Consider the following 56,792-nt stretch of genomic DNA (forward strand, 5'->3'; position numbering starts at 1 on the left):
ACCCGTACATCCTTACGGACACAGGATTTTAAGTCCTGCGTGTCTACCAATTCCACCACCAAGGCAAAGTGGAGAGCGAAAAACGGGATTCGAACCCGCGACCCCGACCTTGGCAAGGTCGTGCTCTACCAGCTGAGCTATTTTCGCGTATGTTTTTTTTTAATAAAAAACACTTCTAAAAAAGTGCGGATGAAGGGACTCGAACCCCCACGCCTCACAGCACCAGATCCTAAGTCTGGCATGGCTACCAATTACATCACATCCGCGAATGAACACTGTTCTTTTTTTGATGAGTGCAAATATAAATACTTTTTTCCTTCTAAACCAACTATTTTTTTTAAAATTTTAAATTTATCGAAAATAGACCCAGAACTTTCTTTTTATCTTCATTTTTATTACTTTTACCCCATTAACGAATTTACAACATGGAATTACAAGGAACAGTAAAGAAAATATCTGAAGTTCAGACATTTGCAAGCGGATTTCAAAAGAGAGAAATGGTCCTAATGACCGAAGAGCAGTATCCACAACCTATTAATATTGAATTTTTACAGGAAAAAGGAGATTTACTAAATCCACTTAAAGAAGGAGATAAAGTGAAAGTTTCTATCAATTTAAGAGGTAGAGAGTGGACTTCACCCCAAGGAGAAGTGAAATATTTCAACTCAATTACGGGGTGGAGAGTAGATAATTTAGGTTCAGGAGGATTCGAGCCTACTGAAGCAGCGCCAGCAAGTTCGGCAGCAGCGCCAGCACAAGGTGCTAATGTTTTTGAAGAGGACGAAGATGATTTGCCTTTCTAAATATTAAATTTTAAATATTATAAATCCTGCTCATTCAGCAGGATTTAATTTTCTGATGATCCTTTTAAATCCTAACGAAATTTCTTTTCCTGATCCTTTTTTACTGAAATCGGAATCAGGTGTGATGGCTGTTGGTGGAGACTTATCTCCCGAAAGATTGCATTTTGCTTACCAACTTGGTTTATTCCCTTGGTACAATCCGGGTGAGGAAATTCTTTGGTGGTGCCCCGATCCTCGTTTTGTGCTCTTTCCAAAAGATTTAAAAGTTTCCAAATCAATGAGAAAGATTCTTCGTGATGAGGTTTTTACTTTTACTGAAAATCACTGTTTTCGGGATGTAATGGAGGAGTGCCAAAATATTTTTCGAAAAGATCAGGATGGAACATGGATTTCAGAAGAGTTGATCGATTCATTTGTAAATCTAAATCAGAAAGGAATCGCCAAAAGCATTGAAGTCTGGCAAAATGAAGAATTAGTAGGTGGTTTTTATGGGATCCAGATTGGTAAAGTATTCTGTGGTGAAAGTATGTTTGCAAAAGTGAGCAATGCTTCCAAAGCGGGATTTATATATTTCATTCAAAAGTACCAGGACAGTCTGGAGTTAATTGATTGTCAAATTCATTCAGAACATTTGGAAAGTCTTGGCGCAACCATGATTTCTAAACTGGACTACTTAAAAATATTAAAAAATAACAACCATGAATCCTGAAAAAGAAAAGTGGATTTTACTGATAGTTCTTTCCATTATTTGGGGTTCGTCATTTATCCTTATTAAGAAATCACTCGAACATTTCAATCCTTATGAAGTTGGTGCTTTGCGGGTGCTAATTGCAGGAATTCTTCTTCTCCCAATGGCGATCACGAATTTTAAAAAATTTCCAAAGAAGCATTTAAAGTGGTTGATCCTGGCAGCCGTAACAGGAAATTTTATCCCCATGTTTCTTTTTCCTATCGCTGAAACTTCTGTTAGCAGTAGTATTGCAGGAATCGTTAATTCGATGATGCCTATTTTTATCATCATTGTAGGATTTCTTTTCTGGAAATTTTCTACCACGAAGAGACAATTGCTTGGTGTGGGAATTAGTTTTTTTGGAGCTTGCCTTTTGGCACTTTCCGGAGGCGAGAGTGGGGAGTTAAAACTGGTGCCAGTTCTCTTATTATTACTAGCGACTTTATGTTATGCCATTTCAATGACTACGGTTAAATCGAAACTTCACGAAATTCCAGCTAAAATTTTGTCAGCGTTCGTATTTTCATTTGTGCTGATTGGGCCTTCTTTGATCGCTTTGGTTTTTGCAGGATTTTTTCAGGACCTTCATCCAAACAAAGGATTGTTTATAGGATTGGGGTTTGTGAGTTTGTTATCCATTTTTGGAACGGGATTGGCGATGATGCTTAATTATCGTCTCTTGAACATCTCTACACCACTTTTTGCTTCTACGGTGACATTGTTAATGCCAGTAGTTGCGGTGATCTGGGGAATCTTGGATGGTGAAAAGCTTACGCCAATGCAGCTTGTAGGTGGTTTAATAATTATTGCCGGACTTATTTTCCTAAGAGCGAAATCCCCTAAAAAACAAAAACCACAAGACCCAAAAGTCGTGCGGTTTTAAATAAATCTAATAAAAAGTAAAAATGAAAGGCTACAAAGATATATAAAATTAAAAATACGATACAAGCTTTCTCTGTAAAAATTTAATAATATCGAAAATTATTTCCTTTTTAATATTTTGCTAAATTTGACTAATGTTTATTAAAGATTATATTTCCAAAGATTACCCGGCATTCAATACCAGCGATTCTATTGAAGTGGCGAATGAAATGGCAAAAGAATTTGGCTATTCGCATGTTTTTATCAAAAAGAAAGGAATTTACCAGGGCGCTTTAAGTCAGCCTTTTTTAGAGGAAAGTCCTGAAGGAAGTCTTGCGACTTTGGAGCATCATTACGAGAAATTCGCTTTACTGAATGATGGAAATGTGCTGGATTCTATAAGGCTTTTCCATACTTTTAACAGTAATGTTGTGCCGATCATCAACAAGCTTGAAAAATATGAAGGCTATCTTACGTGTGATGATCTGTTTTCTGAATTTGCGAAATATCCTTTGTTTTCAGAAAATGGAGCTTTGCTTGTCGTTCAGATCAATAAGAGAAGTTATTCAATGACCGAGGTTTGCAAAATTGTAGAATCGAATAATGCTAAAATTTACGGATGTTATATAAGTGCTTTTGAAGGTGACGATGTACAGATTAGTCTAAAGATCAGCAGCGAGAACCTGAGCTCGATCGATGAAACCTTTGAAAGATATGGTTACAGTGTGGTTCATAAATATTATGATGATGAAAAAGAAGAACTCTTGAAAGATAGATTCGGTTTTTTTCAAAAATATATGGAATTCTAGATGATAAAGGCAGCCATTTATTCGCAGAAAAATGATTTAGATACGTTTTTGTATCTAAGTAAATTTGTGTCCGAACTTGAGAAACGAGGCATTCAGGCAATCCTTTATGAAGAAATGGCAAAAGCAATGCAGTTCTCAAAAGGTTTTGAAACTTTTGCTTCAAAAGAAGATCTAAAAGAGAAAAAAGTAGATTACTTTTTTACTTTTGGTGGAGATGGAACGATTGTAAATTCTTTGCTTTTCGTACAGGACTTAGAAATACCAGTGGTAGGTGTGAATACCGGAAGATTAGGTTTTTTGGCAAGTTTTACCAAAGAAGAAATTTTCCTTGAATTAGATGGGATCATTAGAGGCGAGGTTAAGATCAGTGCCCGCTCCGTCATTGAAATTGTTTCCCCAAACAATTCAATGTTTTTTCCTTTCGCACTAAATGATTTAACGATTTCCAGGAAGGAAACCACGGCTATGATTACGGTAGAATCTTACATCAACGGTGAGTTTCTTAATACTTTTTGGGGAGATGGACTTATTATCTCTACTCCTACAGGATCTACGGCGTATTCCTTAAGTTGCGGTGGACCTATTATTACGCCCAACAATAATAACTTTGTTATCACGCCAATTGCACCTCATAATTTAAATGTTCGTCCTCTTATTGTAAATGATGATGTGGAAATTCGTTTAAACGTGAAAAGCCGTGTCCCACAATATTCACTATCACTTGATTCCCGTCTTTTTCATATGGAAACAGATGTGGAAGTGATTTTACGGAAGGCACATTTCAAACTTCTACTGGTGCATCCTAATAATTTAAGTTTTTACGAAACCATACGTCAGAAATTGCTGTGGGGCAATGACAAAAGAAATTAAATGTTTCAGTTAAAATTCTTAACTTTACTGTTCCAAAAACAGCAAAAAATAAATCTATAAAAATATCAGTTATGAGCAAAAAGTTTCCGGCAGGAGTTGCCACAGGACAAATGGTTACGGACATTTTTCAGTTCGCAAAAGAAAATAAATTTGCACTTCCCGCGGTTAATGTGATTGGTTCCAGCAATGTAAATGCGACCATGGAAACTGCAGCGAGATTAAATTCACCTGTAATTATCCAATTCTCTAACGGTGGAGCAGCCTTCAACGCCGGGAAAGGATTAAGCAATGATGCACAGAAAGCGGCTATCTTAGGTGGTGTAGCTGGTGCAAAGCATATTCATACTTTAGCAGAAGCTTATGGAGCGACTGTAATTTTGCATACTGATCATTGTGCTAAGAAATTATTGCCTTGGATTGATGGATTGATGGATGCTAATGAAGAGTTTTTTGCACAAACCGGCAAATCGCTTTATTCTTCACATATGCTTGATCTGTCAGAGGAGCCAATCGAAGAAAACTTGGATATTTCTTATAAGTATTTCGAAAGAATGGCTAAGATGGGAATGACGTTGGAAATTGAACTTGGTATTACGGGTGGTGAAGAAGATGGAGTTGATAATTCTGGCGTAGATTCTTCAAAATTATATACGCAACCAGATGAGGTGGCTTATGCTTATGAAAGATTAAATGCAATTTCACCAAACTTTACCATAGCTGCTGCTTTTGGAAATGTTCATGGTGTTTACAAACCTGGAAATGTAAAATTGACTCCAAAGATTCTTGATAATTCTCAGAAGTTTGTAGAAGAGAAATTTGGTCTTGGAGCGAAACCAATTAACTTTGTATTCCATGGTGGTTCCGGTTCTTCACATGAAGAAATTAGAGAAGCCATCGATTATGGAGTGATCAAAATGAATATTGATACCGATTTGCAATTTGCTTATACAGAAGGAATTAGAGACTATATGGTTAATAATATAGAATATCTGAAAAGTCAAATCGGAAATCCAGATGGTTCTGATAAACCAAATAAGAAATATTACGATCCAAGAGGCTGGATGAGAAAAGGAGAGGAAACTTTCGGTAAAAGATTAGAACAAGCCTTCGAAGATCTTAACAATATCAATACGTTGTAATTAAACAGTTTTAGATTCTATTTTTAAAATCAATTTGTTTTTATTTGTAGTCTGAAATTTGTAATCTAAAATTTAAATAAATGGCATTCGACTGGTTTAAAAGAAAAACACAGAATATCACGACCTCTACGGAAGATAAAAAAGATGTTCCGAAAGGACTTTGGCATCAAACGCTCACGGGGAAGATCATCGAACACGAAGAATTAAAAGCGAATAATTATGTGTCTCCGGAAGATGGTTTCCATGTAAGAATTGGCAGTAAAGAATTCTTTTCTATTCTTTTTGATGAGAATACATTCACAGAACTTGATGCGAATGTTGAAAGTGTGGATATGCTCCAGTTTAAGGATACAAAATCGTACACCGACCGCTTGAAAGAAGTAAAAGCCAAAACAAAACTAACCGACTCGATCCGAAATGCAGTAGGAACTGTAAATGGAGAAAAGATGGTGATCTCATGTATGGACTTTAGCTTTATCGGGGGATCATTAGGTTCTGTGATGGGCGAGAAAATCCGTCGTGCTGTTGATTACTGTATTGAGCATAAACTCCCCTACATGATTATCTGCCAGTCAGGTGGAGCAAGAATGCAGGAGGCAACTTATTCTTTGATGCAGCTGGCGAAAGTTCAGTCAAAATTAGCGCAGCTTTCAGAAGCTGGGTTATTATATATCGCTTATTTATGTGATCCTACTTTTGGTGGAATTACGGCTTCTTTTGCAATGACCGCAGATATTATCATGGCAGAACCCGGTGCGTTGATCGGCTTCGCTGGTCCACGGGTAATTCGTGAAACCATTGGTAAAGATTTACCTGAAGGATTCCAGACGTCTGAATTTTTGCAGGAAAAAGGATTTGTTGATTTTATCGTTAAAAGAACAGAAATTAAAGATAAAGTTTCCAAAACAGTAAAATTATTAAGCCACGCGTAAAAATATATAAATAATTAAATGATCTCACCTCAATATAGGTGGGATTTCTTTTGATGAGAAATTTCAAAATTATATTTACTACGCTGCGATCACTAAGTTTCGGTAAGATGATGAAACTTTTGAAGTTAACGTTGCCACATCCTCTTTTTTCGATTTTGGGACTTTATGCTACGTTAAGAAGTTTTTCCTTAGCTCAAAAGCATTTTCCAAAAACGCATTCTAATAATGGAGTAGGCAATGCATTTCGTCATTCACTTTGGACTTGCTTGATCATGATGTATTGCTGTAAAATTTCTTCACCTGAGAAAGCATTGGATTATTGCAAAAAAATGACTGATCTGCACGAAGAACTTTTCCCTAATAAACCGCTCGAAACCAAGATGGATTTGCACAATAACCAAGTTGGTTTAGATTATTTTATGCAAATGCTTTCCGGTGTTCACAGACAGTTTTTTGAGACGAACTTTTTCGTTGATGAACTAAAGAGCAAAACTAAAACTGCAAAAGTGTTGAAAACGCTTAATGATGATTTTAAAGGTGATTTGGTTTATCTAGAGAAATAAATCGGATTATTTCTTTGAAATTCTATAAAATTTACCGCTATCCGTGATGCTGTATAGATTTCCATCCTGTCCACTGAGAATATCTCGGAATCGTTCATTTTGATCTTCCAGTAGCCATTCTTCACCAACCACCTTATTGTTTATGATGACTAATCGGATAATTTTTTCACCACTAAGGCATCCCAGCATCATGTTGTTTTTCCACTCATCGATATTGCCAGTGTAAAAATCAATACCACTCATGGAAATAGAAGGATCCCAATAATAGATTGGTTGTTCAGTACCTTCCTTTTGCGTAATGCCGTTGTTAATTTTCTTACCACTATACTCAAGACCGTAAGTGATATTTCCCCATCCATAGTTTTTTCCTGGCTGGATCAGATTAACTTCATCTCCACCTTTCGGGCCCATTTCAGCTTCCCAAAGTTGCCCTTTTTCATCCATTGCTAAACCTTGTGGATTTCTGTGACCATAAGAGTAGATTTCAGGTTTAAATTTGGAGTTGCCTATAAATGGATTCTCAGTTGCTGGTTTTCCTTCTTTGGTTATTCTTAATACTTTTCCTAAATATGCCAGAGGATCCTGTGCAAAAGGTCTCGTCTGTATATCCGAGCGTTCCCCTGTACTTACAAAAAGATTTCCTTCTCTATCAAAAAGCAGTCTGCTGCCGTAATGTAATTTCCCATCATAGGTTGGTGTGGCTCTGAAAATAACTTGTAGATTTTCAATCATTTTTTCATCTGCAGAAAGCCTTCCTTTCCCGACTGCGGTGTGATTTCCTCCTTCTACTGGTTCTGAAAACGTATAATAAATCATTCTGTTTGATGTAAAATCGGGATCTAAGGCAACGTCTAATAATCCACCTTGTGCTTTGGAATCGACTTTGGGGAAACCAGTGATTGTAGTCAATAGTTGTCCATCTTTCGAAAGAATACGCATAAACCCAGATTTCTCAGTTGTTATGAATCTTCCATCTGGCAGGTTGATAATTCCCCAAGGTTTCCCCAAGTTAGAATTGATGATTTCAACGTTATACGGTGTATTTGTTTTTAGACCTTTTACGCGGGATTGGCCAGTAAAAGCAGATTGGTAAGAAGGTGCGTTTTTATCGGCTGTTTCAGGATTTGGTAGCTGACCTTTCGGCGTTTCGTTATGGTCTTTATTTGATATTGTTTTTGAGTTACCGTTACAAGATGTTAACACCAAAAAAATCAAAAATATAGAAATAGTATCAGTTGGAGATTTCATAGAGAAATTATTTTTATGCACTATAATCAGCAACAAATAGCGTTCCGTGTTATTTATTTTAAGTTTTTTACAAAAATAAATTGTCAATTAAAAAAGTTGTTCTACATTTGTAGAGTTGAATATAGACTTGTAGAAATGAAACAGAGATTAACAGAAGCAGAAAAGGAGATCATGGAAATCCTATGGGATCGAAACACAGCTTTCATGAAAGATATATTAGACCTGTATCCTGAACCAAAGCCAGCATCAACTACTGTTGCGACTCTTTTAAAAAGGATGCAAACTAAAGATCTGGTAGGTTACAAAACGTTTGGGAATTCCCGAGAGTATTTTCCGAAAGTTGAAAAAGAAGTTTATTTCAATCATGAAATGACCTCAATGATTGACCGTTTTTTTAATAGTTCCGTTTCGCAGTTCGCTTCTTTTTTTGCGTCAAATAAAAAACTTTCTCAGTCGCAATTAAAGGATCTTCGGGATATCATCGATCATCAAATAAAAGATTAAAAACATGGAAACACTTATTTTAAAAATCCTTATATCTTCCTGTTTACTGATTGGGTTCTATTATGTGTTTTTAGAAAAGGACCGAACTTTTAAATTTAATAGGGTATTTCTTCTGACAACTTTACTTTTTGCTTATGCCGTTCCGTTTATTCCTTTCGGTTCCCGTCTTAAAACCATAGGTGAGTCTAACTTATTGATAGGTAATCCTTTGCCGATAATACCACAGTTAAATGGGTCCGAATCTACAAGTGTGGATTGGGTTAGGATTTTAATAATTGCCTATCTTTTGGTTTCTGCCTTATTTCTGATCAAGTTCATTTACGCTATTGCTAAGATTAAATTTGTGAAGGGAGAACAACGAAGATTAGGGGACCAGAAAGTGATGATTATAGAGAAAGATTACGCTCCGTTCAGCTTTTTGAGCACGATGTATTTCAATAAAAAATATTTCATTAATGATCAAATCGATGATCGCATATTTTTACACGAAAAGTGTCATATTCAAGAAAAACATAGTGCAGATATCCTCTTTGTTGAATTTCTAAAAATATTATCGTGGTTTAATCCTGCTTTATTTTTTTATAAGAAAGCGATGGTTGCCAATCATGAATTTCTAGCTGACGATTATGTTTTGCGACGCAATCATGATATTCGCAATTACCAACATTTGATTTTAAAAGAGATTAAATTTTCTCAACACTTTAACCTGACTCACCAATTCGATTTTAATAACACAAAAAAAAGATTTATTATGATGACTTCAAAAAATTCCAGATTTACCACATTGAAGAAAATTGCACTTCTTCCAGTACTCGTAATTTTATTTGTTTCTTTCACAAAGAAAAGTACCGGGCAAAACAATAGTGAAAATGATAAAAGAACTTCTTTTATAAAACAAGTGAAAGAAAGTTCAATTATACCGACGATCGCCAAAAAGAACGATGATACAGACCTTCTTTCCATAATTGCAAAAAGAACGGTGGAAAATCTAGCAGTCTCAGCAGATACTGTTCGTACTAAAGTAAAGCAGGCAGAAGTTGCTCCTGCCCCTGTCGCTCCACCGAAACCAGTAGAAGCACAGGGAGAAACTGTAGATATTTTACCAGAATTTCCAGGTGGAATTAATGCGTTTAGAAGTTTATTGGCAAGCAAATTTAATACTGCAATATTTAAAGGTGATGAAGGTTTAATTAAAGCGACAGTGTATACAAATATTGATGAGAATGGGAAGATGACTGATATTTTCGCGGAAGGTACAAACCAAAACTTCAATCGTGAAGCTGAAAGAGCTTTGACGATGATAAGTGCAGATCATGTCTGGATTCCCGCGAAGCTGCATGGCAAACCGGTGAAATATCGTTTTAAATTACCTTTGACAATGAAATTTGAAGGACCCGCTGTTCGGAAATAATAGTATTAGAAAGAGAAATAAACGAGATTTTATACATTAGTTTTAGGCCTCCAAATTGATTTTGGAGGTTTTTTTATGAAAAAATCAGCAAAATATATGGTAAATCTAACAGAGAACTTCTATTGCTATATATGATTTAGGAACACCATTGAATCTTTTCTTTTCCGTATTTTTGCAAGATGCAATTCAAACTTGAATCAGAATATAAACCTACTGGCGATCAGCCAAATGCCATAAAAAAACTCACCGAAGGTTTAGAAATCGGGGAAAAATACCAGACTCTTCTCGGAGTTACGGGTTCCGGTAAAACCTTTACTATAGCTAATGTCATAAATAATGTGCAAAAACCGACTTTGGTTTTAGCTCATAATAAGACTTTGGCAGCACAGCTTTTCATGGAATTCAAAGAATTTTTCCCTGAAAATGCCGTCGAATATTTTGTGTCTTATTACGATTATTATCAGCCGGAGGCATTTATTGCTTCTACCAATACCTATATTGAAAAGGATTTATCCATTAATGAAGAAGTAGAAAAGCTTCGGCTTTCTGCAACGGCCAGTTTACTTTCTGGTAGAAGAGATGTATTGATTGTTGCTTCAGTCTCTTGTATTTATGGGATTGGAAATCCTGCAGAGTTTCATAAATCATTAATTTCCATTGAAAAAAATCAAAAAGTAACGCGTACCAGTTTACTGCACTCTTTGGTTAATGCTTTGTATTCGAGAACGATCAATGAGTTTACCAGAGGTACTTTTAGAGTGAAGGGTGATGTAGTGGATGTTTTTCCAGCTTATGCCGACAACGCGATCAGAATTCAGTTTTTTGGTGATGAGATTGAAACCATTCAAAGTTTTGATCCAACTTCAGGAAACGTCATGCAGGTCTTTGATCAGATTCAGATTTATCCAGCAAATCTTTTTGTAACATCCAAAGAGACTCAGGTCAGCGCGATCAAAGAGATTCAGGATGACATGGTAAAACAGGTGGACTTCTTTAATGATATTGAAAAACCTTATGAAGCAAAACGCTTGCAGGAAAGAACAGAGTTTGATTTAGAAATGATGAAAGAGCTTGGTTATTGTAGTGGAATAGAAAATTATTCCCGCTATTTTGATGGCAGGTTACCGGGTTCTCGTCCATTTTGTTTATTAGATTATTTCCCCAAAGATTATTTGATGGTCATTGATGAAAGTCACGTGACGGTTTCTCAAGTACATGCCATGTATGGAGGTGACCGCAGTAGAAAAGAGGTTTTGGTGGAACACGGTTTCCGACTTCCTGCTGCGATGGATAACCGTCCGCTTAAATTTGAGGAATTTGAAGCGATACAGAATCAAGTGATTTATGTTTCTGCAACACCCGCGGATTATGAACTGGAAAAAACAGGTGGTGAATATATCGAACAGTTAATTCGTCCGACCGGTTTACTGGATCCCGTAATTGAAATTCGTCCTTCGTTGAATCAAATTGATGATTTAATGGAAGAAATTCAGAAGCGTGCAGAAGTTGATGAACGTACACTGGTCACAACCTTAACGAAGAAGATGGCCGAAGAACTGACTAAATATTTTACGAAGTTCGGAATTAGAACACGGTATATTCACTCTGATGTGGAAACTTTAGACCGTATTCAGATCATGCAGGATCTGCGTGTTGGTTTGTTTGATGTTTTAGTTGGTGTCAATTTATTAAGAGAAGGATTAGATCTACCCGAGGTTTCTTTAGTCGCAATTCTCGACGCTGATAAAGAAGGAATGCTACGTTCCAGAAGATCTATGACGCAGACCGTTGGTAGAGCAGCACGGAACTTGAATGGTAAAGCGATTTTATATGCTGATAAAATGACCAAATCCATGCAGGCTACAATCGATGAAACTGCATATCGCCGTCAGAAACAGATCGAGTACAATGAAAAGCATGGCATGGTTCCTACCGCTTTGAATAAGAAAATTTCTGAAGTGTTGGTCGGCCGAAGCAAAGATTTCCCAGATGAGAAATACACTCAGAAAGAAATTCTGCGAAAAGTGGCAGAACAAAAAGCGACTTATGGAAATGAGGATATCGAAAAATTAGTTGCTGAAAAACAAAAAGCAATGGAAAACGCTGCTAAAAACCTGGATTTCATTAAAGCTGCGAAGTTGCGAGATGAAATTAATGCCTTAAAAACAGAATGATTTTTTTAGCGCACGATAGATTTTCTATTAAGCGTAAGATTTGGTTTTATAATTCTTAAAGTCTTTGCTAATTTAATCTGACTAATACCGGTGTAAATTAAACACAATACTAAAAGAAAAAGAACTGATATTTTGTAGTAAAATTCCGCATTTATTTCTGAAGTCCAAGAAGTTATAGGTTTTAGAAAATGGGATCCTAGAATAGAGAATGGTAACGCAAAGTATGAGCGCCAATGATATGTTGAAAATTTCAGGACGGAAAATTCTTTTTTGTAAATAAAATTATTAATAATCAAATTGTAGAGAATAGTTCCATAACAAAATAGGTTGATGCCTAAAAATGCATATTTGATAAACGTAAGTATTACATCTTTGTTCAATTGCGAAGTTATAACACCTAAAATGAAAATAAAGAATGTTAAAGCAAGCGATTGTAAGATCCTAGTTGTGATTTCTCTTTTCCTGATCTTTTGCTCAAATCTTGTAATCAGTACATTTTCTATTTTTCGTAAAATATAGAAAGGATAAAAAGTGGTTAATTCCTCTTTCCAACTGTCTTTTGTCTTACTAAAAGCTTGCTCGAAAGTTAGACCTTCTGCCGTTTTCAGATCTGTAATCTGCGACACGAAATGGTCATGAACTTCCATGAGAATATCGACCGGAAGTTTTTTTGCAAAAAGGTAATTTTGAATTTCAGCCTTCTGTTTTTCTGTAATCATAGCTTAAAATCTATTTTTTGTTCCAGATGACGTACTGATTTTTTATATTCAACAAAATAATGATAACCGTAAATCCAGAAGAAAGCATAGACATTAAATATTAAAATTGAAATAAAAAGCCATTTATTAACTTGATGGTTGTTTACAAGGTTCATTAAAGAGAGATAATATTTGTCAAACCTATTGTCAAAATTTAAAAGAACAAGGGTGGGAATCATCAAATTGGCCATTAAAAAATAGTAGGCTCTCTTTTGCAAATAGCTGATATTGTTTTTACCATAAGGTGCAGAAGCTGTTTTAATTATTTTAAGATTAAAAAGTAGGATAATTAAGAAAATGATGACCGCTAAAGAATTGATGGTAAAAATAAAATTGGATGCCAGAGCCTTGTTATAAAACATTAATCCTAATGAAACAAGCAGGTAAGCAGCAAAATAAGGCAATGATTTTTTAAGAATTTCTACACCTGTTTTCCTAATGGTTTGGCGGTGAATTTTTGTATAGCTTTTTTCCCAGGCAAAGCGCCGACACATCTTCAGATCCCACTTCCATGATTTTTTGATCTCATTAAATGAAGTGTTGAAATCTTTATTTTCACATGTTGTCTTGTAGTCTACTTGTTCCAAAATATGATCTAAAATTTCACTTTTTAGATCTAAAGGTAAATTTTTATTACTCAGAAAGAGGGTGAGTTCATGTTTTTGTTGAGAAGTGATCATCTGCTAAAAATGGTATTGAGATTAAACAAATAACTTTTCATTTCCGTTTCCTGATCTGCTTGTTGACGCTTACCTTTCTCTGTTAAAAAATAGTATTTCCGGTCCCTGCCATTAACATTTTGCAAATGGGAATAAATAATTCCTTCGTTTTCTAATTTGTGTAATAGCGGGTAAAGCGCGCCTTCAGTCATTTCTAATTCGCCTTGCGTGAGTTCTTTTGCACGTTTGGTTAACTGGTATCCGTACATTTTTACTTCAGAAGAAAGTAATTTCAGGATGATATTTTGGAGGGTGCCTTTGTATAAAGCGTTCTTTTTTGCCATGGTAATTAGTATACCTTACAAATGTATGCATAAAATTATTAGGTATGTAGAAATGGTTGAATTATTTAAAAAAATAACCGGTCTTGTCCTAGAACTTATAAATCGTTTTCTTGGTTTTGGTCGGAGCAGCTTTACCTCTCAGTGGATTAAGTAATTCCATTAAACCGTTCATTTTTATTTCGTAGATGGTAGAAAGTTGCATGCCTAATTTTCCAGGCGGCATCCCTTGTCGTTGAAACCATTCCAGATAATTTATAGGGAGATTCACGATGAGAGTTCCTTTGTGCTTACCGAAAGGCATTTCAGTTTTGCAGATTTCTAGTAAAATTTCAGGACGGAGCTCAGGAATCATGTTATTTATATTAAATGGAAAGGTCTATTTTTTCTTCAATTTCTTTTGGTTCAGGCATAATTAGATCTCGCTCCTCGTTTGCAAATTCATCACGATATACCTGAATGAGCAAAACAGTAATGGAAATAAGAATGGGGCCGAAGATCAATCCCATAAATCCAAATAAATTAATTCCCATGATGATTCCAAAAACGGTATTCAGCGGGTGAATATTTTCGAGCTTTTTTAATAAAGTAAACCGCAGTAAGTTATCAGTTAAGCCAACTGCAATTAGACAGTATGCAGCAAGTCCTAACCCAGGTCCCATTTGTCCTTCTGCGATCATAAAGATGCAGACCGGCAAATAGACGACAGCTGCTCCGACAATAGGTAACATAGATCCAACACAGGTTAATGCAAAAAGTAGGATAGGACTTGGTGCCCCAAAAATGAAATATCCTATAACCGCAATAATTCCTTGACCTATCGCTACAACGGGAATACCGATTGCATTCGCAAGAACCATTTTACGAATTTTCTCTCCCAGTAAATTAACATTTGCACGTTTTAGTGGTGCAGAACTTTGTAGAAGTCTTTCGAATAAATGGGGCTTCTCTAGCATGAAGTATAGAATAAAATACATCGAAGCTACCACGGTAAGGGTATTAAAAGTACCACTTAGCGCTGATGTAGAGTATTTCGCAACATTATCTTTCAGTTTCGTGAGATTGTCCTTACTTAAAATATCAATATTTGTTTTTGAATAGATATAGTCATGAATCTTATCAATAAAAATATTGAATTTATCCATATAGGCAGATGCATTTCCTAGCTTTTCTATTAAAAGATCTCCAATGAAGTAAATAGGCAAAATAAGAATGATTAATGATCCTACAATGATGACCAATGATGATACCCAAGGTTTCCACTTTTTTTGATCCTGTAGATATAGATTGTATTTCCTGGTAATGACGTATAAGGTAATGGCTCCCAAAACTGCAGGAATAAATAGGGCAAGATGGAAACAAATTAGCCCTCCTAACACAATAATTACAGCAAGTAAAAAAACTTGTTTAATTTTTGTTTCACTGATCTGATTTACTTTATTTGGCATAATGAATAATTAAAGAAAGCAACGGTAAAAACCGTTGCTTTCAAATGTACATTTATTCTTGAAATTACGGTGAAGAAATTTCTATTTATTAACTACAATAGGTCTTGGTCTACCACAGTAAGCACAATAAAGTGAATACATTACGATCATCAAAAATAGCATAGTGAAAACGAGTCCAATTCCACAAAGGAAAATTCCAGCGATGCTAATTAAGAATCCAAGAAGTGAAGCACCTAAAAAAGTACCGTAATTATTTTTTGCTATAGAAAATGATTTACTGATGGCCTCAGAGAAACTTGCGTTTTCAAATAATAAAATCGGGTAACCTAACATAAAGAAAGGCAAAACAAAAAAGCCCGGAATAACACACAACGTAAACGCAATTCCTAATATAATACTTGAAATTAAAGTATAAATTATAATATTAACAAAATTTTGTCTAAATCCAATAAATAGATCAGAGAAGCTCATAGGCTCTTTCAGATTGTATTTATTCGCCATATAAATAATTCCAACATAAATTGGCGTAAGAAGTAGGCTTACCAGTCCAGAAAGACCATAATAAGTTCTAATCCCAGGGATCGACCACATATTTGTAGAAAATGTTTCGGGTGATGATTTAAGTTCTTCAAGCATATCGTTGGAATTAACTCCCGAAATTGGTTGAATAATTAGCGAAACAACAAATGAAATAACAACTGCGAGGATTACTGCAGCTACCGCATACATAAATACTCCCTTGTACATTTCAAATGCGTGTGAGATTATCGCTCCTGTTGATTTTTCAGGGCCTGTTGGTTGATCAAATTCTTGAAAAGTATCCATAGTTTTATTTTTTAATGTTTCCAAATTTATCATTAATAATTAATATGGTCAACACTTAAAAATTATTTTTGAATGTTTTCTTTAAAAATATGCTGGTAAAGGGTATAAATGATCGCATGCCAGAATGGGAAAGTGAACAGAAAACCAAATCCAAACAACAGCAATCCGGCAAGACTGAAGAGAACGCCTACAATTACAGCGGCAACAATTGTGGTGAAATCCTGCTTTAGTCCTGTGAACGTTAATTTAATTCCCTGGAAGGTATTTACGTTCATAAAAAACATCAGCGGAACACAAAACAGCGTTAGGAAAATCCAAACAAAACCTAATAGGATCAACGAGTTAGCATAGGAGAAAATGATAATCCAGAATAAATAAAAGCCAAAAAATTTAAAGAAATCAAAACCGAGATAACCCGCAAAGAGATCATTCATTTCTACCTTTTCATTGAGGTCAATTTTTCTGTAAATTTTATAAAATCCAACATTTAAAGGGTTTACAATTGCGGAAAGAAAGAATACTCCAAGTACGAAACCTTGTGTTTGCGGTAAGAGCGCAATTTCTTCCATCTTTTTATTGAAAGCAGCAAAATCAGTTTTAAATAATTCACTGTGTTGGCTCACTTGGTCCCAAAGACCGAAATATCTAAAAAGATAAAAATAACCCAAAAAGAATAGGGAAAAATAAAGTAAACTAAATGCGACTTGATAGAATAAAGTTTTGTTCCAATAAAAAAATGCTGTTTTCAGAATTTGTTCCAAGCCAGCCTTTTGAGCATAGTTTTTTTCCATGTTGCAAAAATAGGTAAATCCTTAAGATTAAATTCTAAATTGAGTATTTTTGCGCCATGCTAAAAAGTGATTATTCCAACTTTGATAGAATGGATGAACTTTCTCAACAGAAAGTCCCTTTCTTTTTCATGGTAGATTTTTTAGGAACAAAAGTGGAGGTTTATACTGAATCTGAGTTGATAGACAAAAATATATTTGTTGATTTTCAGAATTACAAAAATGTGAAGCCTCAAGATGCGTTAATAACGGATGTTCAGATGAAATCATATCCAATCAGCAAAACTGATTATAGAGAAGGATTTGATAAAGTACAGCATAACTTAAAGCTAGGGAATTCCTACTTAACAAATTACACCTGCAAAACAGAGATTGAAATTAATTTGAGTTTAAAAGAAATTTTCTTTTTATCTAAAGCAAAATACAAAGTTTTGTATCAGGATCAGTTTGTTTTTTTTTCGCCTGAAACTTTTGTAGAGATTGTTAATAATGAAATTTTCACCCATCCAATGAAAGGCACGATTGATGCATCTAAGGAAAATGCAGTGGAAGTTTTAAAAAATGACATAAAAGAAAAAGCCGAACATTACACGGTCGTTGATTTGTTGCGTAACGATTTAAGCATGGTCGCAGATGAGGTAAAAGTGAACGAGTTCCAAAGAATTGATTTTATAAAGACCAAACAGAAAAATTTATACGCAATGAGTTCTGAGATATCGGGAAAACTGAAACCCCAATTTAGAAGCAAAGTTGGAAGCATCATGAGAACCCTACTTCCGGCAGGATCCATTCTTGGTGCACCCAAACCTAAAACTTTAGAGATTGTATTAGAGGCGGAAACTTACCAGAGAGGTTTCTACACAGGTGTTTGTGGTTGGTATGATGGTGAGAAACTAGACTCTTGCGTAATGATTAGGTTCATCGAAAAAGAAAATAGGAAACTTTATTTTAAAAGTGGTGGTGGAATCACCCATTTGAGTAATTTTGCCGACGAATATCAAGAAATGAAAAATAAAATATATGTCCCAATTCATTGAAAGCATCAAAGTTGAAGATAAAGAGATATTTCTGCTTGAGCAGCATCAGAAAAGGGTCAATGATACCTTTGCCAATTTTGGCAAAGATGAAGCCATTAATTTAGAAAATATTTTTAAAAATCTGGAACATGATGAAGATGGTCTTTACAAATTGAAGATCACTTACGATTTAACAGGAAACGTCAGAACCCAAATGATTCCCTACGCGATTTCGGAAATTTCTGATTTTAAATTGGTTGAAAATAATTCTTATGATTATTCATTCAAGTTTGAAGATAGAAAAGAACTTGAAAAAATGATGATTCTGTCAAAAGCTTCCGAAATTATCATTGTTAAAAACAATCATATTACGGACACTTCGTTTTCTAATCTTTTATTTAAAAAAGGGAAGGATTGGTTTACCCCAAATACCTATTTATTGAATGGAGTCCAAAGACAGCATTTACTAAAATCCAAAAAGATTAAAGAAGCAGAAATTACCTTACAAAACTTAAACGAATATTCTCATTTCCAAATCATCAACGCTATGAATGATTTCGATGATATGTTTATTTATCCTTTGGAAAGAATTAAGAATTTACCTTCGCGACCTGATGCAATTGAACTTTAATTAATTAAGATTTCAAAAATTCAAAATAATTTTTAAGCACCTCTGCATTTTCGACGGTAGAGGTATCAACTTCCAGAATCTTTGCCTTTTCATCCGGTTTGAAGAAATTATCGAGTATACGAAGTAATGTTTCTTCATCATCTACTTTGGTGTAAGAAAAACCAAAATGCTGGGCTAAATGTTCAGCATTTTTGTGATGTTTGGTCAAAATGAATTCTTCTAAAGCATTTGTAGAACTTGGTCCTGGAATAATGTTGAAAATATCACCACCACCGTTATTAAAAATAATAATTCTGGTGTACGGCGGAATATAGTTGTTCCATAAACCATTGATGTCGTAAAAAAAGCTTACGTCGCCAGTAACCAATACGGTTTGCCTTTCATTTTTCATGGCAAATCCCATCGCAGTCGATGTGGAACCATCAATTCCGCTGGTCCCTCTATTACAGAAAATACCAATTGTTCTTGGAAAATCAAATAGTTGGGCGTACCTAATTGCTGACGAATTACTGATATGCAGATTAATATTTTCGGGAAGTTTTTCCGATAATAGTTCAAATAATTTAAAATCAGAAAAATTGGTTTGCAGACAGTAATCAGTATGTTTTAAATCTCTTTTATCTCTCAAAATGTCCCATAAATTAAAGTAGGCACTTGGTTCCAAAGTGATATTCTTTAATAATTTGGCAAAGAATTTTTCCGGTGTAGTTTTAATTTTTTCAGTTAAGCAGAAAAAAGTATCCGGGTGCCAGACTTCATGAATGTGCCAGTGATTTTTTGGACTTGCTTTTCGGAGAAACTGCTTTATCTTTTTGGAAACCACGTTTTGTCCAATGGTTATCAGCAGATCGGGTGCGAAGGTTTTGTAATCCTCGTCATTAAAATTAAAAATATATCGATCGATATGTGAAAAAAACTTGTCGTGTTTGATGTTTGAATTTGCTTCTTTTAAAACAACAACGCTATGATTTTTAACTAGTTGAGATAACTGCATCTCTAGCTCTTCACTATAATCTCTAGTGCCGATCAGGATCATGATTCTTTTAGACGTATTCCATTCTGCAGTTAAATTGGGGGATAATTCGAAAGTCGTTTCGCGAATTGTTTTCTCTAAAGATGGAAAATTTGGCAGTTCTGAAACCATTTGATACAATGGTTCTTCCAAAGGGATATTGATATGAACTGGGCCCTGTTTTTCAAAACAAACTTCAATTGCTTTCTTGATGATTGCAAAATTTTCGTCGCCTGCATTATCCGCCGAATCTTCCAGCAATTGGAAATCTCCATAAGAATGTTGTTGATAAAGGTCTTTCTGGCGAATCGTCTGTCCATCGAAAATATCTACATAATCAATCGGTCGATCCGCAGTTAAGATCAATAAGGGAGTGTTTTGGTAAAAAGCTTCCGTCATTGCAGGATAATAATTTGCAGCGGCAGAACCACTGGTACAGGTTATTGCAACTGGCTTTTTGATGCTTTTTGCCATTCCCAGTCCTACGAAACCTGCACTTCTTTCGTCTACAATACTGTAGCAATTCAGCTCATCAGTTTCTGAAAAATGAATGGCTAAGGGTGCGTTACGTGATCCCGGGGATATAACGATATCATAAATCCCATACTCTTTTAAAAGATGTGCTAAAATTTGAATGCTTCGTTTTGAAGAGTATTGTTTCATAGTCTGAATTGATTATGGCAAATTTAATCATAATTTTAATCTTAAAAATCTTAAATTTACCACTGAATTCTTAATCAAATAATATGAAACAGATCCCAAGCGTGGATTTGCGTGATTTCCTTTCGGGTGACCCGGAACGCAAACAAAAATTTGTAAATGAAATCGGAAAAGCATACGAAGAAATCGGCTTTGTTGCCCTGAAAGGACACTTTCTGGATGACAAGTTGGTGGATGATCTCTATGGCGAAGTAAAACAGTTCTTTGATTTGCCCGTAGAGAAGAAACAAAACTACGAAATTCCCGGAATTGGTGGACAGCGTGGTTATGTTGGATTTGGAAAAGAAACCGCCAAAGGTTTCAAAAAAGGTGACTTAAAAGAATTCTGGCATTTCGGACAGTTCTTGGAAGAAGGTTCTAAATATTCAAATGAATATCCTGATAATGTAGAAGTTACTGAGAATCCTCGATTCAATTTGGTAGGAAAGGAAGCTTTTAAAATGTTAGAGAAAACTGGAATTTATGTTTTGAGAGCCTTGGCACTTCATCTTGGTTTAGATGAGTTTTATTTCGACAAATATGTTGCAGAAGGAAACTCTATTCTGAGACCCATTCATTATCCGCCGATTACGCAGGAGCCGGACAACGCAGTTCGTGCTGCCGCGCATGGAGATATTAATTTAATCACTCTTTTAATGGGTGCTCAAGGGAAAGGCCTTCAGGTTCAAAATCATGAAGGAGAATGGATAGATGCGATTGCACAACCGGACGAATTGATGATCAATGTGGGAGATATGCTATCGCGCCATACCAATAATAAGTTGAAATCGACCATTCATCAAGTGGTAAATCCGCCACGTGAACTTTGGGGAAAATCTCGGTATTCAATTCCGTTCTTTATGCATCCGGTAAGTGAAATGCCACTGAATGCTTTGGAGAACTGTGTAGATGAGAACAATCCGAAACTGTATGAGGATACTACAGCAGGAGAGTTTCTGCACGAAAGATTGGTAGAGTTAGGGTTAATTAAATAAAATTATTCTTACTTACATAACAGGAAGCCGTCTCAAATTTTATTTTGAGACGGCTTCATTTTAAATGATTGGTAAGTTATTACCTAGGCTATCAAATGGGTAACATACGGATTTGCAATGTTTAAGCTTTCTCCAGTTGTACTGTAAAATGTCTTAGGATTGCAGATTCCCAAACAATATGATATCCTTTTTTAATTTCATCTCTTCTGTCATACACGTTTTTAATCGCAGCCGCAATATAATCCATGTGATTATTAGTATAAGTTCTGCGTGGGATTGCCAGACGAACAAGCTCTAATTTTGGATAGCGGTTTTCGCGAGTATCAGGATCTCTGTCTGCCAATAAAGTTCCTATTTCTACTGTTCGGATTCCAGCTTCTTTATAAATTTCGTTTGCCAAAGTTTGTGCAGGATATTCTTCTCTTGGAATATGAGGTAAGAAACCTAAAGAATCAATGAAAACTGCGTGTCCACCGATGGGTTTTTGAACGGGTATTCCGAATTCAATCAATTTATTGCCAAGATATTCTACCTGGGAGATCCGGCTTTGTAAATATTCAAATTCGGTTGCTTCGTTTAGTCCAACAGCCAAAGCAGCCATGTCTCTTCCGGCCATCCCACCGTAAGTGATAAAACCTTCAAAAATAATGGTAAAATTAGAAGCTTTCTTATAAATCTCGGCATCATTAAGCGCAATGAATCCACCGATGTTTACCAGCCCGTCTTTTTTGGAACTCATAGTCATCCCCACACCATAAGAAAAGGCTTCCTTTGCAATTTCTTTAATAGTTCTGTTTTCTTGACCTTTCTCTCTCATCTTAATGAAATAAGCATTCTCCGCAAATCGCGCAGAGTCAAAAAAGATAGGGATCCCATATTTATCGGAAAGCGCTTTTACTGCTTTCATATTTTCTAAAGAAACAGGTTGTCCGCCTGACGAATTGCACGTAATTGTGATTAAACAAAAAGGGATTTTCTCTTTTGGATGCGCTTTGTAAACTGCTTCCAATTTTTCTAAGTCTATATTTCCTTTGAAAAGGTGCGGATCTTCAATGTCAAAAGCTTCATCAACCGTACAGTCGATGGCATGGGCTTTTCTGATTTCGATATGTCCTTTGGTGGTATCAAAATGGGAATTCCCTGGGATAACGTCTCCATCTTTCACCAACACAGAAAATAACACATTTTCAGCGGCTCTTCCCTGGTGTGTTGGTAGTAAATATTTATATCCAGTAATATTCTGAACGGTATTGTGTAATTGGTCGAAACTTTTGGAACCTGCATAACTTTCGTCACCGGTCATCATTGCTCCCCATTGTTGGTCGCTCATTGCGCCCGTTCCGGAATCTGTTAGTAAGTCGATGAAGACTTGAGAAGATTTCAAATTAAATAAATTGTAGTTGGCATTTTCTAGCCATTGTTCTCTTTCTTCTCTGGTAGATTGATGAATTTCTTCAACCATTTTAATTCTGAATGGTTCTGCGTATGGTAATTTCATAATATAGGATTAATGACGTTTTAATAATTTTTCTAAAAAAAGAAGAATACAAAAAATAATTTTATTCTTCGCTAACAATTAATTATTAAATATCATTCAGGAGCCTTGAAAACATTATCATCAGAATGAAAACCTGCAACACCGCCACTTACTGCAAATTTCATTGCTTGTGCGGCACTTACATTCTCCAAAATAACGATATTATTTGCCAAAACAAAGACAACCCAACCTGAAACAGCATAAGAATGAGGTAGATATACGGAAACGTAATTAGGAAAACCAACAGATGATAAATCGCTTTGGGTTAGAAACCCGATGCGCCAAACATCTGGATCATTAGAAGTTTTAATCAAAACCGGTTGGTTGAATTTCTTCTTGTCACCAACAAATGAAGTCATTACATCTTTCAGTGAGGTATAAATGAATTTTATCCCAGGAGTGTGTTCCAGCAGATAATCGAAACTATCCACAATCACCCGTCCTAAAATAAATTTGCTTCCCACGTATCCGATTAAGGTGGTAGAACAAATGACAATTAAAAAAGTAATTCCCGGATAGAATTGTTCTGATAGAGAAGGTATAATATTATCTATACTCGAAACAATATACCAGATGATCCAAACGGTAAGTGCAAACGGTCCAATAATTAGCAAGCCTTGAAAAAAGGATTTTGCCAGTGTATTTAAAATTTTTTCGAACTGTTTTTTAGTCATCGTCAGGGATTCTATCAATCATTAATTATAGAATGGCAAAAATAGGGAAATTTAGAACTTATTTTAAATAAAATTAACCGTGAATGGTTTCTTTCTTTCCGTACGATTTTATAATTTCTGTTTCATAATCCAGCCATTCTTCCCAACGTGCATTTACTTTTTCAACGTCTCCTAATTGCCGTGCGAATCCGATAAAAGTGGTATAGTGGCCCGCTTCAGAAATCATTAAATCTTTATAGAAAGTTTTTAGTTCTTCATCCTTTATATTCTCTGTTAAGACTCGGAAACGCTCACAGCTTCTGGCTTCGATCATTGCCGCGAAAAGCATTCTGTCGATAATGTACTCTTTTCGGGTTCCCTGCACAATAAATTTAAACAATTGTCCTACATAATCATCTTTTCTTTCTCTGCCGAATTCATATCCCCGCTTTTTTATAATTTCGTGAACTTGCTGGAAATGTTCTAACTCTTCTTGCGCTATTTTTAAAAGCTCCGTAACTATTTCCGGATATTCCGGACACATGGTGATAATAGTGATGGCGTTGGTGGTCGCTTTCTGCTCACACCATGCATGATCGGTTAATATTTCTTCCAAATTGCCTTCCGCAATATTTGCCCAGCGGGGATCGGTTAAGAGTCTGAGTTTAAACATTGTAATTTTTTGTAAATTTAAGCAAATTATTAGCAGTCGTCAGGTTAGATTAAGTTTGCCATAATGCTAAAATTTAGCGCTTATGTTTGATGGTTTATTATGCTATTGGCATAAATATTGAGTAATTGAAAACAACATAAAAAAATAAACTATTATGATTACTAGAGTATTATCAAACAGATTAGAAAAGTTGGGCATTTTCATGTTAACATTTTTCTTTGGTATAATTGCATTTGCGCAAGAGAAAGCTCCTGATTTAAATGTTGATGTAACAACTACAAAAACGACAACTACAGAGGAATGGTTTACAAATCCACTATATTGGGTAGTTGGAGCTTTGCTTTTAATTATTTTAATTGCGGTTATTGCGAGAGGAAATAGGAGAGACTAATCTTTTTATTTAAAAAAAATTAACTGCTTTGGTTTTCCGAAGTGGTTTTTTTACGTAAAAATTCAAGAAATTTCCAGCTTACTGAATCTAGTTTCTTTAATCCTTCTGCAATAATGACTGCCAGCAGAATGTTAATTGCAAAAATGACAATTACTAAAATTCCCCACGGAAGCTCATCTTTTAAAGGAACAACAAGAAAATAAACCATTGAGGAGCTGATTCCTTGAGCAAAATAGTAGAATATGGCATTTTTGCCAATATAAGTTAGGAAGTTATTCTTGGTGATTTTAACGCGGTTATATAATACAAATAAAGTGAGCAGCGAAAAACCAGACCAAAAAATATAAAGTAATTTCGGTGGAAATTTAGCTTTGTTCATTTTAAGAAACAGTTCCTTGCCATAATTCCAGAACAGGAAGATAAAGATCAATACTAAAACTCCATATATAATAGGAACCCATTTAGTCGGAATTTTCTTTCCTTTTAATTGATGTGCGACCAAAAATAATCCTAAGTAAAAAGCAACATAGCCTACTTGACCCGATGGATAAAATTGTGGGAAGGCATTAAAGATGAAAGTCAGTCCGAAACAGACTGCGATAAACCAGCTAATATGTTTTGAGAAAAACCTTAAAATTAAAACACCAAATACAGTCAGAATAAAATACACTTTTAAATACCAGAAGCTGCCCATAACAACTGGGAAAGTATCTGCGTTCGTATATTGATGCAGATACCAGTTGCCGAGATTTTGCCACTGTGGAATATTTGAAATGTTTTTGGGAACGTATTTAGTGCCGAAAGTTGAGTAGAAATTTTTCATCCAGTCCAATCCAAAGACATTTAATCCGAAAACTTTAAACAGATAATCGAGAAAAAAAAGGAAAGTAACGAAAATCATAAAGGTAATCTGTAGTTTCAAGAGTCGGTAAAGAGTTTTTTCGATATTGTTTCCTGAAGTCAGCCCACTTAAAGCGTAAAATAAAGGAACATCTATTAGTAAAGAAAGAATTCTTAGTTCCGTAGGGACATAAAATTGGCCTGACCAATAAACGGTATGTATAAAAATAATGGAAAGCGTGGCGAACCCTTTGGAAAAGTCAATGTATAGATCTCTTTTCATTTTTACGATTTAGATTTGGGTAAAATTAAATAAAGTTTCGATTATTTTTTAGATTTAGGGGAAATAAAAAGGGTAAAGCGAAAGCTTTACCCTAATAGTATTAAATAAATTAGAACTTATTTTAGATTGTTAAATTCTTCAGCAGAAATTTCTCCTGTTTGAATTTGTCTAAGCTCTTCCAAATGATTTTTCATTTTCGCATCGATCTCAGGGAATTTGTCATTTTTAGCCATTTTGTAGCTTCCGTTTAAAACTCCGTTGTAGTAATAGAAGAAGTTATAATCAAAATCACTTGCAGAAAGATTCCACTCACCTAATAAGAATCCTAAACGTACTGCTGATCTTCTTTGATTAGGAGTACCGTGGTGTCCTTGGCTGTTTGTATTGTAATCTCCAATGCTGCTTGCGAAATTGTAAGCAGAAGCGATTGCAGCAAATGAACTTTGGTTGTAACCAGCTGGTCTTCTCAAATAATAACCTGCAAAACCGTCAGCTTCCAATTCGTTTGGACGAGCAGTGTACTCGGTTACACTTGGTAAATTGTAGATGTACTGTAACTGGTGTCCGTACTCATGTGCTAAAATCATTGCGTTTACAATGTCCCCACCTTTAGATTTCGCATCATAATAGATTGCGTAACCGTAATAAATTTTACCTGATGAATAAGAAATTGCGTTGTAAGTAGTGTTTTGATTATATGAATCGCTTACAAATCTCAATAGAGGATTGCTGCGTCCAAATAATCTTGCAATTTTAGTCATCTGACTATTCATAAAGTTGGTGTCAGAAGAATTGGTTAATCCAGTTTTTAATACTGCATTATTTGACCAGTTTCCATCAACATAGGCGCAAGTAGCTTCTACTTCACCTGGTTGTTCCAATGCAGCAGAACTTACGGTTTCTTCTGTTGCTGTTTCGATGTTTCTGTCACTGTTACATGACGTGAATGCAAGTCCTAAAATTGCCGAAGCAAAAATGGCTTTTGTGAATGTTTGTTTCATAAACTTATAATTTGTGTTATTAAGTTAGCGAATGTATAAAAAAAATCTAACAAATACCAAATTATCATGATTATTTGTGAATTTTATCGATTTGGATATATTTTATAAAAATGGACCGTAATATGAAAATATTTTTTATCTTTGCACCTCGAAATAACTAACAAAATTTATAAACAATGTTTGCAATTGTAGAAATAGCAGGGCTTCAATATAAAGTTGAGCAAGACCAGAAGTTGTTTGTAAACCGTTTGAAAGGAGAGATAGGAGGGAAAGTTTCCTTTGATAAAGTTCTTCTTACTGTAAACGGTTCTACATCAATTGGCGCCCCGGCTGTAAGTGGTATCACCGTAGATGCTGAAATCATCAATCACCTGAAAGCTGATAAAGTAATCATCTTCAAAAAGAAAAGAAGAAAAGGATACGAAAAGAAAAACGGTCACAGACAATCTTTAACTCAAATTCAAATTACTGGAATCACTGGTTTCGATAATAAGAAAGAAGAGAAAAAAGCAGCACCGAAAGCTAAAAAAGCAGCGGCAGTTTCTGAAGAAGCTCCTGTAGCTAAAAAAACAACGAAAAAATCAGACAGCGAAACTGCTGAATAATTTTAACCAAAAAACCTTAAAATAAAATGGCACATAAGAAAGGAGTTGGTAGTTCCAAAAATGGTAGAGAATCGCATTCTAAGAGATTAGGTGTTAAGATTTTCGGAGGACAAGACGCTATCGCCGGTAACATCATCGTGAGACAAAGAGGGACAACACATCATCCTGGTGAAAACGTAGGAATGGGTAAAGACCACACATTGCACGCTTTGATCGACGGAAAAGTAGTTTTCAGAAAAAAACAAAACGACAGATCGTTTGTATCTATTGAACCGAACGCATAATTTAAAAAGCGTTTTTGATAAATAAAAAAGTCCCAATCATTCGATTGGGACTTTTTGTGGTTTTATTTGTAATCTTTTATCCTCTATTAAGAAACGCATCCCAGCCCTGGGCATTCAGAGCGATCAATTCCCCGCTTCCTCGTGCAACTAAATAATTCCCCTGTTGCAAATCAACAGCGTGACCAATAATAGTGAAGTCAGGATGGTTTTTAATTTTCTCGAAGTCAGTCGGTGAAATAGTGAAAAGCAGTTCGTAATCTTCGCCTCCATTTAATGCACACATCACAGGATTTAAATTAAATTCTTCTGCCGTACTTATGGTTAAAGAATCCATTGGGATTTTTTCTTCATAAATTCGGAAACCAACTTTACTTTGATCAGACAGATGAAGTGTTTCCGAAGATAATCCATCAGATACATCGATCATAGAGGTTGGTTGAATATCTAATACTTTTAAAATTGCTTTTATATCGGTTCTCGCCTCTGGTTTCAGCTGTCGTTCTAAGATATAATCGAAACCTTCCATTTCAGGCTGCATATTAGGATTGGCTAAAAATACCGAATGTTCTCTCTCCAAAATTTGCAGACCCATATAAGCGCCACCCAGATCTCCGGTTACTACCAAAAGATCATTTTGTTTTGCGCCACTCCTGGCAACAATATTCCCGGATTCTTCTAGTCCAATAGCCGTAATGGTAATCACTAAGCCAGAGTTAGAACTGGTCGTGTCTCCACCAACTAAATCAACTTTATAGTGTTTGCATGCTAAGGATATTCCTACATAAATCTCTTCAAGTGCTTCAACGGGAAAACGATTAGAGGCAGCAATCGCAACTAAGATCTGTGTTGGTTTTGCATTCATCGCTGCAACATCGCTGAGATTTACAGCTACCGCCTTATAACCAAGGTGCTTTAAAGGAACATATCCCAAATTGAAGTGAACGCCTTCTGCTAAGACATCGGTGGTTATGACTACTTTTTGACCTTCAGGATTAATGACCGCACAGTCATCACCAATTGAAATTTCGGTAGAAGAATTTTCAAAACTAAAGTTTTCGGTAAGGTGTTTAATTAACCCAAATTCGCCATATACGGAAATTGGGGTTAACTCGGGATTTTTATCTTCTAACATAATTTTTATTTAATGAATAAGGGAAATTGGATTACTGTTCAGTAGGCTTTTCATCTTTATCCTTCTTCCAGGTGAAGGTGTTGTGCTTATGGAAGGCTTCAATATTTTCAGCTTTAAAAGGTAAATCTTTAAGATCTTGTCTGGTTAGAGTTTTTACATTCTCGCTTTTAAATTCGTTCAACACTTCCAGGACATCATCAGGTGGAGTGGTAGATTTTCTTAACATTGTGTCAATCCAAACACCAGTTGCTTCTGCAGTTGCACAATGTGTTCCGTCCGGGAGATAGAATTTATGCACGAATTGGTAAATGCTCGCATCTTCGGACATCCCTGAAATTTGTGCAGTAACAAAAACGGTCTGATCTGCGTAGATTTCTTTGAAAAATGAATACCTTTCATGCAGGACTACGGGACCGATCCCCCAATAGCTTAATTCCTTAAGTCCCATTTTATGGGTTTTCATGAATGCCATTCTCGTTTGAGCGCAATATTCTACATAAGACGAATTAGCCAAGTGACGGTTTGCATCAATATCGCTCCATCGTACCTCGAATTTGTAATGATAATCTGACATTTTTATGATTTTTAGGACGCCAATTTCCGCCTTCACTCTCCATCTTTTTTGGCACGCTTAGGCCAATACAAAAAAAAAGATTTCCGTTCAAGTCGGGGCGCAAGTTTTACTTCAGTTGAAGTATTATTAATAATTTTCAAAATTAAGCATTAATCATGGGTTAGAAAAATGGTATTTTTGCAAATCAGCTAGAGGAAATTCTAAGGAGATTTTTACTATTTAAATTGATGATTCAGTAATTACGTTATGACAAAAAGAAAGATTATCATTATCGGCGGCGGTGCAGCAGGCTTTTTCTGCGCAGCTAACCTGGATGAAACCAAATTTGATGTAATTATTTTAGAACAAAATTCGGATGTTTTGCAGAAGGTAAAAATTTCGGGAGGAGGCAGATGTAATGTTTCTCACGGATGTTTTGATCCAAAAGAACTCGTACAGTTTTATCCAAGAGGGAATAAGGAACTACTAAGTGTATTTCACAAATTTCAACCGGGCGATATGATGGAATGGCTGGATCAACGAAAGGTCTCTTTACAGATCGAAGCGGATAATCGCATATTCCCTGAAAGCAATTCCTCGCAAACGATTATTAATTCTTTTGTTTCCGAGGTTGAAAACAAGACTTTTGAAGTTAAAACGAAATCAGTCGTTTTAGATATTCAACGTGATGAAGATCAATACATCATCATGAGTAATACAGAGACTTACCGTGCGGATTTCGTAGTTTACACGACTGGGAGTTCCCCAAAATCACTCAATCTCATCCAAAAGCTTGGTCATTCCATTGTTAGTTTGGTACCTTCTTTATTCACATTTAATATCAAAAATGAAACTTTAAAAGACTTGATGGGAACCAGTTTCCCAAGTGCGGAGGTATTCATTCCTCAACTAAAAATGGATGAATCCGGACCGATGCTCATTACCCATTGGGGTTTATCTGGTCCGGCGATTTTAAAACTTTCAGCTTGGAAAGCACGGGAGTTGGCGGAACTTAAATACCAGTTTCAAATTGTTATTAATTTTTTAGGAATAGATGTAGAACGGGCGGTAGAGCTGTTTGTTAATTTTCGGAAAGATAATCCTAAAAAGACGATTGGTAAAGCTAAAATATTTGACGTGACGAATAGATTCTGGCACAGAATTCTTTGGTTATCCAAAGTAGATCTAGATAAAAACATCTCCAATATTTCTACGGTAGAACTTCACAGAATTGTAGGATTTCTGTGTTCGAACAAAATGCAAGTAAGCGGAAAATCTACGTACAAGGATGAATTTGTAACTGCTGGTGGGGTAAAATTGAAAGAAATAGATTTCAAAACAATGCAATCGAAAATTTTACCGAATTTTTACCTTGCTGGTGAAGTTTTAAATATTGATGCAGTTACAGGCGGTTTCAACTTTCAGGCTTGCTGGAGTGAAGCCTGGCTGATTGCTGAGGATTTAAATAGCAAGATGTTTTAAGTTTACTAAAACTATATTTTCAGTAAACAATTAATTTATTAAATTTGAACAAATATAAAAATAATGAAAAAAATATATCTGATTCTCATAGTACTTCTTTTTTTAACTTCTTGTCAGACCCGAGTAGTAAGTATACAGAAACCTATTCAGAATAATTCAATTGAATTGTACCAAAAATATACGATCCAAACAAATGATGCAAAAATAGTGAAGGTAGAAGTTCTAAGACAAGATAATGAAGCTATTTATGGGAAACTAAAAAGTGGGGAAGAAGTAATTATTAAGAAAAGTGATATCCGTGAAGCGAAAAAATTAGATTTGCTTTCATCTATCGCTCTTGCGCTGGCTGCTCTTGCAGCTGTAATTTTTGTCCCTATTTAATTTTATATTCCTTAATAAAACAAAGGAGCATTCCAAAATAGGTTTGCTCCTTTTTTATATAGTATTATTTGTAGTCTATTTAAAAAGTCTTCCTACAATATTTCCGATTTCTATAAAATCGCTGGCATTCCCAATATCTCTGGTATCTTTTGTATAATCTACTTCATTTCGATTGCTGGGAAATATCAGAAGGAAATTCTTTTCACGAAGATGCTGATTCAGTAGGTTAGGAATTTGTTGCATTTGAGGCACATAGGATGCCATTTTGCGGTGTGCCATAAATAAAATAAGCGCATCGTTATCTTTCATTTTACCAAAGACTTTTGGCAGTTCATTCCAATCATTAAAAATAATAAAACGGGCCTCTATATTTGATTTGTTTTTAATCTTCTCAATCATTTTGACCGTCGCATCATTTCCATAAAACTCAATTTCTGCACCTGAATTTCTGGCAATATTCCAAACCTTTAATAAGGAATGGAAAAAGCGAGGTTCTTGAGAAGCATTCTCTGGAATGATAACGGCGTATTTCTGAATCGTTGCAATTGGCTGTGATGCTTGGTAGACGAGTACATCCGCAAGGCTGTTATTCAAGTAACCACTGTATAAATTATAAACGAAGCTAGGTGAGAAACCTTTTTCGTGGTTGATCCCGATAATAAGGTCAGTAATTCCGTTCACCTTTATTTCATTGTTTATTCCTTCAATTAAATCGGTATCGTATCGTGTAAGTGGCGTAATATTGACATCTGCTGACGCTCCAATATTTACAACTTCATGGAGTAATGCTTCTGCATGTTTTTTAGAGGAGTCATTTTTCTCTTCATTGATAATGTTGAGCGCATATAGCCCTGCAGTTTTGTTTTTTGATCTTATTAAAAGTGCCAGATTAGTTAGAGGTTCTACTGTGTTTAAATGGTTGACCGCAAGTAAAATATTCTCCTTTTCGGGATTAGTATCAGCGATTGTATTTTCGTTATCCGCTTTTACTAATTTCTCGCCATTTTTCTGGGTGACAAAAGAGGAAATAGTACAGGAGATCAAAATAAGAAGAATGCTCCCATTCAACACACTTTCATCAAGTAGTCGGATTGGTTCACCCAAATCATTTTCTCCCAGGATAATATTATATCCAACCATAACAGTTGCTAAGGTTGCAGCTGCTGAAGCAGAACTTAGTCCAAATATAATTCCGCCTTCTGCTTTGGTGTAAGAAAAGGTTTTCTGAGTAGCAATAGAGGCTAAATACTTCCCACCAATAGAAATTGAAATCATCAGAACAGCCACTTTGATTGTTTCGAAATCTTTAAAGAAGACCGTGAAATCAATTAACATTCCTACACTGATCAGAAAGAAGGGAATAAAGATGGCGTTTCCTACAAATTCTACTCGGTTCATCAAGGAAGACGTGTGTGGAATAAGCTTGTTTAAAGCCAGACCAGCTAAGAAGGCGCCGATGATCGCTTCAATTCCTGCGAGTTCTGCTAACAATGCTGCGAGATAGATCATGACCAGTACGAAAATATACTGTGAAATTTTATCCTGAACTTTTTTAAAAAACCATCTCGCTACGATTGGAAATCCGAAAAGGACGACAGCAGCAAATACAATGATCCCAACGGAAAGTTGAGTCCAGAACGCAGCATTAACTTCGCCAGTTGTCATACCTACTACGATTGCTAAAACGAGTAGCGCAAGGATATCTGTTATAACGGTTCCGCCTACTGTGATATTAACAGCACGATTTTTTACAACTCCCAGTTTGCTAATTATAGGATATGAAATTAAAGTGTGCGATGAGAATATACTTGCAAATAGAAAGGAGGTTAGCCAATTGTAATGTAAAATAAAATGAGCAGCAGCGATACCAAACATAAAGGGAATTACAAAAGTGTAACCTCCGAAACCCAAGCTTTTCCACTTATTCTTTTTGAATTCGGCCAAATCGATTTCAAGACCGGCAAGAAACATAATATAAAGGAGCCCGGTAGTTCCTGTGACTACAATACTGCTGTCTCGTGTAAGGATATTAAATCCATTCGGACCAATGATGGCGCCAGCGATGATGAGGCCTAATAGATGAGGAACCTTAATTTTGTTGAGTAGTAAAGGTGCGGACAGAATGATTATCAAAACGACCAAAAACTTCAGAACTGGATCTTCCAGTGGAAGATCGAAATGGGACACTTTTAAAATCGTGAACATAATTTAGTTTTTGATTTTTTCTAATTCAATCGAGAATTTAGAAGTACAGGTTTCGCGCTTTAATTCTCGACTGCCTTTAATTCTATTGCCATTAGGATCTGGCATTTGCAATATGATTTCTGAAGTGCCAGCACTTTTATCTGATTTAAGGTTTAGCTCGGCATTAGAATATTCGCCACTGTAAAATTTTTCACCTCCAGTTTTATTGGTAATCTTTACGCCGTCAGCAGAAATTTCCCAAATATCATTTCTTTGATCGCCAATAACATTTTCCGAGCAGTCCGATTCAGTACACACCATCTTACCATTATATTTACCAATAATAGAGGCTGGGATATGATTGGTACTGATCGAATCGGGGAGGCTTTCAATACTGTCACGTAAGGCTTCAAGTTGAGCAAATTCCTGTTGTTTTGCCACCAAATCCTGCTCTCTCGTAAGAAGTTCTGATTCTCTCTGATTAAGTTGTTTCTCTTTTTCCGGGTTGTCACATGAAGTAGCAAATAAGAAACAACTTAAAAAAAGTATAATACTATATTTCATTTTTATTATTATTATTATTATTATTTGGGTTACCCTTAAAAATATAAAAAAAATCCCGAATAATAAAATGCGGGATTTGTTCTCGTAGTATTTTCACTTTTACTTATTCGGTCATTTTTGCAATAACATCAATTCCACCTTTCGTTTTATCTCCGATTTTGCAAGTAATTTCTGTGTCTATTGGTAAAAAGACGTCCATCCTTGAACCAAATTTTATAAATCCAAATTCATGTCCGGCTTTTGCAACATCACCTTCGGTGCATTTCATTACGATCCGTCTGGCCACATATCCCGCAATCTGTCGAAATACGACTTGATGATGTGTTAAACTTTCTACCGCAACTGTTGTTCTTTCATTTTCCGTGGAAGACTTTTCATGCCAGGCAACCAAGTATTTCCCAGGATGGTATTTCTTGTAAATAACATTGCCGGACACAGGATATCTACAGATGTGAACATTCAGTGGGGACATGAAAATTGAGATCTGAATTGCTTTACCTTTAATAAATTCATTTTCTTCAACTTCTTTGATCATCACTACTTTTCCGTCTACCGGTGCAATCACATTTTCTTTATGATCCAAAATATCCCGATTGGGTACCCGGAAGAACCAAAATACCAATCCGTAAACAAGCAAGAGAGGGATAATAATTGCGAGACCCCATATTTCAAGGTAATAAACAGATAAAAGGGCAATGATAATAAAAGCAATACTTGCTACAGTAATTGTTCCTTTGGATTCTTTATGAAGTTTCATTTCTAAACTAGTTTTTCTAAAATAAAGTACAAATATACGACAGGTACGCAGATAATAAAACTATCGAGCCGATCTAAAATTCCGCCGTGTCCGGGAATGATGTTTCCTGAGTCTTTTACACCGAAACTTCGCTTCAGCTGGCTTTCCACAAGATCACCCAAAGGCGCAAAAACGGAGACTAAAAATCCGACGATTATAAAATTACCCCGTAATTCAGGGTAGTACATTTCTATAAAATAGCCAAGTATAATGGTGAAGAAAACCCCGCCGCCAAACCCTTCCCAGGTTTTTTTTGGAGAAATTTTCGGAGCCATTTTGTGTTTGCCAAAAAACTTGCCAGTGAAATAGGCAAATGAGTCACTACTCCATATCAAGACGAAAAGGAAGAAAACCTCTAATGTAAAGGTGTGTCCATCTGTTGAAAATTTAGGCAAACCTAGAGCGAAGCCAAAAGGTAAAGCAGTGTATATCGCAGTAAATATAAGTTTTCCATTGTCGAAATATAACTCCTTAGAAAAGCGAAATAAAGTCACAATAGCGATTAGAATGAGTAAAAGCGCTAAAATTTCAGATAAATTAAAGTCGAAATAGAAACCGTGCTGAAAATATCTTTTCGAGAAACGATAAAATACTAGTACGATAATAGGGAAAACTAACCATTTCTCCCAGCTTTTGGGATCAAACTTCATCATTTTGATACATTCCCAACCTCCTACAAATAGGAAGAAAGTGATGAGTCCATAATAAAGGTCCTGTTGTTTAACTAAATTGGGAGAGATTGTATTGATCCATTCCGCGCCAATCGGAGTTGTGCAAATGATCACTAGGAATCCGTACAAAGCTCCTCCAAATAGCCGTAGAACTAAATTTTTATCCAAGATTTTATGATTTATTTTTTAAGAATTCAGACACCGTCAGTTATTATCGAAAGAATTTAATCTTCCAGCAAAAGTAAGAAAAGTTTAGTATTATCCTTATTTGGGGTGTCTAGTTTGGAATTGCTACCGCTAATCGATGTGAGGTTACGGATGTTACCATTTCTTTTAATTTTACTCATGGCATCGTTTAAGTTGGTCACAATTTGTGAGACATTGGCCATGATAATAATTTTTTCTGGTAATCTGGATGAGTGATAATGAAGAATATTATTGTGTGAGAGCATGATCCTGCCGTCAAAAGCAATTAAATATTCACAAGTGATAAAAGCACAATCGTTAAAAAGTTCTAAGTCTTTGGTGTAATTTACATCGATGACATCCAGAAAATTTTTCAGATCAGAGTCCCAACAAAATACAGACTTGACTTGCTCGATTTTTAAGATGTGGTTCAGCGTCTGCAAAGCTTCAGCTTCATCCGCACAGTAATTGAAAAAACCTCCAGAATGAGTAAAAAGTTGCGCAAACTTGTAATCTAGATCAGCATTTTTTAGTTGATCTCCAAGTTTGACAAAATCCTGCGAATCATCTTCATCAGGTTGATTTAATATTTTTCCTACAAGTTTTTTAAATAGACTCAATTTCCGTCGTTTAAGCGTATGTTATACAAAAATAGAAAATATTTGGTTAAACTATCAATTTAATGCAAAAAACCCTGATTATTTGCTTTAATGAATAATCAGGGTTTTTTTTATAATTGGGTATTTGACTCTGGAGCCACCACAACTTCTTCTGTTTCTGGTGTTTCTCCTTTATGAGTGTGTGATACAGGATGCTCTGTTAATTCAGGATCCCACGCTCTCTCACCAAATATTTCTTCTAAATCTTCTCGGAAGATGACCTCTTTCTCTAAAAGTTTAGCAGCCAGTGCGTCAAGCTTATCTTTGTTTTCTTCTAAAATGTGTAGCGCACGTTTGTACTGCGTTTCAATAATGATGGAAATTTCCTCATCAATCATTTTTGCAGTTTGCTCAGAATAAGGTTTTCCGAAACTGTATTCTGATTGTCCCGAACTATCATAGTAGGAAATATTCCCAACCTTTTCATTTAGTCCATAAATAGTTACCATTGCCTGCGCTTGCTTAGTTACTCTTTCCAAATCGGATAACGCACCTGTGGATATATTACCAAAAATAGTTTGTTCTGCAGCCCGGCCACCTAGAGTAGCGCACAGTTCATCATACATCTGTTCTGTCGTGGTTAACTGTCTTTCTTCTGGAAGATACCAAGCTGCACCTAAAGATCTTCCTCTAGGAACGATAGTAACCTTTAATAGAGGTGCTGCATGTTCTACCAACCATGAAATGGTGGCGTGACCAGCTTCATGATAAGCAACTCTTCTTTTTTCAGACGGTTTAATAGCTTTATTTTTCTTTTCAAGCCCACCAATAATTCTGTCAACAGCATCCAAGAAATCTTGTTTTGTAACGGCTTCGTGTGAATTTCTAGCAGCAATTAATGCGGCTTCATTACAAAGGTTTGCTATATCTGCTCCACTAAATCCGGGAGTTTGCTTCGCAAGGAATTCCCGGTCAATGTTTGGTTCCATTTTGATCTTTTGCAAATGCACATCAAAAATTTCTCTTCTTTCATGCAATTCTGGCAAGTCTACATAAATGGAACGGTCAAATCGACCAGCTCTCATTAATGCTTTATCTAATATGTCGGCTCTGTTGGTTGCTGCCATAATGATTACATTCGTGTCAGTTCCAAAACCGTCCATCTCTGTAAGCAATTGATTCAATGTATTTTCTCTTTCATCATTTCCGCCCGTCATATTTCCTTTTCCTCTGGCTCTACCAATAGCATCAATCTCATCGATAAATATAATGGCAGGAGATTTTGCTTTTGCCTGAGCAAATAGGTCACGTACTCTGGAAGCTCCAACTCCTACAAACATTTCAACGAAATCAGATCCGGAAAGTGAGAAGAAAGGAACTTTCGCCTCGCCGGCAACAGCTTTTGCTAAAAGTGTTTTACCCGTTCCCGGAGGTCCGACTAATAAAACGCCTTTAGGAATTTTACCACCCAGTTTGGTGTATTTTTCGGAGTTCTTCAAGAAATCTACAACTTCCTGTACTTCTTCTTTTGCACCTTCTAAGCCAGCAACATCTTTAAATGAAACTTGTACTTTGTCTTTTTCATCAAAGAGTTTTGCTTTGGATTTACCGATCGAGAATATTTGACCGCCGCCACCGCCGCCACCGCCGCCCATCATCTTGCGGAAAATCACAAAATAGAATAAGGCCATGATTGCGATCCAGAAGATAGCTGTAAATAATAATTCGGTCATTGGATTTTTACCCAGTCCGTAATCTTTTTTAATAGCCAACTGTGGGTTTTCCTGTTTGATTTTATCATACTTTTCCAGGAAAAGCTGAAGGTCACCAAAGCTTAAGGTGTAGTCGGGTTTAGGTGAAAAGTCAAAAGCAGAAAAAGGGCTTCTTTCTTTCGAAGCTTCTTTTTTTGCTAATTCTGTTTTGGCAGCTTGTGTAAGAAACACATCTGCTTTTTCGGTATCCTTATAAATAAGCACATTATCCACTTTTCCTTCCTGCATTAGCGCATAAAAACGCTCTTCATCTATAGTATTAGAGGAAGAATCATCGTTCATGTTAGAAAAGAAAAAGAGTAAAATGGCTACAATTGCGATTGGAAAGAACCAGTTAAATCCTTTATTTTTATTCATATCTTTTTATAAAAAATGTGACGAAAATTGATTTCGTCAACTACAATATTAATTTATTTTAGTAATTTCTGCATCACCCCAAAGTTCCTCTATGTCATAGTAAGCTCGGGTTTCTCTTTGGAATACATGTACTACTACCGACACATAATCGAGCAGTACCCATAGTGAGTTTTCTGTTCCTTCCACATGCCAAGGACGGTCTTGAAGTTCATTACGTACTTTCTTCTCGATATTTCCTGAAATTGCTGAAACTTGCGTGTTCGAATTTCCTGTACAGATGATGAATGTTTGAGCCACCGAATTTTCTATCTTTGATAAATCGAAAATCATGATTTCTTCACCTTTGGTATCTTGTATTGCTTCTACAATTTTATCAATAAGTAGTTGCTTTTCTGTCGTTTTGTTCATTAAAATTTTTGTATAGTCTGCAAATTTATTGTTTTTTTATTTAATTTGTCCCTAATTGTGCTCTTCGTACTCTTAAAGTTTTCATAAATGACCAACTTATTCTATGTTTCAGAATGTAGTTCAACTCAAGATGAGATTGAAAAACATATTTCTAAAGCAGTAAATTCATTCGTCGCTACGTATACATTTAATCAAACTGGAGGTAAGGGCCAGTACGGAAATCATTGGGAATTGCAGAAAGATTTAAACTTAGCATATTCTATAGCGATTTGTACGGATCAAATTAAATTACCAAATCATTTGTTCAATTTTCATACCGCCGAGGTATTGGCTGATTTTGTAGCCACTTTGACAAAGGAAGTGGTCCAAATAAAATGGCCTAATGATCTTATTTTAAAGAATAAGAAAATTGCTGGAATTCTGATTGAAAAAAAAGTAATTCAAGACTGTCCCTACTTCATTGTCGGGATAGGATTAAATGTTCTTCAAAATGATTTTGGTGATCTTCGTCAGGCGGGCTCGCTTCTTACTCAACTTGGTAATCGGTTTGATCTTCATGGCATTGCTGAAACATTACATCTTTATTTACAATCTCATTTACTCCATAGTGTTACTGAAAAAGAGGTAATCGAAAAAATTAATTCTTATTTGTTTAGAAAGGATTTAGTTTCCGTATTCGAAATACATCAAGTGCGACAAAATGGCATTATTAAAGAAGTTGACGCAGAAGGATTTATTTGGATAGAATTAGAGAATAAAGGGCTGAAGAAGTTTTTTCATAAAGAAATAACCTTGCTTTATTGATTTGCTCTTTTGAAATAGAGGAATAAAGCGATCGGTCCAAAGAGCAGATTGGGAATCCACATGGCAAGTAGTGGTGTTATTGTTTTATTAGCAGAAACTACTTTTAGAACTTCAAAGGAAAAAACAAAAACGAAAGCGAGGGCGATACCAATAGCGAGATTAATCCCCAAACCACCACGTTTTTTCTGAGAAGATAATGCGAGTGCTAAAAAAGTTAAAATAACTACAGAAAACGGCATTGAGGTTCGCTGATGTAATTCATTGAGATAGGTATTCAAATTAGCATTTCCCTTCTCTTTTTCTCTATTAATAAACTTAAGTAGATCAGGCGTTGTTTTATTCTGGCCAAGTAAAACGTCTGGAAACAATTCTTCTGGTGGGTAACCAAAAGCTTTTTTCATTGTAGTTCCTTGTGTTAATTTCTCCGTATCATTCTTTAGATAGGTTTTTTCCAGATAGTTGGTCATTATAAAGTGCTTTTTTTCTGGTACCCACCGGAAATCTGCTGCATTTAATTGGTAAACTATTTTCCTGTTGTTATCATATTTCTGATAGAAAAAACCATTTCCATTTTTTTCTTTTTTGTTATAACTTTTGATAAAAATATATTCAGTTTTTGATAACTGAGTTGCGACTTCGGCATTTCCGGTAAATTCGTCGCGATTTTTCGCACTGTAGGTATAGGGTTCTAATTCGTTTTTTTTAATGTTCGCTAATGGCAGCACAAAATGGTTAACAAGTAATGCGACAACTGCGATGAGTCCCGATGTTATTAAATAAGGGCGGGCAAAACGGTGAAAACTGGCTCCGGAACTTATTATGGCTACAATTTCTGTATTATTTGCAATTTTTGAAGTAAAAAATATTACAGAAATAAAAACCAAAATAGACATAAATGTGATAATCAAATTGATGATCCAATAAGGATAAAAATCAATCAAAAACGTGGATAATTTAAATCCATTGGACTCGATTCTAGGGGCTTTTGCCTGCACATCAATAACCAAAACAATTATCGTCAATAACCCCAGCATAAACCCGAAGGTCCCGAGGAATTTTTTAATAATATATTGGTCAATAATCTTCATTATTATCGTCTGTTGTTAAAGGCGTTGTCTTAATTGTGGTACTACCGAATCCTTCCATTCATAAAAATCTCCAGCTACAATATGTTGGCGTGCTACTCTTACTAAATCCAGATAGAAGGCTAAGTTATGAATAGATGCAATTTGTTTCCCCAAATATTCTTTGGCAACAAATAAATGACGTACATAAGCTTTTGAGTATTCAGAGTCTACATAACTGGTGCCGAATTCGTCCAATGCTGAGAAGTCACTTTCCCATTTTTTATTTTTCATGTTCATCACCCCTTTCCAGGTAAATAACATGGCGTTTCGTGCATTTCGAGTAGGCATTACGCAATCCATCATGTCAATTCCTAAACCAATCGTTTCCAAAATATTCCACGGAGTTCCAACTCCCATCAGATATCTTGGTTTGTCTTTGGGTAAAATATCGGTTACTACATCCGTAATACGATACATTTCATCTTCTGGTTCTCCCACAGAAAGTCCACCAATTGCATTTCCTACCGCATTTTGTTCTGAAATAAATTCCGCAGATCTTTTTCGTAAATCCGAATAAGTAGAACCTTGAACAATAGGGAAAAATGCTTGTTTGTGTCCATATATCTCGGGGTTATTTTTATTCCACTCGATACATCTTTTTAACCAACGATGGGTGAGTTCCATTGATTTTTTCACCTGATTGTATTCCGCGGGATATGCAACACATTCATCAAAAGCCATGAAAATATCAGCTCCTATTTTTCTTTGGATTTCCATTGATGTTTCAGGTGATATAAACTGAGTGCTTCCGTCAATATGAGATTTGAATTTTACTCCAGCTTCATTTAATTTTCTTGATTTCGACAATGAAAATACTTGATAACCGCCTGAATCAGTAAGAATGGGTAAATCCCAATTCATAAATTTATGAAGTCCGCCAGCAGCTTGCATAATGTCCATTTTCGGACGTAGATTAAGGTGGTAGGTGTTTCCAAGAATAATTTGTGCCTTAATATCGTCTTTTAACTCTCTTTGATGAACAGTTTTCACCGAAGCCACTGTCCCAACAGGCATAAAAATAGGGGTTTGAATGATCCCATGATCAGTAGTAATTGTTCCAGCTCTTGCTTTCCCGGTAGTAGTATTGTTAATTTGAAAGAATTGCGACATAATTTTATTTAGCTAATGCGGCTGCATTTTTGTTTTCTTTAATTTTTTTCTCTAGGTAAGGTTTGGCAGCAGGATCTTTATTCAATATAATATCTTCTGCATTTTCTAATATTCCTTCAATTTCGCCGGTAGCAGTATAGTATTTATAGCTTTCGACAAAGTCGTTACCTTTTATTTTGTGTTGTTTGAGCGTGTAGCGGGTCGCGTTATCCAAATTAATGTCTGCTCCTATAGTAGCTATTTGTTCATTAAGAGCAAATTCTGCGATAACAGCTGACATCGTTTTTTTTTCAATTAAGTTTTTTGGCTTATCGATGAGTTGCGTACAAGCTAAAAAGATAAATGATAATAAGACCAATAGCGATTTCTTCATAATTTACCAATAAGAGATTTCCACTTTAAATTTAAAACCCCAAAGACTGCTTCGTGGATAATGCCACCATTCATTTTGCTTTCTCCCAGTTCTCTATTGGTGAAAATGATCGGAACTTCTACAATTTTAAATCCTTTTTTATAAGCGCGAAATTTCATTTCGATTTGAAAACCATATCCTTTTAATTTGATTTTATCTAAATCAATCTCTTCCAGTACTTTACGGGAGAAACACACAAATCCAGCGGTAGTGTCGTGAATAGGGATTCCTAATATCATTCGTACATATTTTGAAGCGAAGTAGGAAAGAAGAACCCTTCCCATTGGCCAGTTTACAACGTTTACTCCTTTGGAGTATCTTGATCCGACACTCATATCTGCCTTTTGGCAGGCTTCAAATAACTTGTTTAGATCTTGGGGATTGTGTGAAAAATCAGCGTCCATTTCGAAAATATAATCGAATTTATTTTCCAACGCCCATTTGAAACCATGCAGATACGCTTTGCCAAGCCCATCTTTAATTTTTCTTATGGTGAGATGAAGCTGATCAGGATATAATAACTGTAGTTTCTGTACAATTTGTGCAGTTCCGTCCGGCGAGGAATCATCAACAATCAAAACCTGAAAACCTTCATTCAATGCGAAAACCGTAGAAATAATATTTTCAATATTTTCCTTTTCATTATAAGTTGGAATGATGACAAGTTTTTTCATCGAATAATTTAAGGTGCAAAGATAAACTTTTCCGTCGTTAATTTATTGTGCTATTTGATAACATCCGACCGTAGTTCTCCCGAAATTAAATCGCAATTCAAGTAATATGATTACTTTTGCAAAAATTATACTATTGGTTCGAATCGTTCAGCAAAATGATTGGGTAGTGTTTATCATCATCGGCTGTATTTTATTGTACATTTTCATGCTTTTATATTTGCAGCGGGATTCCTCGGTGAAGGTTTTTCTATCGCAAAAATTTGCGGATTCATCGAATAATTTTCTAAGTTGGATTATTATCAGCGCTGTTCTTTGCTTATTATTTGCAACCTTGATTTCTCCATCTATTCCCGTAGTCCCGCGTAAGATTGCAAACATTCATTTTTTTGGTTACGAACTTAATAAATTTGGGTTCAGTTTGCTCAGTTTAGGTGCTTTTTACGCTTTAAAAAGTGTGTTGTCTTATCTGTTATTTGCTGGCACAGGGGGTCTTAGAAGATGGTCTATGTTAAGGTTCGTAGCTTCTAAGTTTTATTTTGTATTGTCATTTTTACTCTTTCCATTGTGTATTTATCAATACTATTTTGTGGTAAATCCAGTAAGCTTATTTCAATACTTTCCAACAGGGGTTTTATTTATTCTAGTGTTTAAAATATTCGTGTATTTGATGACACCCATTAAAATTTTACCAGAGAAATGGTATTATAAAATTTTGTATCTTTGCACCCTTCAAATAGCGCCTATATTGCTATTGTGGCGAGTGTTATATTTTTGATAAATTATAAAATGAGAATTAAATCCATATTGGTTTCACAACCGTTACCCAGCGAGTCTTCTCCATATTTAGAGATGGCTAAGAAAGAGAAAATCAAAATTGATTTCAGACCATTTATTCATGTTGAAGGAGTAGATGCTAAAGAACTGCGTACGCAAAAAATTGACCTATCACAATATACAGGAATTATCTTTACGAGTAAAAATGCCATTGATCATTACTTTCGTTTAGCGGAGGAAATGCGTTTTGCAGTGCCCGATTCCATGCGTTATATCTGTCAGTCCGAAGCGATTGCAAACTATTTGCAAAAACATATTGTATACAGAAAGAGAAAAATTTCCTTCGGAGAGAAAACTTTTTCTGATTTAATTCCTTTGTTCAAGAAATTTCCTAACGAAAAATATCTGTTGCCAGCTTCAGATGATTTAAGTCCTGATATTAAAAAAACGCTTGATTCTTCTGGAATTGATTGGATTAATGCAACCATGTACAGGACCGTTAGCAGTGATTTGTCCGATATTAAGATCGGCGAATATGATATGTTGGTCTTTTTTAGTCGCCAGGGAATTAAATCATTAAGTGAAAACTTCACAGATTTTAAACAGGATAAGGTGAAAATTGCGGTATTTGGTGCGACTACAGAACAAGCAGCGAAAGATGCGGGTTGGAGAGTAGATGTAATGGCGCCAACTAAAGAATCGCCGTCTATGACGATGGCTATTGAGAAATTTATTAGAAATTCAGAAAAATAATTTCAACTTTTTGAAAAACATTCTATAAAAACCGACTTTTTCAAAAGATAAAGTCGGTTTTATTTGTTATAGTATTCTAAGAAGTAGAGATTTTAATAAAACAATTAAGTTTAAAAAATGATTGCACCTCAAGCAAAAAAAATAAATAAGGTTATAGAAATACATGGAGACCAAAGAAATGATCCGTATTTCTGGTTAAAAGAAAGAGAAGATCCAGAGGTTTTAAATTACTTGAATGCAGAAAATGCATACGCGGAATTTCTGATGAAGGATACTGAAGAATTTCAACAATTACTTTTTGATGAGATGAAAGCTCGTTATAAAAAGGATGATGAATCTTTACCTTATTTCTTCAATGAATATTGGTATATCGTAAAATTTGAAGAAGGTAAAGAACATCCCTTATTTACGAGGAAATTTCTAAATTTAGAGGCTACAGAAGAGCTTTTACTCGATGTAAATGTTTTAGCGGAAGGACAAAAGTTCTTTGAGGTCGGAAGTGTAGCGGTTTCACCAAATAATAGTTTGGTAAGTTATTCTTCTGATAATATGGGGAGAAGAATTTATCAACTCAATTTTAAAAACCTCGTAACAGGTGAGTTGCTTCAAGATCAAATACCGAATACAACCGGAAAAGTAGTTTGGGCGAATGATAATGAACATGTTTTTTATATCAGAAAGGACGAAAGCTTGCGTGCATTTCAGGTTTACCTGCACCAACTAGGCACCGATTCTTCTCAAGATGTCATGGTTTTTCATGAAAATGATGATTCTTTCGATGTGAATGTGTTCAAAACTAAGTCACTCGAATATATATTTATTTCAAGTTCCAGTACAATTTCAGACGAACAGCGATTTATTCCGGCCGACAATGTGCTTGCAGACTGGAAAATCATTCAGCCTAGAATCGATGATGTAGAATATTCTGTTGAACACTATAAAGATGAGTTCTATATTATCACTAACGCCGATGATTCTTTTAACTTTAAAATTGTAAAAACCAAAGTAGCTACTCCGGGAATTGAAAACTGGAAAGATGTTATTCCACACAGAGACGAAGTCCTTATGGAAGGTTTTGAAATATTTAATAATTTTCTCGTACTGGAAGAGCGTTCGGAAGGACTTTTGCAAATTAAGATCATTGACACCCAAAACAATACTTCTCATTTCTTGCCCTTTTCCGATCCAACCTACACCGCATATATTGGTTTAAATTTAGAATTTGATACCGAGAAATTACGTTTCGGCTACACTTCTTTAACTCAACCAAGTTCGACTTTCGAATATGACATGAGAGAAAGAACGACTACCCTTTTGAAGGAGCAAGAAGTTTTAGGAGAAGATTTTTCTTCATTAAATTATATTTCTGAAAGGGTCTGGGCAACCGCTCGCGATGGAAAACAAGTTCCAATTTCACTGGTTTATCATAAAGACACGCCTAAATCAGCAGAAACACCTTTGTTGCTTTACGGATACGGAAGCTATGGACATACTGTTGATGCAAGCTTTTCAAATGTTCGTCTTTCACTTTTAAATCGTGGATTTATCTATGCAATTGCACATATTCGAGGCGGAGAATACATGGGGCGAGAGTGGTATGAAGATGGTAAAATGCTGAATAAGAGAAATACATTTTTTGATTTTATTGATGCTGCCAAGTATTTAATAGCTGAAAACTTCACATCAAGAAATCATTTATATGCAATGGGCGGTAGTGCTGGTGGACTTTTAATGGGAGTTATCATAAATGAAGAACCTGAGCTTTTTAATGGAATTGTAGCACAGGTCCCGTTTGTTGATGTAGTAACTACGATGTTAGATGAGACAATTCCTTTAACTACGGGCGAGTTTGATGAATGGGGTAATCCTAAAGATGAAGTGTACTACCATTATATAAAATCTTATTCACCATACGATAATATTGAAGCTAAAGATTATCCGCACATGCTGATTACTACTGGTTTGCACGATTCTCAAGTCCAATATTGGGAGCCTGCAAAATGGACTGCCAAACTGCGTGAATTGAAAACAGATAATAATCTGTTGATTTTCAAAACAGATATGAGTTCTGGTCACGGGGGCGCAAGCGGAAGATTTGAATCTTTAAAAGAAGATGCTTTGGAATATGCCTTTTTAATGAAATTAGAAAATAAAATTTAATGGAAACTAAATCAGATAGCCAGCTATGGGAAGAAGTTGAAGCCTTTTTCGTAACTAATTTCGATACTGAAAAGCATCCACAAATTGATACGATCTTGTTTTTAATTGGAGTGCAGGAACTAGGTAGTGGGCAACAGAAATATACCAAAGATGACAAACTCAATATTTTACATATTGCAGTTTGCCGATTACTGGAGCCTTTTGGATACTATAAGTTTTCCCATTATGATGATGATGGCTACCCACACTTTGAAGAGGTGGATCAGTTGCCAGAGTTAAAGCCAAATGAGCAACAGATATTAATGAAGAAGGCGATCATTCAGTACTTTATGGATGAAGAGCTTTTTAAATAAAAGAAAGACTGATTTATAAATCAGTCTTTCTTGTCTAATAAATCTTCGAGTTGGTTTAAGGAAGATTGAATTTGTTTCTCAAAATCCATTTGCAATACCTTGTCCATTTCACGGCCATTAGGAAAATGGATGTTGATCGTGAGTTTGCTTCCCTCTTCAACACCAGTGAAACCAATTAACCAATTGGCAGAAGGTAAACTTCTATCGATGTTTCCCGCTTCATCAGTGACGAAATGACTCCAGTCGAAACTTCTATGGAAATTAATTTCATGGTATTTTACCCCTGCGAATTGTTTTTGGTCATTACCTGCAATGATTGCGTAATTCCAACTTCCTTCCTGCTCAAAATTCATTGCTATTGTTTGGCATTTTGAAGGCTTAGGAATCCACCACTGATCGAGTAAATCCGCGGTCGTAAAATGATCCCACAATGCTGAAACGTCTATAGAAAAAACTTTCATCAGATAAATTGTGGCGGAATTGACATCTTTATTAAAAACTATTTTAGAATTCATTTCTTGATTTTCAACAAATTTAATAATATTTATGAAGAACGTTAATAAATGTAGCTAGAAACTAGCGAATTCCATTTACTTTGTTAAAAAAAAGACTTTTAAGAAATTTAAGATAATAAATTGGCCTTTATTTTGTTATAATATTCTTAAAATGAGTAATTTTAACACATCATTTTAAAATTATCAAATGAACAACAAGTTTATTCCCTTTATTTCTGTATTGATGACGATTTCTATGATCGTCTTTGTAGCCTTACAATTGTATTGGATTAAAGAACTTTACTCTGCATTGAATCAGGATTTTAGTAATAAGGTTTATTCTTCAATGGAAAATACAAGCTTAAAAGTTTCGCAAATAGAGGTAAACAAATATCTAAACGAAGAAAACAGAAATTTTGCGAAGACCGTCATTGACAGCAGTAATAAACCTACTCAAACCTATATTCAGCAGAATTCTGACTCGGGAACAAGAACAACGCTGACGTTCCAGAAAAGTATTGTTGAAAATCAAAATATTCCTATTTCAAAAAAGGGTGATACCTTCAAACTGACTAAACTATATACGGACGAAGGTATTTTGAAAATTAAAAAATCGCCTAACACCTTAGAGCCTCTTACTAACCAGATGAGCACGGATATTAGTAATAATACCTATACTTTGCGTGAATTTGCAAAATTAAGTGCCTCTAATTTGCCGATTGAGAAAAGAGTTGATATAAAAACTCTGGATTCTGTTTTGAATAAAGAGTTGAAATTGAGTGGTTTAGATACAAGGTTCGGTTTTGCGGTGATGGATAAGAAAAATAAGATCACAAAAATTTCGAATAAAATTTACGTTGATGAAAAAGAAAAACCAAAATTTACGTATCCGTTATTTACAGATAATGAAGACAGAACTTTATATACGTTGGCGCTTGTTTTCCCGAAAAACGATTATTATTTAGTTAAAAATAATGCACCCATGTTGTTGGGGACCATTATGTCTTTACTTACGATTTTGGGAATTTATATTATTTCCATTAATTATATGATGCGACAGAAAAAAATTGCCGATGTGAAAACAGATTTCATCAACAATATGTCGCACGAATTTAAAACTCCCTTAGCAACTATTTCTGTCGCTACTGATTCTTTGGCCAATGATAAGATTGCGACCAATCCAGAAAAAGTCAAGTACTATTCTGCATTGATCAAGCAAGAAAATCTACGGATGAAAAAGCAGGTAGAAAATGTTCTTAATATGTCGAAACTGGAAAGAAATGAAGTGGAGTTGTTTTTAAAAGAAACAGATGTTCGACAGTTAATTAAAAGAATTACAGAGTCTTTTGGCTTGATTGTAGCACAACGGAACGGAACCTTAACCCAGGAATTTAACACGCAGAAATATATTTTTAAAATAGATGAGTTTCATATTTCTAACGCACTAGTTAATTTGTTAGATAACGCGAATAAATATTCACCGGAAATTCCAGAGATTAAAGTCAGTACTCGGAATGAAGATAATTGGTATGTGATTGAAATTTCAGATAAAGGAATGGGGATGGAAACGGATAATAAGTTGAAAATATTTGAAAAATTTTTCCGCGAAGAAACAGGAAATATTCACAATGTGAAAGGGCAGGGACTTGGATTGTCTTACGTAAAAAAAATAATAGAATTACATAAAGGGATAGTTATAGTAGACTCTCAAAAAGATAAAGGAAGCACGTTTACGATTAAACTTCCAATGAATGTCTAAAAGAAAAAGATTTTAAGAAAGTCTTTAGTAATAAAAAAATCATTGAGGCAAGAACCTTGTAAATTTAAATACAAAAATTATGAACAACAGAATCTTATTAGTAGAAGATGACCAAAGTTTTGGTGCAGTTTTAAAAGATTATTTATCAATTAATAATTTTGAAGTGACACTTGCGACAGATGGTGAACAAGGATTGAAGGAATTTACCGAGAACGAATTTGATATTTGTATTTTCGACGTGATGATGCCGAAAAAGGACGGATTCAGTTTAGCAGAAGATGTAAAAAGAATTGATAAAAACACTCCTATTATTTTCCTTACCGCCAGAAATATGCGGGAGGATATTTTAAAAGGATATCAGTTAGGTGCAGATGATTATGTGACGAAACCTTTCGATACTGAGCTTTTATTATATAAAATTAAAGCTATTCTGCAGCGAAGTGCTACCATGGAGAATGATGAGCAGGAACAGTTTAAAATAAGTAATATTTTCTTCGATTCTATGTTGAGACAATTGAGAGTTGGGGAAAGTGAGTATAAACTTTCACCGAAGGAAAATGAGTTATTAAAATTACTGTGCCAGCATAGAAATGACTTTATGCCAAGAGACTTAGCGTTAAGGAAAATTTGGAAAAAAGAAAATTACTTCACCGCTAGAAGTATGGATGTCTATATCGCAAAACTAAGAAAACTCTTAAAAGAAGATGATGGATTAGAAATCATTAATGTGCACGGAGAAGGATTCCGTTTGTTGGTTAAGAATCCATAATTTTCAATTATATAATCATAGAAGCCGCTTGTGACGTCACAAGCGGCTTCTATGTTTATATTCTATAGGGGTTATTTCGCCTCAACACAAAAAACCCGATATTGAACACTGATTGCATCTTTAAAATACTGTTTTATTTTACTTAAATCAGCTGCTGCACTCTGTTTAGTAAAGTAGCTGCCTGCCATAACTTTGTAATTTGGTCTTAAGGAAACATCTTTTTCAACTTTAATATATGGGAATCTTCTTCTGAAATATAGCCCAACTTCATCAGCTTCTTTGTTGCTCTTTACTACAGCAAGTTGAATTTTGAAACCCATAATTCGTGGGTTTCTTCTGCAAATTTCTGCATTGGTAAGTTCTCGGTCCGGCACATTGATCTTCGGAGTTGAGGTTCTTGGAGCATCATCGTTATTATAATTTCCGCTATTTGCTGTTGTCGTAGTGCTGCATTTATCTTCTACTCCAGAAAGTAATTCACTCACCTTTTTATCCATCATCATGGTGAGAGGTGTTCCTGATATCGTGTCATTTGTTACAACTTGCTGTGCTTCATAGGTATTAGCAAACAACATTGAAAATAGGGCGATTATTTTAAAAAAGTATTTCATTAAATTTAATTTTAGGCAAATTTAAAACAAATAAAAATTATACCAACATTTGTTATTTAGAAACATTACAAATTAAGCAATTTGACAGAATGGCTAATGCAACGGTTGTTAATTTTCTCTTAAAAGTCTTATTTTTGCCAGATTGAAAGTAAACTCAATACAATTTACTAACCCAAGATTTTATAAATGATTAGTTGGAGAAAGCATTACAAAAGAGGTCTCATCGCAATAGGTCTATTGCTGTCGACCAGTGCTTCTATTTACGCTCAGGGCGATGCTAAAAACGGTGAAAAGCTTTTCAAAGCTGATTGTTCCGCATGTCACGCATTAGACAAGCAGCTTGTCGGTCCTGCATTAGGAGGCGTTGTAGACAGACTTAAAAAGGAGCAAAGTTTAGATACGGATTGGCTTCATAAGTGGATTAAGGATAACAAATCCTTGCGAGCTTCAGGCGATAAATACGCTAACGAAGTTTTTGAAAAATTCAATAAAACTGAAATGCTTACGTTTCCTAATCTTACGGATCAGGATATCAACGACATTTTAGAGTATACCACAAACCCACCAGCACCAGAACCAGCAGCAGATGCTACTGCAGCGGGACCTGAAGCAAACTCTCTAACTTCTTTAGAGGCTCAAAAGAAACAGTCGATGGATTCAAAAATTATTTTGATTTCACTTTTTGCGATTGGAGGTCTTCTACTTTGGTTGTTATTGAAGTTGAGACAGTTGGTTAAACTGCAGCAGACAGATGAGTTAGTTGGTCTTAATGCAACTCGAGCTAATTCTTTTGCAGATATTTACAAAAAATACCACGCTGTTGGTAAGGGAGCATTGGTTCTTTTGGGAATTTTCGCTGCGTACGGATTATGGAATAGTTTAATGTGGATAGGCGTTTACAAAGGCTACAAACCTGAACAACCTATTTATTTTTCACATAAAATTCACGCAGGAGAGAATAAAATTGATTGTCAGCTTTGTCACTCATCAGCGCGATATGGTAAAGTTTCTGAAATTCCTTCTATGAATGTTTGTATGAACTGTCACCGTAATATCTCCGAATACAATGGGAAATATATGGAAGCAGGAAAAGATAAAGCGTTCTACGATGGTGAGATTAAGAAAATATATGAAGCAACAGGTTGGGATCCGGCTTCGCAACAATATACAGGAAAGACGCAGCCAGTGGAGTGGACCAGAATTCACAATATGCCAGATTTCGTTTACTTTAATCACGCTCAACACGTAGTTGCAGGTGAAACTGCGATCATCAATGGATTTAATCAAAAGAATCCTGATGCTAAAATTGATGTGGTTTGTAAAGCTTGTCACGGACAGGTTGATACAATGAATGTAGTGCATATGGCCAATGATTTTACGATGGGTTGGTGTATCGAGTGTCACAGAACTACGGAAGTAGATATGAACAATGGTTATAATAAAGAGTACTTCAAAAATCTACACGAAAAACTGAAAAAACAGTATGGTTCAGGTGCGAAAATCACTGTAGATGCAATTGGAGGTCTTGAGTGTGGTAAATGTCATTATTAATAACAAAAATTAGAAGTATCAATGGCTTCAAATAAAATACAATTCAGAAGTATTCAAGAACTGAAAGATCCGAGCTTAAACGGTAAGTTGGCTCAAAAAGAATTTCAGACTGAGATTCCTGTAGATGAATTACTGGGAGGAGGTGCAAAATCAACTGAATCAGGACCTTCAAGAAGAGATTTTCTTAAGCTTTTAGGATTCTCTACTGCAGCGGTTACTTTGGCAGCTTGTGAAGCTCCAGTGATCAAAACAATTCCTTATGTGGTAAAACCTCATGAGATTATTCCAGGAGTTCCAAATTACTACGCTTCAACTTATTTTGATGGGTTCGATTTTGCTAGTGTTTTAGTAAAAACCAGAGAAGGACGTCCAATCAAAATTGAAGCAAATCCTTTAGGTAAGAACTTAGGAAAAACAAGTGCAAGAACTCAAGCTTCAGTATTATCTCTATACGATAATGACAAAGTAAAACAACCGAAACTTAACGGAAAAGATGAAACTTTTGATAAAGTTGATGATTTCGTTTTAAAAGGTTTAGCTGATAATGCAGGAAAGAAAATTGTGGTTTTATCTCACTCTTTTCCTTCACCTACTTTCAAAAAACTATTTGCAGATTTTAAAGTAAAATATCCAACTGCAGAATTGGTAATCTACGATGCACTTTCTTACAATGCAGATTTAGATGCAGCACAAGAGGTATTTGGGCAAAGATTTTTACCGGTTTATGATCTATCAAATACGCAGTTAGTCGTTTCGTTCCAGGCCGATTTCCTAGGAGATTTTAATGGAGGTGGCTTAGAAACTTCTTACGCAGCCGCAAGAAAGCCAGGCCCCAACATGTTGAGGCATATTCAAGTAGAGTCCAATATGACATTGACTGGTGCAAATGCGGATACCAGAGTTAGATTGAAGCCAAGCGCTGTAAATAAAGTTTTAGTAGAAGTTTATAACGGTCTTAATGGTGGAAGCGTAAGCAAGGAAGCTGGTGAAATTGTTAAAGAATTACAGGCAAAAGGAAACAAAGCAGTTGTTTTTGCTGATGGTTCAAAAGCGGCACACGTATTAGCACACCTAATTAATCAAAAATTAGGTTCAATCGCATTTACTGGAAAAGCAAATATGCTTAAGGAATTTGATGGTGCGAGATACAAAGAATTTTTAAGATGGTTAGATTCAGGTGAGATTGGCGTATTAATCGCAAATAATGTTAACCCGATCTATTCAAATAATAAAGGCGAAGATTTCAGAAAAGCTTTAGGAAGAGTACCTTGTGTAGTTGCGATTGCTGATAAGAAAAATGAAATGTATAAAGCAGCAAAAGCTGTTATTCCTGTGGCCAACTGGTTAGAGAGCTGGGGGGATTTTCAACCACAATCTGGAATTTATACTTTAATGCAACCAACTATTCAGAAAATCTTTAAATCAAGACAGATTGAAGAGTCTCTATTGGTTTGGATGAATGGTAAAGATAGTCCAGCGAATAACTATTACGATTATTTAAAAGCAAATGCTTCTACATTAATTGGTAGTACTACTTTTAATAAGGCACTTTATAACGGGATTATTGAAGGTGGAAACACGATGACGCTTTCTTATGCTGGTGGAAACGCTGCTCAAGCAGTTTCTGAGTTGACCGGTTTCAAGGCATCAGATTTAGAATTGGTCTTATATACGAAAACAGCGATAGGAGACGGAACTCAGGCAAACAATCCTTGGTTGCAAGAATTACCGGATCCAATTACCCGAATGACTTGGGATAATTACTTAACTATCTCTCCAAAAGATGCTGCTCGATTAGGAATAGATAACGATCTTAACGGAAGAATGCAGTTAGATGGTTCTGTGGTAAACGTTACTGTTAATGGGGTTGCCATAAAAGATGTTCCAGTTTATGTCCAGCCAGGTCAAGCTGATGGAGCGGTGGGACTTGCTTTAGGTTATGGTAAAAAAGATTCTGGAAAAGTTGCTGAAACTGGTGTAAATGCATATCCTTTATTTGATGGTTCCAACTTGGTTCTATCAAATGTTAAAATTGAGAAAACGGGCGATGAGCATGAATTTGCAGGAATGCAACTTCAAAATACACTAATGGGTCGTTATGAAATCGCTAGAGAGGTATCGTTGGATACTTTCTTAAACGTAAAGTTTGATGATGAAAAATTAGGATGGAATAAACCTTTGGAATATCATACCATCGGAGGTGCTTTGCCAGCAGGTAAAATTGATCTTTGGAATGCATTTGATGATGTTGATGGACCTCACTTTAATTTATCAGTTGACTTAAATAGCTGTACAGGATGTGGCGCATGTGTCATAGCTTGTCAGGCAGAAAATAATATTCCTGTTGTTGGTAAGGATGAAGTAAGAATGTCAAGAGATATGTTCTGGTTAAGAATTGACCGCTACTACACGACAGACATCCCTGCTGATTTCGATTTGAATAAAGATGGGAAGCTTTCTCAGGAAGAAGCTGTAGCAGCAGATCTTAATGTTCCGGGAATGTATGGTCATTTCTTAGACAAAGAAAGTGGAATATTAAATCATCCTGCGAATAATCCAGATGTGATCTTCCAACCGGTAATGTGTCAGCACTGTAACCACGCCCCTTGTGAAACTGTTTGTCCTGTGGCAGCAACTTCTCATGGTAAGCAAGGTCAAAACCAAATGGCTTATAACAGATGTATTGGTACAAGATATTGTGCAAATAACTGTCCTTATAAAGTACGTCGTTTCAACTGGTTTACTTACAATCTTAATGATAAATTCGACTATAATCAAAATAATGATTTAGGAAGAATGGTTCTGAATCCTGATGTTGTTGTAAGAACAAGAGGGGTAATGGAAAAATGTTCAATGTGTATTCAAATGACTCAGAATACCATCTTGGAAGCTAAGAAAGAAGGCAGAGTTATTAAAGATGGGGAATTTGCTACCGCTTGTTCAAACGCCTGTCCTACCGGAGCCTTTACTTTTGGGGACATGAACGACAAGGATTCGGAAGTTAGAGCTCTATTTAGCACTAACAGACGATATACTTTGCTGGAAGAAATTGGTACTAAACCAAACGTTTTCTACCACACCAAAGTGAGAAATAGAAAAGAAAATAATGTTTAAATAATAAATAGGTAAAAAATGTCAGGACACTACGAAGCTCCGATAAGGGAACCTTTAATTATTGGTCACAAGACTTATCACGATATCACGGAAGATATAGCAAGACCTATAGAAGAAAGAGCAGGAAAACTATGGTGGGTTTCTTTTTGGATTGCGCTAACGCTATTCATTTATGGATTCGGCTGTATCGCATACACCATTGGTACCGGTATTGGTGCTTGGGGTCTAAACAGAACCAACAACTGGGGATGGGATATTACCAACTTTGTTTGGTGGGTAGGTATCGGTCATGCGGGTACTCTTATCTCTGCGGTACTATTATTATTTAGACAAAGATGGAGAATGTCCGTTAACCGTTCTGCTGAAGCGATGACTATTTTCGCAGTAGTTCAGGCAGCGATTTTCCCAGTAATTCACATGGGTAGAGTATGGGTTGGATATTGGGTATTCCCTTTACCAAATCAATTTGGTTCTTTATGGACCAACTTTAACTCGCCTCTTCTTTGGGATGTATTTGCAATTTCTACTTACTTCTCTGTGTCCAGTGTATTCTGGTTCATGGGATTGATACCGGATTTTGCGATGATCAGAGACCGTGCAAAAACTCCTTGGACAAAAAGAATCTATACCTTCCTTTCATTTGGTTGGGGTGGAAAAGCAAAGCACTGGCAACGATTTGAAGAGTTATCTCTTGTACTAGCTGGTTTAGCAACACCACTTGTATTCTCAGTACATACCACGGTATCTTTTGACTTTGCTACATCGGTAATTAAAGGATGGCATTCAACTATTTATCCACCGTACTTCGTTGCGGGAGCAATCTTCTCTGGATTTGCAATGGTACAAACACTATTACTGGTTGCGAGAAAAGTAGCTCACTTAGAAGATTACATTACGATGTATCATATCGAAATTATGAACATTGTAATCATCGTAACAGGTGGTATGGTAACTGTAGCATATGCTACTGAATATTTCATCGCATGGTATTCTGGCTCTAGATTTGAGGACTTTACGTACTTGTCTCCTGGTGCAGCAACAGGTCCTTACTGGTGGGCTTTCTGGGCCCTGATAACGTGTAACTTAATTGTTCCTGCATTATTCTGGTTCAAGAAAGTAAGAACAAACATTATGGCCACTTTTATCATTGCCTTGATTATTAATATCGGGATGTGGTTTGAAAGATTTGATATTATCGTTATTAATATTTCAAGAGATTATTTACCAAGTTCTTGGACGATGTTCAAACCTTCGATCATTGACGTAGGAGTATTTTTGGGAACGATTGGGTTCTTTGGAGTACTATTCTTATTGTACGCAAGAACATTCCCAGTTATCGCACAAGCGGAACTGAAGACTATTTTGAAAATGTCAGGTGAAACTTATAAAGCAAAAGAAGAAGAAGATGAGCACCACTAAAATAATATACGGTATGTATGCCGACGACGATGATTTATTAGAGGGAGTGAAAGCTTTCAATGATAAAGGAATCGCTATTGCCGAAGTCTATACTCCTTTTCCGGTTCATGGTCTAGATAAAGCTTTAGGTTTAAGAAAAACAAGAATTTCCGATGCCGCTTTTATTTATGCAGTTTACGGATTAACGATTGGTTCTTTAGTTACATGGTACACAATGAACCATGATTGGCCCATGAATATTGGTGGTAAACCCTCATTCAGTTGGGGAGAGAATATGCCGGCATTCGTAGTTCCAATGTTTGAGTTAATGGTATTTTGTGCAGCACACATGATGTCAATT

Annotated in this window: 58 protein-coding genes and 3 tRNA genes (2 of these 61 running past the window's edge); 29 read left to right on the plus strand and 32 right to left on the minus strand. The window is 35.5% G+C overall.

The annotated features are described in order from the left end of the window. From FNJ88_RS07425 to FNJ88_RS07435, 3 genes are all read right to left on the minus strand, one after another. A tRNA-Leu gene (locus FNJ88_RS07425) sits at positions 1-65 on the minus strand (it extends 19 nt beyond the left edge of the window). A gap of 9 nt (positions 66-74) precedes the next feature. Beyond that, a tRNA-Gly gene (locus FNJ88_RS07430) sits at positions 75-147 on the minus strand. 37 nt (positions 148-184) lie between these two features. Further along, positions 185-266 (minus strand) — tRNA-Leu (locus FNJ88_RS07435). Positions 267-425: 159 nt separating this feature from the next. Here FNJ88_RS07435 and FNJ88_RS07440 point away from each other — a divergent pair. The 8 genes from FNJ88_RS07440 (at position 426) to FNJ88_RS07475 (ending at position 6,707) form a co-directional block, all read left to right on the plus strand. After that, the gene (locus FNJ88_RS07440; RefSeq protein WP_143852574.1) at positions 426-803 is read left to right on the plus strand and encodes a DUF3127 domain-containing protein; all 378 of its coding nucleotides are present in this window, start codon (positions 426-428) and stop codon (positions 801-803) included. Positions 804-858: 55 nt separating this feature from the next. Then, a complete protein-coding gene (gene aat / locus FNJ88_RS07445; protein ID WP_143852575.1) occupies positions 859-1,512 on the plus strand; it encodes a leucyl/phenylalanyl-tRNA--protein transferase in 654 nt (217 codons plus the stop codon). Continuing rightward, on the plus strand, positions 1,502-2,416 hold the full coding sequence (locus FNJ88_RS07450; RefSeq protein ID WP_143852576.1) for a DMT family transporter: 915 nt from the start codon (positions 1,502-1,504) through the stop codon (positions 2,414-2,416). The genes aat and FNJ88_RS07450 overlap by 11 nt, the downstream gene beginning before the upstream one ends. 133 nt (positions 2,417-2,549) lie before the next feature. Beyond that, positions 2,550-3,203, plus strand: a complete 654-nt coding sequence (locus FNJ88_RS07455) for a CBS domain-containing protein (RefSeq protein WP_143852577.1) — start codon at positions 2,550-2,552, stop codon at positions 3,201-3,203. 3 nt (positions 3,204-3,206) lie between these two features. After that, positions 3,207-4,073 carry an NAD kinase gene (locus FNJ88_RS07460; protein WP_143853888.1) on the plus strand — a complete coding sequence of 289 codons (867 nt, stop codon included), beginning with the start codon at positions 3,207-3,209 and terminating at the stop codon, positions 4,071-4,073. A gap of 71 nt (positions 4,074-4,144) precedes the next feature. Next, a complete protein-coding gene (gene fbaA, locus FNJ88_RS07465) occupies positions 4,145-5,212 on the plus strand; it encodes a class II fructose-bisphosphate aldolase (RefSeq protein ID WP_143852578.1) in 1,068 nt (355 codons plus the stop codon). An 80-nt stretch (positions 5,213-5,292) separates the two neighbouring features. Continuing rightward, positions 5,293-6,144 carry an acetyl-CoA carboxylase, carboxyltransferase subunit beta gene (gene accD, locus FNJ88_RS07470; RefSeq protein ID WP_143852579.1) on the plus strand — a complete coding sequence of 284 codons (852 nt, stop codon included), beginning with the start codon at positions 5,293-5,295 and terminating at the stop codon, positions 6,142-6,144. Between the two features lie 53 nt (positions 6,145-6,197). Continuing rightward, on the plus strand, positions 6,198-6,707 hold the full coding sequence (locus FNJ88_RS07475; RefSeq protein WP_143852580.1) for a DUF6973 domain-containing protein: 510 nt from the start codon (positions 6,198-6,200) through the stop codon (positions 6,705-6,707). A gap of 6 nt (positions 6,708-6,713) precedes the next feature. Here the strand turns inward: FNJ88_RS07475 and FNJ88_RS07480 are convergent, their stop codons facing one another. Continuing rightward, on the minus strand, positions 6,714-7,955 hold the full coding sequence (locus tag FNJ88_RS07480; RefSeq protein WP_143852581.1) for a PQQ-dependent sugar dehydrogenase: 1,242 nt from the start codon (positions 7,953-7,955) through the stop codon (positions 6,714-6,716). A 135-nt stretch (positions 7,956-8,090) separates the two neighbouring features. Here FNJ88_RS07480 and FNJ88_RS07485 point away from each other — a divergent pair, with 135 nt between their 5' ends. The 3 genes from FNJ88_RS07485 (at position 8,091) to uvrB (ending at position 12,044) form a co-directional block, all read left to right on the plus strand. Continuing rightward, positions 8,091-8,459, plus strand: a complete 369-nt coding sequence (locus tag FNJ88_RS07485; RefSeq protein WP_143852582.1) for a BlaI/MecI/CopY family transcriptional regulator — start codon at positions 8,091-8,093, stop codon at positions 8,457-8,459. 4 nt (positions 8,460-8,463) lie between these two features. Then, entirely contained in the window at positions 8,464-9,870 is a 1,407-nt protein-coding gene (locus tag FNJ88_RS07490; protein WP_143852583.1) for a M56 family metallopeptidase, read from the plus strand. A gap of 179 nt (positions 9,871-10,049) precedes the next feature. After that, positions 10,050-12,044, plus strand: a complete 1,995-nt coding sequence (gene uvrB / locus FNJ88_RS07495; RefSeq protein ID WP_143852584.1) for an excinuclease ABC subunit UvrB — start codon at positions 10,050-10,052, stop codon at positions 12,042-12,044. A 5-nt stretch (positions 12,045-12,049) separates the two neighbouring features. Here the strand turns inward: uvrB and FNJ88_RS07500 are convergent, their stop codons facing one another. The 7 genes from FNJ88_RS07500 to FNJ88_RS07530 all read right to left on the minus strand — a co-directional run bounded on the left by FNJ88_RS07500 (position 12,050) and on the right by FNJ88_RS07530 (position 16,866). Further along, positions 12,050-12,763, minus strand: a complete 714-nt coding sequence (locus tag FNJ88_RS07500) for a hypothetical protein (RefSeq protein WP_143852585.1) — start codon at positions 12,761-12,763, stop codon at positions 12,050-12,052. Next, on the minus strand, positions 12,760-13,482 hold the full coding sequence (locus FNJ88_RS07505) for a hypothetical protein (protein ID WP_143852586.1): 723 nt from the start codon (positions 13,480-13,482) through the stop codon (positions 12,760-12,762). Before FNJ88_RS07505 ends, FNJ88_RS07500 begins: the two co-directional genes overlap by 4 nt. After that, positions 13,479-13,805, minus strand: coding sequence for a PadR family transcriptional regulator (locus FNJ88_RS07510; protein WP_143852587.1), 327 nt, complete (start codon positions 13,803-13,805; stop codon positions 13,479-13,481). Before FNJ88_RS07510 ends, FNJ88_RS07505 begins: the two co-directional genes overlap by 4 nt. Before the next feature lie 88 nt (positions 13,806-13,893). After that, the gene (locus FNJ88_RS07515; RefSeq protein ID WP_143852588.1) at positions 13,894-14,157 is read right to left on the minus strand and encodes a DUF3820 family protein; all 264 of its coding nucleotides are present in this window, start codon (positions 14,155-14,157) and stop codon (positions 13,894-13,896) included. A 10-nt stretch (positions 14,158-14,167) separates the two neighbouring features. Next, on the minus strand, positions 14,168-15,250 hold the full coding sequence (locus FNJ88_RS07520; RefSeq protein ID WP_143852589.1) for an AI-2E family transporter: 1,083 nt from the start codon (positions 15,248-15,250) through the stop codon (positions 14,168-14,170). 81 nt (positions 15,251-15,331) lie between these two features. After that, complete coding sequence (locus FNJ88_RS07525) at positions 15,332-16,075, minus strand: beta-carotene 15,15'-monooxygenase (protein WP_143852590.1); 744 nt, start codon at positions 16,073-16,075, stop codon at positions 15,332-15,334. 62 nt (positions 16,076-16,137) lie between these two features. Further along, on the minus strand, positions 16,138-16,866 hold the full coding sequence (locus tag FNJ88_RS07530) for a hypothetical protein (RefSeq protein ID WP_143852591.1): 729 nt from the start codon (positions 16,864-16,866) through the stop codon (positions 16,138-16,140). A gap of 56 nt (positions 16,867-16,922) precedes the next feature. Here FNJ88_RS07530 and FNJ88_RS07535 point away from each other — a divergent pair, with 56 nt between their 5' ends. Together FNJ88_RS07535 and FNJ88_RS07540 are read left to right on the plus strand one after the other, a co-directional pair. Next, positions 16,923-17,900 carry an aminodeoxychorismate synthase component I gene (locus FNJ88_RS07535; RefSeq protein WP_228414498.1) on the plus strand — a complete coding sequence of 326 codons (978 nt, stop codon included), beginning with the start codon at positions 16,923-16,925 and terminating at the stop codon, positions 17,898-17,900. After that, positions 17,884-18,510: an aminotransferase class IV gene (locus tag FNJ88_RS07540; RefSeq protein ID WP_143852592.1), complete on the plus strand. Its 627-nt coding sequence runs from the start codon at positions 17,884-17,886 to the stop codon at positions 18,508-18,510. Before FNJ88_RS07535 ends, FNJ88_RS07540 begins: the two co-directional genes overlap by 17 nt. Positions 18,511-18,514: 4 nt before the next feature. Here FNJ88_RS07540 and menD read toward each other — a convergent pair whose 3' ends face one another. Beyond that, a complete protein-coding gene (gene menD, locus FNJ88_RS07545; RefSeq protein ID WP_143852593.1) occupies positions 18,515-20,185 on the minus strand; it encodes a 2-succinyl-5-enolpyruvyl-6-hydroxy-3-cyclohexene-1-carboxylic-acid synthase in 1,671 nt (556 codons plus the stop codon). An 83-nt stretch (positions 20,186-20,268) separates the two neighbouring features. Between menD and FNJ88_RS07550 the strand changes: the two genes are divergently transcribed. Next, on the plus strand, positions 20,269-21,216 hold the full coding sequence (locus FNJ88_RS07550; RefSeq protein WP_143852594.1) for an isopenicillin N synthase family dioxygenase: 948 nt from the start codon (positions 20,269-20,271) through the stop codon (positions 21,214-21,216). Positions 21,217-21,337: 121 nt separating this feature from the next. Here the strand turns inward: FNJ88_RS07550 and FNJ88_RS07555 are convergent, their stop codons facing one another. From FNJ88_RS07555 to FNJ88_RS07565, 3 genes are all read right to left on the minus strand, one after another. Then, positions 21,338-22,714, minus strand: coding sequence for a tryptophanase (locus tag FNJ88_RS07555; protein ID WP_143852595.1), 1,377 nt, complete (start codon positions 22,712-22,714; stop codon positions 21,338-21,340). A 92-nt stretch (positions 22,715-22,806) separates the two neighbouring features. Beyond that, positions 22,807-23,427, minus strand: coding sequence for a DUF502 domain-containing protein (locus tag FNJ88_RS07560; RefSeq protein WP_143852596.1), 621 nt, complete (start codon positions 23,425-23,427; stop codon positions 22,807-22,809). 73 nt (positions 23,428-23,500) lie between these two features. Next, on the minus strand, positions 23,501-24,079 hold the full coding sequence (locus tag FNJ88_RS07565; RefSeq protein WP_143852597.1) for a tRNA-(ms[2]io[6]A)-hydroxylase: 579 nt from the start codon (positions 24,077-24,079) through the stop codon (positions 23,501-23,503). A 154-nt stretch (positions 24,080-24,233) separates the two neighbouring features. Between FNJ88_RS07565 and FNJ88_RS07570 the strand changes: the two genes are divergently transcribed. Beyond that, a complete protein-coding gene (locus FNJ88_RS07570; RefSeq protein ID WP_143852598.1) occupies positions 24,234-24,470 on the plus strand; it encodes a hypothetical protein in 237 nt (78 codons plus the stop codon). A 19-nt stretch (positions 24,471-24,489) separates the two neighbouring features. Here FNJ88_RS07570 and FNJ88_RS07575 read toward each other — a convergent pair whose 3' ends face one another. Further along, positions 24,490-25,593 (minus strand): acyltransferase family protein, encoded by a 1,104-nt coding sequence (locus FNJ88_RS07575; protein WP_143852599.1) that lies wholly within the window; start codon positions 25,591-25,593, stop codon positions 24,490-24,492. A gap of 116 nt (positions 25,594-25,709) precedes the next feature. Further along, positions 25,710-26,594: a metalloprotease gene (locus tag FNJ88_RS07580; protein ID WP_143852600.1), complete on the minus strand. Its 885-nt coding sequence runs from the start codon at positions 26,592-26,594 to the stop codon at positions 25,710-25,712. A gap of 176 nt (positions 26,595-26,770) precedes the next feature. Between FNJ88_RS07580 and rplU the strand changes: the two genes are divergently transcribed. Together rplU and rpmA are read left to right on the plus strand one after the other, a co-directional pair. Next, positions 26,771-27,199: a 50S ribosomal protein L21 gene (rplU, locus tag FNJ88_RS07585; protein ID WP_143852601.1), complete on the plus strand. Its 429-nt coding sequence runs from the start codon at positions 26,771-26,773 to the stop codon at positions 27,197-27,199. Positions 27,200-27,225: 26 nt separating this feature from the next. Further along, entirely contained in the window at positions 27,226-27,483 is a 258-nt protein-coding gene (rpmA, locus tag FNJ88_RS07590; RefSeq protein ID WP_143852602.1) for a 50S ribosomal protein L27, read from the plus strand. Positions 27,484-27,559: 76 nt separating this feature from the next. On the opposite strand, the gene thiL is transcribed toward rpmA, so the two are convergent. Both thiL and FNJ88_RS07600 read right to left on the minus strand, forming a co-directional pair. Continuing rightward, positions 27,560-28,615, minus strand: coding sequence for a thiamine-phosphate kinase (gene thiL / locus FNJ88_RS07595; RefSeq protein WP_143852603.1), 1,056 nt, complete (start codon positions 28,613-28,615; stop codon positions 27,560-27,562). A 31-nt stretch (positions 28,616-28,646) separates the two neighbouring features. Then, on the minus strand, positions 28,647-29,189 hold the full coding sequence (locus tag FNJ88_RS07600) for an acyl-CoA thioesterase (protein WP_143852604.1): 543 nt from the start codon (positions 29,187-29,189) through the stop codon (positions 28,647-28,649). Between the two features lie 246 nt (positions 29,190-29,435). Between FNJ88_RS07600 and FNJ88_RS07605 the strand changes: the two genes are divergently transcribed. Both FNJ88_RS07605 and FNJ88_RS07610 read left to right on the plus strand, forming a co-directional pair. After that, complete coding sequence (locus tag FNJ88_RS07605) at positions 29,436-30,650, plus strand: aminoacetone oxidase family FAD-binding enzyme (protein WP_143852605.1); 1,215 nt, start codon at positions 29,436-29,438, stop codon at positions 30,648-30,650. A 63-nt stretch (positions 30,651-30,713) separates the two neighbouring features. Beyond that, positions 30,714-31,031, plus strand: a complete 318-nt coding sequence (locus FNJ88_RS07610) for a bacteriophage spanin2 family protein (protein ID WP_143852606.1) — start codon at positions 30,714-30,716, stop codon at positions 31,029-31,031. 75 nt (positions 31,032-31,106) lie between these two features. On the opposite strand, the gene FNJ88_RS07615 is transcribed toward FNJ88_RS07610, so the two are convergent. The 7 genes from FNJ88_RS07615 to rsfS form a co-directional block, all read right to left on the minus strand. Next, on the minus strand, positions 31,107-33,236 hold the full coding sequence (locus FNJ88_RS07615) for a cation:proton antiporter (RefSeq protein WP_143852607.1): 2,130 nt from the start codon (positions 33,234-33,236) through the stop codon (positions 31,107-31,109). A gap of 3 nt (positions 33,237-33,239) precedes the next feature. Continuing rightward, positions 33,240-33,779, minus strand: a complete 540-nt coding sequence (locus FNJ88_RS07620) for a hypothetical protein (RefSeq protein WP_143852608.1) — start codon at positions 33,777-33,779, stop codon at positions 33,240-33,242. 103 nt (positions 33,780-33,882) lie between these two features. After that, a complete protein-coding gene (locus FNJ88_RS07625) occupies positions 33,883-34,536 on the minus strand; it encodes a phosphatidylserine decarboxylase family protein (RefSeq protein ID WP_143852609.1) in 654 nt (217 codons plus the stop codon). A 2-nt stretch (positions 34,537-34,538) separates the two neighbouring features. Further along, entirely contained in the window at positions 34,539-35,414 is an 876-nt protein-coding gene (locus tag FNJ88_RS07630) for a phosphatidate cytidylyltransferase (protein WP_143852610.1), read from the minus strand. Between the two features lie 56 nt (positions 35,415-35,470). Beyond that, positions 35,471-36,052, minus strand: coding sequence for an LUD domain-containing protein (locus tag FNJ88_RS07635; protein WP_143852611.1), 582 nt, complete (start codon positions 36,050-36,052; stop codon positions 35,471-35,473). Positions 36,053-36,162: 110 nt separating this feature from the next. Beyond that, entirely contained in the window at positions 36,163-38,160 is a 1,998-nt protein-coding gene (gene ftsH / locus FNJ88_RS07640; RefSeq protein WP_143852612.1) for an ATP-dependent zinc metalloprotease FtsH, read from the minus strand. 48 nt (positions 38,161-38,208) lie between these two features. Further along, a complete protein-coding gene (gene rsfS, locus FNJ88_RS07645; RefSeq protein WP_143852613.1) occupies positions 38,209-38,568 on the minus strand; it encodes a ribosome silencing factor in 360 nt (119 codons plus the stop codon). Positions 38,569-38,655: 87 nt separating this feature from the next. Here rsfS and FNJ88_RS07650 point away from each other — a divergent pair, with 87 nt between their 5' ends. Then, positions 38,656-39,372 (plus strand): biotin--[acetyl-CoA-carboxylase] ligase, encoded by a 717-nt coding sequence (locus tag FNJ88_RS07650; protein WP_143852614.1) that lies wholly within the window; start codon positions 38,656-38,658, stop codon positions 39,370-39,372. Here the strand turns inward: FNJ88_RS07650 and FNJ88_RS07655 are convergent. Genes FNJ88_RS07655 through FNJ88_RS07670 form a run of 4 tightly spaced genes read right to left on the minus strand, consistent with a single transcriptional unit; the run spans position 39,366 to position 42,695 of the window. Beyond that, positions 39,366-40,460 carry an LptF/LptG family permease gene (locus tag FNJ88_RS07655; protein ID WP_143852615.1) on the minus strand — a complete coding sequence of 365 codons (1,095 nt, stop codon included), beginning with the start codon at positions 40,458-40,460 and terminating at the stop codon, positions 39,366-39,368. The genes FNJ88_RS07650 and FNJ88_RS07655 overlap by 7 nt on opposite strands. Positions 40,461-40,475: 15 nt before the next feature. Next, positions 40,476-41,609 carry a tRNA guanosine(34) transglycosylase Tgt gene (gene tgt, locus FNJ88_RS07660; protein WP_143852616.1) on the minus strand — a complete coding sequence of 378 codons (1,134 nt, stop codon included), beginning with the start codon at positions 41,607-41,609 and terminating at the stop codon, positions 40,476-40,478. A gap of 4 nt (positions 41,610-41,613) precedes the next feature. Beyond that, positions 41,614-41,982: a DUF4296 domain-containing protein gene (locus FNJ88_RS07665; protein ID WP_143852617.1), complete on the minus strand. Its 369-nt coding sequence runs from the start codon at positions 41,980-41,982 to the stop codon at positions 41,614-41,616. After that, a complete protein-coding gene (locus tag FNJ88_RS07670) occupies positions 41,979-42,695 on the minus strand; it encodes a polyprenol monophosphomannose synthase (RefSeq protein ID WP_143852618.1) in 717 nt (238 codons plus the stop codon). The genes FNJ88_RS07665 and FNJ88_RS07670 overlap by 4 nt, the downstream gene beginning before the upstream one ends. Positions 42,696-43,481: 786 nt before the next feature. Here FNJ88_RS07670 and FNJ88_RS07680 point away from each other — a divergent pair. The 3 genes from FNJ88_RS07680 to FNJ88_RS07690 all read left to right on the plus strand — a co-directional run bounded on the left by FNJ88_RS07680 (position 43,482) and on the right by FNJ88_RS07690 (position 46,735). Then, a complete protein-coding gene (locus FNJ88_RS07680) occupies positions 43,482-44,222 on the plus strand; it encodes a uroporphyrinogen-III synthase (protein ID WP_143852620.1) in 741 nt (246 codons plus the stop codon). 117 nt (positions 44,223-44,339) lie between these two features. After that, positions 44,340-46,382 (plus strand): S9 family peptidase, encoded by a 2,043-nt coding sequence (locus FNJ88_RS07685; protein WP_143852621.1) that lies wholly within the window; start codon positions 44,340-44,342, stop codon positions 46,380-46,382. Beyond that, positions 46,382-46,735 carry a hypothetical protein gene (locus tag FNJ88_RS07690; RefSeq protein ID WP_143852622.1) on the plus strand — a complete coding sequence of 118 codons (354 nt, stop codon included), beginning with the start codon at positions 46,382-46,384 and terminating at the stop codon, positions 46,733-46,735. Before FNJ88_RS07685 ends, FNJ88_RS07690 begins: the two co-directional genes overlap by 1 nt. A gap of 20 nt (positions 46,736-46,755) precedes the next feature. Here the strand turns inward: FNJ88_RS07690 and FNJ88_RS07695 are convergent, their stop codons facing one another. Then, positions 46,756-47,250, minus strand: a complete 495-nt coding sequence (locus FNJ88_RS07695; protein WP_143852623.1) for an SRPBCC domain-containing protein — start codon at positions 47,248-47,250, stop codon at positions 46,756-46,758. Between the two features lie 187 nt (positions 47,251-47,437). Here FNJ88_RS07695 and FNJ88_RS07700 point away from each other — a divergent pair, with 187 nt between their 5' ends. After that, positions 47,438-48,988, plus strand: coding sequence for a sensor histidine kinase (locus FNJ88_RS07700; protein ID WP_143852624.1), 1,551 nt, complete (start codon positions 47,438-47,440; stop codon positions 48,986-48,988). 79 nt (positions 48,989-49,067) lie between these two features. After that, entirely contained in the window at positions 49,068-49,757 is a 690-nt protein-coding gene (locus FNJ88_RS07705; protein WP_143852625.1) for a response regulator transcription factor, read from the plus strand. 71 nt (positions 49,758-49,828) lie between these two features. On the opposite strand, the gene FNJ88_RS07710 is transcribed toward FNJ88_RS07705, so the two are convergent. Further along, positions 49,829-50,368: an SPOR domain-containing protein gene (locus FNJ88_RS07710; protein WP_143852626.1), complete on the minus strand. Its 540-nt coding sequence runs from the start codon at positions 50,366-50,368 to the stop codon at positions 49,829-49,831. 186 nt (positions 50,369-50,554) lie between these two features. On the opposite strand from FNJ88_RS07710, the gene FNJ88_RS07715 reads away from it, so the two are divergent. The 4 genes in view from FNJ88_RS07715 to FNJ88_RS07730 are tightly spaced (at most 21 nt apart) and all read left to right on the plus strand, a layout consistent with a single transcriptional unit that may run on beyond the window. Then, a complete protein-coding gene (locus tag FNJ88_RS07715; RefSeq protein ID WP_143852627.1) occupies positions 50,555-51,919 on the plus strand; it encodes a c-type cytochrome in 1,365 nt (454 codons plus the stop codon). 21 nt (positions 51,920-51,940) lie between these two features. Continuing rightward, positions 51,941-55,033: a TAT-variant-translocated molybdopterin oxidoreductase gene (locus tag FNJ88_RS07720; protein WP_143852628.1), complete on the plus strand. Its 3,093-nt coding sequence runs from the start codon at positions 51,941-51,943 to the stop codon at positions 55,031-55,033. An 18-nt stretch (positions 55,034-55,051) separates the two neighbouring features. After that, complete coding sequence (nrfD, locus tag FNJ88_RS07725; protein ID WP_143852629.1) at positions 55,052-56,452, plus strand: NrfD/PsrC family molybdoenzyme membrane anchor subunit; 1,401 nt, start codon at positions 55,052-55,054, stop codon at positions 56,450-56,452. Beyond that, positions 56,439-56,792, plus strand: the 5' portion of a protein-coding gene (locus FNJ88_RS07730) for a DUF3341 domain-containing protein (RefSeq protein ID WP_143852630.1). 168 nt of this gene lie beyond the right edge of the window; 354 of the gene's 522 nt are visible here — the first part of the coding sequence; the start codon lies at positions 56,439-56,441; its stop codon lies beyond the right edge, outside the window. The genes nrfD and FNJ88_RS07730 overlap by 14 nt, the downstream gene beginning before the upstream one ends.

It is taken from the genome of Chryseobacterium sp. SNU WT5 (assembly GCF_007362475.1).
Lineage (GTDB): Bacteria > Bacteroidota > Bacteroidia > Flavobacteriales > Weeksellaceae > Kaistella.

What these genes read in the sequence shown, in the direction of transcription:
- rsfS (WP_143852613.1), bottom strand. Translation starts at nt 38,568, where the DNA reads ATGAACAAAACGACAGAAAAGCAACTACTTATTGATAAAATTGTAGAA.
- FNJ88_RS07560 (WP_143852596.1), bottom strand. Translation starts at nt 23,427, where the DNA reads ATGACTAAAAAACAGTTCGAAAAAATTTTAAATACACTGGCAAAATCC.
- ftsH (WP_143852612.1), bottom strand. Translation starts at nt 38,160, where the DNA reads ATGAATAAAAATAAAGGATTTAACTGGTTCTTTCCAATCGCAATTGTA.
- fbaA (WP_143852578.1), top strand. Translation starts at nt 4,145, where the DNA reads ATGAGCAAAAAGTTTCCGGCAGGAGTTGCCACAGGACAAATGGTTACG.
- FNJ88_RS07615 (WP_143852607.1), bottom strand. Translation starts at nt 33,236, where the DNA reads ATGTTCACGATTTTAAAAGTGTCCCATTTCGATCTTCCACTGGAAGAT.
- FNJ88_RS07610 (WP_143852606.1), top strand. Translation starts at nt 30,714, where the DNA reads ATGAAAAAAATATATCTGATTCTCATAGTACTTCTTTTTTTAACTTCT.
- FNJ88_RS07620 (WP_143852608.1), bottom strand. Translation starts at nt 33,779, where the DNA reads ATGAAATATAGTATTATACTTTTTTTAAGTTGTTTCTTATTTGCTACT.
- menD (WP_143852593.1), bottom strand. Translation starts at nt 20,185, where the DNA reads ATGAAACAATACTCTTCAAAACGAAGCATTCAAATTTTAGCACATCTT.
- FNJ88_RS07580 (WP_143852600.1), bottom strand. Translation starts at nt 26,594, where the DNA reads ATGAAACAAACATTCACAAAAGCCATTTTTGCTTCGGCAATTTTAGGA.
- FNJ88_RS07455 (WP_143852577.1), top strand. Translation starts at nt 2,550, where the DNA reads ATGTTTATTAAAGATTATATTTCCAAAGATTACCCGGCATTCAATACC.
- FNJ88_RS07530 (WP_143852591.1), bottom strand. Translation starts at nt 16,866, where the DNA reads ATGGAAAAAAACTATGCTCAAAAGGCTGGCTTGGAACAAATTCTGAAA.
- FNJ88_RS07520 (WP_143852589.1), bottom strand. Translation starts at nt 15,250, where the DNA reads ATGCCAAATAAAGTAAATCAGATCAGTGAAACAAAAATTAAACAAGTT.
- FNJ88_RS07720 (WP_143852628.1), top strand. Translation starts at nt 51,941, where the DNA reads ATGGCTTCAAATAAAATACAATTCAGAAGTATTCAAGAACTGAAAGAT.
- FNJ88_RS07515 (WP_143852588.1), bottom strand. Translation starts at nt 14,157, where the DNA reads ATGATTCCTGAGCTCCGTCCTGAAATTTTACTAGAAATCTGCAAAACT.
- FNJ88_RS07680 (WP_143852620.1), top strand. Translation starts at nt 43,482, where the DNA reads ATGAGAATTAAATCCATATTGGTTTCACAACCGTTACCCAGCGAGTCT.
- FNJ88_RS07480 (WP_143852581.1), bottom strand. Translation starts at nt 7,955, where the DNA reads ATGAAATCTCCAACTGATACTATTTCTATATTTTTGATTTTTTTGGTG.
- FNJ88_RS07500 (WP_143852585.1), bottom strand. Translation starts at nt 12,763, where the DNA reads ATGATTACAGAAAAACAGAAGGCTGAAATTCAAAATTACCTTTTTGCA.
- FNJ88_RS07710 (WP_143852626.1), bottom strand. Translation starts at nt 50,368, where the DNA reads ATGAAATACTTTTTTAAAATAATCGCCCTATTTTCAATGTTGTTTGCT.
- FNJ88_RS07565 (WP_143852597.1), bottom strand. Translation starts at nt 24,079, where the DNA reads ATGTTTAAACTCAGACTCTTAACCGATCCCCGCTGGGCAAATATTGCG.
- FNJ88_RS07570 (WP_143852598.1), top strand. Translation starts at nt 24,234, where the DNA reads ATGATTACTAGAGTATTATCAAACAGATTAGAAAAGTTGGGCATTTTC.
- FNJ88_RS07575 (WP_143852599.1), bottom strand. Translation starts at nt 25,593, where the DNA reads ATGAAAAGAGATCTATACATTGACTTTTCCAAAGGGTTCGCCACGCTT.
- thiL (WP_143852603.1), bottom strand. Translation starts at nt 28,615, where the DNA reads ATGTTAGAAGATAAAAATCCCGAGTTAACCCCAATTTCCGTATATGGC.
- FNJ88_RS07485 (WP_143852582.1), top strand. Translation starts at nt 8,091, where the DNA reads ATGAAACAGAGATTAACAGAAGCAGAAAAGGAGATCATGGAAATCCTA.
- FNJ88_RS07540 (WP_143852592.1), top strand. Translation starts at nt 17,884, where the DNA reads ATGTCCCAATTCATTGAAAGCATCAAAGTTGAAGATAAAGAGATATTT.
- FNJ88_RS07605 (WP_143852605.1), top strand. Translation starts at nt 29,436, where the DNA reads ATGACAAAAAGAAAGATTATCATTATCGGCGGCGGTGCAGCAGGCTTT.
- FNJ88_RS07440 (WP_143852574.1), top strand. Translation starts at nt 426, where the DNA reads ATGGAATTACAAGGAACAGTAAAGAAAATATCTGAAGTTCAGACATTT.
- FNJ88_RS07525 (WP_143852590.1), bottom strand. Translation starts at nt 16,075, where the DNA reads ATGGATACTTTTCAAGAATTTGATCAACCAACAGGCCCTGAAAAATCA.
- uvrB (WP_143852584.1), top strand. Translation starts at nt 10,050, where the DNA reads ATGCAATTCAAACTTGAATCAGAATATAAACCTACTGGCGATCAGCCA.
- FNJ88_RS07665 (WP_143852617.1), bottom strand. Translation starts at nt 41,982, where the DNA reads ATGAAGAAATCGCTATTGGTCTTATTATCATTTATCTTTTTAGCTTGT.
- FNJ88_RS07670 (WP_143852618.1), bottom strand. Translation starts at nt 42,695, where the DNA reads ATGAAAAAACTTGTCATCATTCCAACTTATAATGAAAAGGAAAATATT.
- tgt (WP_143852616.1), bottom strand. Translation starts at nt 41,609, where the DNA reads ATGTCGCAATTCTTTCAAATTAACAATACTACTACCGGGAAAGCAAGA.
- FNJ88_RS07685 (WP_143852621.1), top strand. Translation starts at nt 44,340, where the DNA reads ATGATTGCACCTCAAGCAAAAAAAATAAATAAGGTTATAGAAATACAT.
- FNJ88_RS07690 (WP_143852622.1), top strand. Translation starts at nt 46,382, where the DNA reads ATGGAAACTAAATCAGATAGCCAGCTATGGGAAGAAGTTGAAGCCTTT.
- FNJ88_RS07510 (WP_143852587.1), bottom strand. Translation starts at nt 13,805, where the DNA reads ATGGCAAAAAAGAACGCTTTATACAAAGGCACCCTCCAAAATATCATC.
- FNJ88_RS07555 (WP_143852595.1), bottom strand. Translation starts at nt 22,714, where the DNA reads ATGAAATTACCATACGCAGAACCATTCAGAATTAAAATGGTTGAAGAA.
- FNJ88_RS07655 (WP_143852615.1), bottom strand. Translation starts at nt 40,460, where the DNA reads ATGAAGATTATTGACCAATATATTATTAAAAAATTCCTCGGGACCTTC.
- FNJ88_RS07600 (WP_143852604.1), bottom strand. Translation starts at nt 29,189, where the DNA reads ATGTCAGATTATCATTACAAATTCGAGGTACGATGGAGCGATATTGAT.
- FNJ88_RS07700 (WP_143852624.1), top strand. Translation starts at nt 47,438, where the DNA reads ATGAACAACAAGTTTATTCCCTTTATTTCTGTATTGATGACGATTTCT.
- FNJ88_RS07550 (WP_143852594.1), top strand. Translation starts at nt 20,269, where the DNA reads ATGAAACAGATCCCAAGCGTGGATTTGCGTGATTTCCTTTCGGGTGAC.
- FNJ88_RS07625 (WP_143852609.1), bottom strand. Translation starts at nt 34,536, where the DNA reads ATGAAACTTCATAAAGAATCCAAAGGAACAATTACTGTAGCAAGTATT.
- rpmA (WP_143852602.1), top strand. Translation starts at nt 27,226, where the DNA reads ATGGCACATAAGAAAGGAGTTGGTAGTTCCAAAAATGGTAGAGAATCG.
- rplU (WP_143852601.1), top strand. Translation starts at nt 26,771, where the DNA reads ATGTTTGCAATTGTAGAAATAGCAGGGCTTCAATATAAAGTTGAGCAA.
- FNJ88_RS07475 (WP_143852580.1), top strand. Translation starts at nt 6,198, where the DNA reads ATGAGAAATTTCAAAATTATATTTACTACGCTGCGATCACTAAGTTTC.
- FNJ88_RS07715 (WP_143852627.1), top strand. Translation starts at nt 50,555, where the DNA reads ATGATTAGTTGGAGAAAGCATTACAAAAGAGGTCTCATCGCAATAGGT.
- FNJ88_RS07695 (WP_143852623.1), bottom strand. Translation starts at nt 47,250, where the DNA reads ATGAATTCTAAAATAGTTTTTAATAAAGATGTCAATTCCGCCACAATT.
- nrfD (WP_143852629.1), top strand. Translation starts at nt 55,052, where the DNA reads ATGTCAGGACACTACGAAGCTCCGATAAGGGAACCTTTAATTATTGGT.
- FNJ88_RS07535 (WP_228414498.1), top strand. Translation starts at nt 16,923, where the DNA reads ATGCTAAAAAGTGATTATTCCAACTTTGATAGAATGGATGAACTTTCT.
- FNJ88_RS07650 (WP_143852614.1), top strand. Translation starts at nt 38,656, where the DNA reads ATGACCAACTTATTCTATGTTTCAGAATGTAGTTCAACTCAAGATGAG.
- FNJ88_RS07450 (WP_143852576.1), top strand. Translation starts at nt 1,502, where the DNA reads ATGAATCCTGAAAAAGAAAAGTGGATTTTACTGATAGTTCTTTCCATT.
- FNJ88_RS07705 (WP_143852625.1), top strand. Translation starts at nt 49,068, where the DNA reads ATGAACAACAGAATCTTATTAGTAGAAGATGACCAAAGTTTTGGTGCA.
- FNJ88_RS07490 (WP_143852583.1), top strand. Translation starts at nt 8,464, where the DNA reads ATGGAAACACTTATTTTAAAAATCCTTATATCTTCCTGTTTACTGATT.
- FNJ88_RS07505 (WP_143852586.1), bottom strand. Translation starts at nt 13,482, where the DNA reads ATGATCACTTCTCAACAAAAACATGAACTCACCCTCTTTCTGAGTAAT.
- accD (WP_143852579.1), top strand. Translation starts at nt 5,293, where the DNA reads ATGGCATTCGACTGGTTTAAAAGAAAAACACAGAATATCACGACCTCT.
- aat (WP_143852575.1), top strand. Translation starts at nt 859, where the DNA reads ATGATCCTTTTAAATCCTAACGAAATTTCTTTTCCTGATCCTTTTTTA.